This window comes from Synechococcus sp. 8F6 (assembly GCF_002252665.1).
Taxonomy (GTDB): domain Bacteria; phylum Cyanobacteriota; class Cyanobacteriia; order PCC-6307; family Cyanobiaceae; genus Cyanobium_A.
Window position 1 is genome coordinate 1 of the sequence record NZ_NQKZ01000017.1, and the last position, 41,314, is coordinate 41,314.

At 64.8% G+C, this 41,314-nt stretch carries 45 protein-coding genes; 26 read left to right on the forward strand and 19 right to left on the reverse strand.

Annotation, left to right across the window (positions count from 1 at the left end):
* Positions 1–1,961, forward strand: a 1,961-nt coding sequence (locus CJZ78_RS11020; RefSeq protein WP_094561414.1) for an ATP-dependent RecD-like DNA helicase, incomplete at its 5' end; no start/stop codon positions are given.
* On the opposite strand, the gene CJZ78_RS11025 is transcribed toward CJZ78_RS11020, so the two are convergent.
* From CJZ78_RS11025 to CJZ78_RS11040, 3 genes are all read right to left on the reverse strand, one after another.
* A complete protein-coding gene (locus CJZ78_RS11025) occupies positions 1,948–2,277 on the reverse strand; it encodes a hypothetical protein (protein WP_094561415.1) in 330 nt (109 codons plus the stop codon). The two genes, CJZ78_RS11020 and CJZ78_RS11025, sit on opposite strands and share 14 nt — an antisense overlap.
* Before the next feature lie 396 nt (positions 2,278–2,673).
* Positions 2,674–3,366, reverse strand: a complete 693-nt coding sequence (locus tag CJZ78_RS11035; protein WP_094561378.1) for a hypothetical protein — start codon at positions 3,364–3,366, stop codon at positions 2,674–2,676.
* A 149-nt stretch (positions 3,367–3,515) separates the two neighbouring features.
* A complete protein-coding gene (locus CJZ78_RS11040; RefSeq protein WP_094561379.1) occupies positions 3,516–4,187 on the reverse strand; it encodes a DoxX family protein in 672 nt (223 codons plus the stop codon).
* A gap of 170 nt (positions 4,188–4,357) precedes the next feature.
* Between CJZ78_RS11040 and CJZ78_RS11045 the strand changes: the two genes are divergently transcribed.
* The 8 genes from CJZ78_RS11045 (at position 4,358) to CJZ78_RS11075 (ending at position 9,882) form a co-directional block, all read left to right on the forward strand.
* Entirely contained in the window at positions 4,358–4,561 is a 204-nt protein-coding gene (locus CJZ78_RS11045; RefSeq protein ID WP_369802056.1) for a hypothetical protein, read from the forward strand.
* 240 nt (positions 4,562–4,801) lie between these two features.
* Complete coding sequence (locus CJZ78_RS11050) at positions 4,802–5,497, forward strand: lysophospholipid acyltransferase family protein (protein WP_233128715.1); 696 nt, start codon at positions 4,802–4,804, stop codon at positions 5,495–5,497.
* 22 nt (positions 5,498–5,519) lie between these two features.
* Positions 5,520–6,362, forward strand: coding sequence for an alpha/beta fold hydrolase (locus tag CJZ78_RS11055; RefSeq protein WP_094561381.1), 843 nt, complete (start codon positions 5,520–5,522; stop codon positions 6,360–6,362).
* Between the two features lie 109 nt (positions 6,363–6,471).
* Complete coding sequence (locus tag CJZ78_RS11060; protein ID WP_094561382.1) at positions 6,472–6,657, forward strand: hypothetical protein; 186 nt, start codon at positions 6,472–6,474, stop codon at positions 6,655–6,657.
* Complete coding sequence (locus tag CJZ78_RS11065) at positions 6,654–7,247, forward strand: MarC family protein (RefSeq protein ID WP_094561383.1); 594 nt, start codon at positions 6,654–6,656, stop codon at positions 7,245–7,247. The genes CJZ78_RS11060 and CJZ78_RS11065 overlap by 4 nt, the downstream gene beginning before the upstream one ends.
* Positions 7,248–7,305: 58 nt before the next feature.
* Positions 7,306–7,524 (forward strand): hypothetical protein, encoded by a 219-nt coding sequence (locus CJZ78_RS11070; RefSeq protein ID WP_094561384.1) that lies wholly within the window; start codon positions 7,306–7,308, stop codon positions 7,522–7,524.
* A 327-nt stretch (positions 7,525–7,851) separates the two neighbouring features.
* Complete coding sequence (locus tag CJZ78_RS14070) at positions 7,852–8,010, forward strand: hypothetical protein (protein ID WP_158217072.1); 159 nt, start codon at positions 7,852–7,854, stop codon at positions 8,008–8,010.
* A 516-nt stretch (positions 8,011–8,526) separates the two neighbouring features.
* The gene (locus tag CJZ78_RS11075; RefSeq protein WP_094561385.1) at positions 8,527–9,882 is read left to right on the forward strand and encodes a cation:proton antiporter; all 1,356 of its coding nucleotides are present in this window, start codon (positions 8,527–8,529) and stop codon (positions 9,880–9,882) included.
* Positions 9,883–10,137: 255 nt separating this feature from the next.
* Here CJZ78_RS11075 and CJZ78_RS14225 read toward each other — a convergent pair whose 3' ends face one another.
* The 3 genes from CJZ78_RS14225 to CJZ78_RS11085 form a co-directional block, all read right to left on the reverse strand.
* Positions 10,138–10,296 carry a hypothetical protein gene (locus CJZ78_RS14225; protein ID WP_198953890.1) on the reverse strand — a complete coding sequence of 53 codons (159 nt, stop codon included), beginning with the start codon at positions 10,294–10,296 and terminating at the stop codon, positions 10,138–10,140.
* Positions 10,297–10,371: 75 nt separating this feature from the next.
* Positions 10,372–10,755, reverse strand: coding sequence for a hypothetical protein (locus CJZ78_RS11080; protein ID WP_094561386.1), 384 nt, complete (start codon positions 10,753–10,755; stop codon positions 10,372–10,374).
* Positions 10,756–10,772: 17 nt separating this feature from the next.
* Positions 10,773–11,222, reverse strand: a complete 450-nt coding sequence (locus tag CJZ78_RS11085) for a DCC1-like thiol-disulfide oxidoreductase family protein (RefSeq protein ID WP_094561387.1) — start codon at positions 11,220–11,222, stop codon at positions 10,773–10,775.
* 59 nt (positions 11,223–11,281) lie between these two features.
* On the opposite strand from CJZ78_RS11085, the gene CJZ78_RS11090 reads away from it, so the two are divergent.
* The 5 genes from CJZ78_RS11090 to CJZ78_RS11110 all read left to right on the forward strand — a co-directional run bounded on the left by CJZ78_RS11090 (position 11,282) and on the right by CJZ78_RS11110 (position 15,555).
* Complete coding sequence (locus CJZ78_RS11090; RefSeq protein WP_094561388.1) at positions 11,282–12,472, forward strand: NAD(P)-binding protein; 1,191 nt, start codon at positions 11,282–11,284, stop codon at positions 12,470–12,472.
* Between the two features lie 234 nt (positions 12,473–12,706).
* Positions 12,707–13,090, forward strand: a complete 384-nt coding sequence (locus CJZ78_RS11095) for a hypothetical protein (protein ID WP_158217073.1) — start codon at positions 12,707–12,709, stop codon at positions 13,088–13,090.
* A 4-nt stretch (positions 13,091–13,094) separates the two neighbouring features.
* Entirely contained in the window at positions 13,095–14,300 is a 1,206-nt protein-coding gene (locus tag CJZ78_RS11100; protein WP_369802057.1) for a glycosyltransferase family 2 protein, read from the forward strand.
* A 43-nt stretch (positions 14,301–14,343) separates the two neighbouring features.
* Positions 14,344–14,637, forward strand: a complete 294-nt coding sequence (locus CJZ78_RS11105) for a cell division protein SepF (protein WP_094561390.1) — start codon at positions 14,344–14,346, stop codon at positions 14,635–14,637.
* Positions 14,638–14,703: 66 nt separating this feature from the next.
* Positions 14,704–15,555 carry an acyl-CoA desaturase gene (locus tag CJZ78_RS11110; RefSeq protein ID WP_094561391.1) on the forward strand — a complete coding sequence of 284 codons (852 nt, stop codon included), beginning with the start codon at positions 14,704–14,706 and terminating at the stop codon, positions 15,553–15,555.
* A gap of 1 nt (position 15,556) precedes the next feature.
* On the opposite strand, the gene CJZ78_RS11115 is transcribed toward CJZ78_RS11110, so the two are convergent.
* From CJZ78_RS11115 to CJZ78_RS11130, 4 genes are all read right to left on the reverse strand, one after another.
* Entirely contained in the window at positions 15,557–15,778 is a 222-nt protein-coding gene (locus tag CJZ78_RS11115; RefSeq protein ID WP_094561392.1) for a hypothetical protein, read from the reverse strand.
* Between the two features lie 87 nt (positions 15,779–15,865).
* Positions 15,866–16,987 (reverse strand): glycosyltransferase family 2 protein, encoded by a 1,122-nt coding sequence (locus CJZ78_RS11120; RefSeq protein ID WP_094561393.1) that lies wholly within the window; start codon positions 16,985–16,987, stop codon positions 15,866–15,868.
* A 19-nt stretch (positions 16,988–17,006) separates the two neighbouring features.
* Positions 17,007–17,603, reverse strand: a complete 597-nt coding sequence (locus CJZ78_RS11125) for a triacylglycerol lipase (protein WP_094561394.1) — start codon at positions 17,601–17,603, stop codon at positions 17,007–17,009.
* 133 nt (positions 17,604–17,736) lie between these two features.
* Positions 17,737–18,105, reverse strand: a complete 369-nt coding sequence (locus CJZ78_RS11130) for an RNA-binding protein (RefSeq protein WP_094561395.1) — start codon at positions 18,103–18,105, stop codon at positions 17,737–17,739.
* A gap of 162 nt (positions 18,106–18,267) precedes the next feature.
* Between CJZ78_RS11130 and CJZ78_RS11135 the strand changes: the two genes are divergently transcribed.
* A complete protein-coding gene (locus tag CJZ78_RS11135) occupies positions 18,268–18,432 on the forward strand; it encodes a Nif11-like leader peptide family natural product precursor (protein ID WP_094561396.1) in 165 nt (54 codons plus the stop codon).
* Positions 18,433–18,447: 15 nt separating this feature from the next.
* Here the strand turns inward: CJZ78_RS11135 and CJZ78_RS11140 are convergent, their stop codons facing one another.
* A complete protein-coding gene (locus tag CJZ78_RS11140; RefSeq protein ID WP_094561397.1) occupies positions 18,448–19,581 on the reverse strand; it encodes a TrkA family potassium uptake protein in 1,134 nt (377 codons plus the stop codon).
* A 151-nt stretch (positions 19,582–19,732) separates the two neighbouring features.
* Between CJZ78_RS11140 and CJZ78_RS11145 the strand changes: the two genes are divergently transcribed.
* The 4 genes from CJZ78_RS11145 (at position 19,733) to CJZ78_RS11160 (ending at position 24,586) form a co-directional block, all read left to right on the forward strand.
* Positions 19,733–20,998, forward strand: coding sequence for a ferredoxin:protochlorophyllide reductase (ATP-dependent) subunit N (locus tag CJZ78_RS11145; RefSeq protein ID WP_094561398.1), 1,266 nt, complete (start codon positions 19,733–19,735; stop codon positions 20,996–20,998).
* A gap of 51 nt (positions 20,999–21,049) precedes the next feature.
* On the forward strand, positions 21,050–22,684 hold the full coding sequence (locus tag CJZ78_RS11150; RefSeq protein WP_094561399.1) for a ferredoxin:protochlorophyllide reductase (ATP-dependent) subunit B: 1,635 nt from the start codon (positions 21,050–21,052) through the stop codon (positions 22,682–22,684).
* 227 nt (positions 22,685–22,911) lie between these two features.
* Positions 22,912–23,811, forward strand: coding sequence for a ferredoxin:protochlorophyllide reductase (ATP-dependent) iron-sulfur ATP-binding protein (gene bchL, locus CJZ78_RS11155; RefSeq protein WP_094561400.1), 900 nt, complete (start codon positions 22,912–22,914; stop codon positions 23,809–23,811).
* Positions 23,812–23,821: 10 nt separating this feature from the next.
* Complete coding sequence (locus CJZ78_RS11160; RefSeq protein WP_158217074.1) at positions 23,822–24,586, forward strand: ion channel; 765 nt, start codon at positions 23,822–23,824, stop codon at positions 24,584–24,586.
* Here CJZ78_RS11160 and CJZ78_RS11165 read toward each other — a convergent pair.
* The 7 genes from CJZ78_RS11165 to CJZ78_RS11195 all read right to left on the reverse strand — a co-directional run bounded on the left by CJZ78_RS11165 (position 24,552) and on the right by CJZ78_RS11195 (position 33,368).
* A complete protein-coding gene (locus tag CJZ78_RS11165; RefSeq protein ID WP_094561402.1) occupies positions 24,552–27,668 on the reverse strand; it encodes an efflux RND transporter permease subunit in 3,117 nt (1,038 codons plus the stop codon). The two genes, CJZ78_RS11160 and CJZ78_RS11165, sit on opposite strands and share 35 nt — an antisense overlap.
* A gap of 40 nt (positions 27,669–27,708) precedes the next feature.
* A complete protein-coding gene (locus CJZ78_RS11170; RefSeq protein ID WP_094561403.1) occupies positions 27,709–27,924 on the reverse strand; it encodes a DUF3136 domain-containing protein in 216 nt (71 codons plus the stop codon).
* 42 nt (positions 27,925–27,966) lie between these two features.
* Complete coding sequence (locus CJZ78_RS11175; protein WP_094561404.1) at positions 27,967–29,484, reverse strand: bifunctional orotidine-5'-phosphate decarboxylase/orotate phosphoribosyltransferase; 1,518 nt, start codon at positions 29,482–29,484, stop codon at positions 27,967–27,969.
* An 89-nt stretch (positions 29,485–29,573) separates the two neighbouring features.
* Positions 29,574–30,626 carry an acetate/propionate family kinase gene (locus CJZ78_RS11180; protein ID WP_094561405.1) on the reverse strand — a complete coding sequence of 351 codons (1,053 nt, stop codon included), beginning with the start codon at positions 30,624–30,626 and terminating at the stop codon, positions 29,574–29,576.
* A gap of 35 nt (positions 30,627–30,661) precedes the next feature.
* A complete protein-coding gene (gene pyrC / locus CJZ78_RS11185) occupies positions 30,662–31,729 on the reverse strand; it encodes a dihydroorotase (RefSeq protein ID WP_233128720.1) in 1,068 nt (355 codons plus the stop codon).
* A 275-nt stretch (positions 31,730–32,004) separates the two neighbouring features.
* Positions 32,005–33,033, reverse strand: coding sequence for a helix-turn-helix domain-containing protein (locus CJZ78_RS11190; RefSeq protein WP_094561406.1), 1,029 nt, complete (start codon positions 33,031–33,033; stop codon positions 32,005–32,007).
* 116 nt (positions 33,034–33,149) lie between these two features.
* Positions 33,150–33,368, reverse strand: coding sequence for a hypothetical protein (locus tag CJZ78_RS11195; protein ID WP_094561407.1), 219 nt, complete (start codon positions 33,366–33,368; stop codon positions 33,150–33,152).
* Between the two features lie 203 nt (positions 33,369–33,571).
* Here CJZ78_RS11195 and CJZ78_RS14075 point away from each other — a divergent pair, with 203 nt between their 5' ends.
* The 7 genes from CJZ78_RS14075 (at position 33,572) to pstS (ending at position 40,032) form a co-directional block, all read left to right on the forward strand.
* Positions 33,572–33,718: a hypothetical protein gene (locus tag CJZ78_RS14075; protein ID WP_158217075.1), complete on the forward strand. Its 147-nt coding sequence runs from the start codon at positions 33,572–33,574 to the stop codon at positions 33,716–33,718.
* Complete coding sequence (gene corA / locus CJZ78_RS11200) at positions 33,691–34,791, forward strand: magnesium/cobalt transporter CorA (RefSeq protein WP_233128722.1); 1,101 nt, start codon at positions 33,691–33,693, stop codon at positions 34,789–34,791. Before CJZ78_RS14075 ends, corA begins: the two co-directional genes overlap by 28 nt.
* Positions 34,792–34,874: 83 nt before the next feature.
* Complete coding sequence (locus tag CJZ78_RS11205; protein WP_094561408.1) at positions 34,875–35,894, forward strand: PstS family phosphate ABC transporter substrate-binding protein; 1,020 nt, start codon at positions 34,875–34,877, stop codon at positions 35,892–35,894.
* Positions 35,895–35,901: 7 nt separating this feature from the next.
* Positions 35,902–36,870 carry a CHAD domain-containing protein gene (locus CJZ78_RS11210; protein WP_094561409.1) on the forward strand — a complete coding sequence of 323 codons (969 nt, stop codon included), beginning with the start codon at positions 35,902–35,904 and terminating at the stop codon, positions 36,868–36,870.
* 33 nt (positions 36,871–36,903) lie between these two features.
* Positions 36,904–37,086, forward strand: a complete 183-nt coding sequence (locus tag CJZ78_RS11215; protein WP_094561410.1) for a hypothetical protein — start codon at positions 36,904–36,906, stop codon at positions 37,084–37,086.
* 149 nt (positions 37,087–37,235) lie between these two features.
* Positions 37,236–38,795, forward strand: coding sequence for an iron uptake porin (locus CJZ78_RS11220; RefSeq protein WP_094561411.1), 1,560 nt, complete (start codon positions 37,236–37,238; stop codon positions 38,793–38,795).
* A 229-nt stretch (positions 38,796–39,024) separates the two neighbouring features.
* Positions 39,025–40,032: a phosphate ABC transporter substrate-binding protein PstS gene (gene pstS, locus CJZ78_RS11225; protein ID WP_094561412.1), complete on the forward strand. Its 1,008-nt coding sequence runs from the start codon at positions 39,025–39,027 to the stop codon at positions 40,030–40,032.
* 74 nt (positions 40,033–40,106) lie between these two features.
* Here pstS and CJZ78_RS11230 read toward each other — a convergent pair.
* Positions 40,107–41,314 (reverse strand): cation:proton antiporter (locus tag CJZ78_RS11230; RefSeq protein ID WP_094561413.1); only part of this gene is annotated, 1,208 nt, incomplete at its 5' end.

Below are 41,314 nucleotides of genomic sequence, written 5' to 3' on the forward strand. Positions count from 1 at the left end.
TGGGCTCGGGGATGATCCGCGGCATCGGCCCGATCTACGCCAGCAAGCTGGTTGAGGCCTTTGGTGCGGAGGTGTTCGAGGTGATCGAGCAGGCGCCTGAGCGCCTGCGGGAGGTGCCCGGCATCGGCAAGGTGCGAGCGGGCCGTATCGCCCTGGCCTGGGCCGATCAGAAGGTGGTGCGCGAAATCATGGTGTTCCTGCACAGCCATGGCGTTGGCACGGCCCGGGCGGTGCGGATCTTCAAGACATATGGGAATGACGCCGTGCAGGTGATGGCGGAGAACCCCTACCGCCTGGCCCGCGACATCCGCGGCATCGGCTTCCGCACCGCCGATGCCATTGCGGCCAGGCTGGGGATTGAGCACACCGCAACCATTCGGCTGCGGGCGGGCATCAACTACGCCCTGCTGGAGGCCAGCGGCGAGGGGCACTGCGGCCTGCCTACCGCCGAGCTGCTCAAGTTGGCGGGTGAGCTGCTGGCGGTGGAGGGACCGGACGGCACTCGCGGACCGCTGGAGCCCGCCGTGATCCAGGCGGCCCTGGACCTGGAGCTGGCCGAGGGCGCCGTTGTCGCCGACAGCCTGGCGGGCGAGCCGGCCATCTTTCTGAGCCACCTGCACCGCGATGAACGCCGCATCGCGGAGGCCCTGCTGGAGCAGGTGCAGGGGGCACGGCCCTGGGGCGTCATTGATGCGGGTAAGGCGATCAGCTGGGTGGATCAACGCCTGGGCCTGCAGCTGGCGGCCAGTCAGAAAGCTGCGGTGGAGCAGGCCCTGGCCAGCAAACTGTTGGTGATCACGGGTGGGCCCGGCGTGGGCAAGACCACCTTGATCAACGCGATCCTGCAGATCCTGGCGGCCAAGAAGCTGCGCATCCAGCTCTGCGCCCCCACCGGCCGCGCCGCCAAGCGGATGGCAGAGGCCACCGGTCTGGAAGCCAAGACCATCCACCGGCTGCTGGAGTTCGACCCGGCCAGCTACGGCTTCCGGCGTGGCGCCGAGCTGCCTTTGGAGTGCGACCTGCTGGTGGTGGATGAGACCTCGATGGTGGACGTGCCGCTAATGGCCTCGCTGCTGGCCGCCATCCCGCCGGAGGCGGCGCTGCTGCTGGTGGGGGATGTGGACCAGCTGCCCTCGGTGGGTCCGGGTCAGGTGCTGGCCGATGTGATCGCCAGCGGGGCCGTGCCGGTGACGCGGCTCACCGAGGTGTTCCGCCAAGCGGCCAGTAGCCGCATCATCACCACCGCCCACGCCATCAACAGCGGCACCATCCCCGACCTGCGTGCTCCAGCTGACGGGGCGAGCAGCGATTTCTATTTCCTGCCGGCCGAAACGCCCGAGCAGGCGGTGGCCCTGATCCTCAAGGTGGTGGGCGAGCGCATCCCGGCCCGTTTTGGCTTCGATCCGGTGGGCGAGGTGCAGGTGCTCTGCCCGATGGCTCGCGGCGGTTGTGGCTCAAGGTCGCTGAACATCGAGCTGCAGCAGCTGCTCAATCCTGATCCCGCCGAGCAGGTGGAGCGCTTTGGGTGGCGGTTTGCGCCGGGCGACAAGGTGATGCAGATCGCTAACGACTACGAGAAGGAGGTGTTCAACGGCGATGTCGGCACCATCGATGCAATCGACAGCGACAACAGCGAACTGAGCGTGCTGTTCCCCGCCAGCGAGGCTGGTGTCGCCGGCAGCCGGGCGGTGATCTACGGCTGGGGAGAGCTCGACCATCTGGTGCCGGCCTACGCCTGCACGATCCACAAGAGCCAGGGCAGCGAATACCCGGCGGTGGTGATCCCGCTGCTCACGCAGCACTACGCGATGCTGCAGCGCAACCTGGTGTACACGGGCCTCACCCGCGGCAAGCAGCTGGTGGTGCTGGTGGGCCAGAAGAAGGCCCTGGCCATGGCGGTGAAGAACCACCTGGGCCGCAGGCGCTGCACCAAGTTGGCGGAGTGGCTCAGCGGCTCTTGATGCAGTAGTTGCCGGATGAATACCAGCCCAACGGGCAGGACTTGCCGGTTTTCTGAATCGCCTCGCGGTCATTGCTGGGGCTACTGACGCAGTAGTTGCCCGAGGAGTAGAAGCCCAACGGACAGCCCCCGCCCACCTTCTCAATGGCGCCGCGGGTGTTGCCACCGGAGCTGGGCACGCAGTAGCCACCGGAGATGTAGTAGCCGAGGGGGCACCCTCCCACTTTCGGCAGGGGCTGCACCGGCTGCTGAGCTAGGGCGCTGCCGGTGAAAAGCGTCCCGATGGCGAGGGCAAACAGCAGCGAAAGGGGAGCCATGGTGAGCTGGTTCAGAGCACCAGATTGGCGCCATTCCGCAGCCGGCGCAGTAGCCATGCAGGGGCTGCATTGAAAGGCTGCCCGTGCAAACTCCAGCGATGGCAAGCAAGGCTCTGCTGGTTGTAGCGGCATTGACGGCCCTGGCCTGGCCGCCTGGTGGAGCTGCCCAGGGAGTTATGGCCACGGTGCTGTCGATCGGTGACGGCGACACCATCCGCGTACGCCAAGCCGGCAAGGCCGTCACCGTGCGGCTGGCCTGCATCGATGCCCCTAAAACCGCCCAGAGTTTTTACGGCCAGCAGCCCGCACTGATCTGCAGCAATACCTCCCCCTCGGCCAGACCGGTCTTTACCGCCATTGAGTGGAGCGGCGCCATCATTGGGCGGCTCGGAAACATCAGGCCGCCCAGGGCGGAGCTGGGAAGACCGTCAGACAGTCCTCCACCACAAGGGTGTGGTCAGCCTGGCTGTCAACGCGAAAGCGTCCCCAGGTTGCCATCGGTTCAGTGCTGATCACTCGAAGCGGCCAGTCGAGGCGTTGACCGCCGTAGGTGAGCCCCACACAGGTGAGGCTGGCATCGTCGCCCAGTAGGCTCCAGAGCACGGAGAGTCTGCTGCGCTCGTAAGGCGCCGAAGCCAACTCCTCGGGGCAATCAGCGATCGAACCCGGCTGCAGGCTGAGGCGAAGGTCGCGCTCCCAGCTCAGAAAAGTGCCGTCGTGCGTGGGATAAAACCAGCAGGTGGCATTGCTCAGCTCGCTCAACGCCACGCGATCGAGGCACTGCAGGCTTGTGGGTTCCTCTGGTTCACCTTGGTAGACACCGAGCCAGTGGTGCTGTGGCTCGATCCGCAGGATCAGGGCATCACACAACATCTCGGTGCCATCGCTGCTGCGGCGCAGCTCACCAGTGAGGCGGCCATCGACAGGGAGCCCGCCCAGGTCGGGGTGATCGGCGCCCCGATTGAAGATCCGCAAGGAGAAACCGGAGGAGGGTCCTAAAGCCTGCGCCACCTGAAGATCCTCCAGTGAGGTGTTGGCTTCTGGCAGCAGCGTGGCCGGGGCTACCACGAAGATCAGCGGTGGGGTCATGGCGACAGAAGGTATTCAAGGCATTGGCCTTGGAGGGAGGCTCGATTACGGCGAGGATCCCTCCCTCACTCTGATTGGCGCCACTGGGTTCTGGGGGGCCAAGTCGGTGGCCCCTTAGCGAGGGAGCATCGGCGCCAGCGCTGGTTGGCTCAACCCCGGGACCCTGAGTTCACGCTGATGGGGATGGCGCGCAGCTCGCCGGCTTCCACTGAAGAGACACCAGCATCAGAGGCAGCGGATTCACTGAGGTCAACTAGCAACACAGGGATGATGCCAGCATCAAAGGAGAAACGACCGGGGCCGTTGAACAGCAGGGCGAGGCTGCCGCCGAGATAGAGGAGCACCAGCTCCAGCACATAAATGTTGAGGCCGGCGGTGGAGATGTGCTGATAGGCCGCCACCGTCATCGTGCCGCTCAGGGCCAGGGCACCCACGGGCGTGAGCAGGCCAAGGATCACAAGCCAGCTGCCGATCAGCTCCGAGAAGCCGGCGGCGTAGGCGAAGAACAGCGGGAAGGGCAGGTGCAGCGAGGCCACATAGGTGTTGGCGAACTGCTGGGGATCGGCGAGCTTCTCCTGGCCATGGTGAATCATCAGCCCGCCGATGCTCAGGCGCAATAGCAGCAGACCGATGGAAGCCAGCAAACCTGGGCGCTGCAGGTAGGCGCGGACGGCAGGCGCCACTGCTGCGAGCCCAGCCAGAGGTGCAGACCTAGAGGCGGGAATGTCAATCGCGACGAACCTGTTCATCGAGAAGAACCAAAGGGCGACACAGGCGGCCATGAAGCCGCCGAACAGTTCGAGCAGGGTGTACGTGGACATGGGGTGGGGTCGTTTTCAAAAATCATGGCAAGCTTCGTTAAGGAACGTGAAGCGCCACGGGCACCAATGCCATCCCGGTCACGGCGTGCCTTAAGGGCGGCGGCTCGGAGCCCCAGACCTCACGGACGCTCCGCCAGGCCGCCAGGATGTAACGAGTTTGTTACAAACCGATGACTACAGGCGAGCTGTTTCTTGAGAGCCTGAGCTCCGGGGTGATCACCCAGGTCGAGATCGACTGGCTGTTGAGCCAGCAAGATCACCTCCCCAGGTCTGAGCAGGCGGCGATTCAGCGGCTGGGCCGCTTGCTCGATCAAGGGCAGATCCAGCTGGGCTGCCGAGTCGCACCGCACCTGCAACGCACCGCCAGGAGCTGAACGAGTGGATCGAACCGCTGGTGAGGCGGCGCAGATCCTCCCTGGCCTGAACCGCCTGAAGCAAAACGGCACGACAGTGCGGAGATCCGCCAGGCTTGACGCTCGCACGTCCCATCTCTTGATTCAAAACTATCTGATATAGGAGATCCTGCAGCCCCGGCGAAAAGAGGAACTCGGCAAACACACTCCGATCCCACCACCGAGAGTGGCAAGACAGCAAGCATGAAACGCACTATCCCCTTGCAACTGTCTCGCAGCCTGCTTGAAGCCGCTCGAGTTTCAGCGTCGTTGCATCATCTTGAAAGAATACCCACCAGAAATAGACTGCTTATTGTCAGCAACCATCGCAGCCTGCTAGATGCTCCCCTGCTGATGTCGGCAATCAGTCGCCCCGTGCGATTCGTCTGTCACTATTACATGAGCCAGGTGCCGCTATTGCAGCAGGCAGTTGCGCTGATGGGTGCCTTTCCACTCGAGGCTGATCAGCGAACGCAGTCGTCGTTCTTTCAGCAGTCGGCCAGGTTTCTGCAAGCCAATGAGGTGGTGGGTGTGTTTCCTGAGGGTGCGGATCCGATGGTGAAGGTCAAACCCCCCCAGCAGCTCAGCCCGTTCCATAGGGGCTTTGCCCATCTTGCCCTGAGGGTGCCTGTGGATGGCCTGGCGATCCTGCCGGTTGCGATTGCTTCAAGGGAAGAAAAGCAGGGAAGGCTTGCTCCGCTTGCCTTGTTTCGGCGCTTCGATCCATCGGAAGCATTGTTTCAACGCGATGGCTGGCACTCTGCAATCCTTTATCGGCATGTTGATGTTTTCTTTGGCCATCCTCTGCTGATCGATGAGGGTTGGAAATCTCGGTACTGCGGCAGCAGTGGAGCTGCTCTAGCCCGAGAACTCACCCATGCCTGTTGGAGCCAGATCGCGGAAATGTTGGCCCAGTGAGACTGATCAGTCCTCCCAAACCATGAACACCACCCCCAAGTCCCTGCGGCTCATCGCTTGCACATCTGCAACACCGTCTCGGCCGCTGTTTGTCTTTTTGCCGGGCATGGATGGCAGTGGTGCGTTGCTTCAACCACAGGTTCCTGGACTCAGCAGTGGCTTTGACATTCGCTGCTTGTCCATTCCCCCAGACAACCTCAACGGTTGGGACGAGTTGACCGAGCAGGTCGCCGCTCTAATCCAGATTGAGCAGCAACGGCATCCTGGACGAATGACTACCGTTTGTGGTGAATCGTTTGGTGGTTGTTTGGCGTTGAAATTGTCCACGCGCTTTCCGAAGCTGTGTGATCAACTGATTCTGGTCAATCCCGCCTCATCAGCGCAGTGTCAACCCTGGATCGGTGCCTGTAGCTCTTTGACTCAGCTGCTGCCGGCACCGATTTACCAGCTCTCCACCTTAAGCCTGTGCAATCTGCTGATTCAATCCCATCGGGTCAGCAGGTCAACACGGCAGCAGCTGCTGACTGCCATGCAGGCTGTGAAGCCTCAAAGCGCTGCCTGGAGATTGGCATTGCTCCGACAGTTCCGCCTGGAGGATCTTTCCCTTGATCGCGTGCGTCAGCCTGTTTTAATCCTGGCCTCAGAAGCGGATCGACTCCTGCCTTCCCGAAGTGAAGCGAAGCGATTGTCACGCTTTCTTCCAAACACCACAATTGTTCACCTTCCGGATAGTGGGCATGCCTGCCTTCTGGAGGATCAACTCAATTTGTCTGCCATTCTCAAGTCGCAGGGTGTTTGTCCTGACCTATCGCTGTCCACGTTGCCGGTGAACGCGCCAGCCCAAGCGGCTGCAGCTCTCTGGTAGCACACTTGGTGTGGGTGAAGCCTGCGACACCAGTGGAGGGAACCGTGCGGGAAACCGGCCGCGCCTCGCATGCCCACCGCTTAACGTTTTGTAATACTGCCTAAGAATCATGCTGGATTCAGATCTCAGCCGCCTGTTCGTTGTTGAGACCCAGGCCAGAGCCATCGATGCCTGCAACGACGTGGCCGAGCTCAGACGCATCGCCAAAACACTGCTGACGGCCTGGCATCTGCAGACCGACATGACGCGGCGCTTTGGCGCCCAAGCGCTGGGCATCACTCCGCCATCGCCATGAGCCTGTCCACTCTGGCGGTAGGTCTGCTGGCCCTAAGTGACCCGGTGGGGTTGCTCAGCGTCGTGGGCCAAGCCGGTGCCGGGAGCGGTTCCCGTCTGCAGCGGATCAGTCGACTGGCGGTGCTCACTTACCTGGCTGTGTTGCTGGTGGCCTGCTGGTGGGGATCGGGCCTGCTTGGGCTATTTGGGATCAGCCTGCAGGCTTTCAGGGTTGCTGGTGGCCTGATCCTGCTGCCTTTGGGGCTGAGGTTGCTGGAGGGGCGGCCGGCGCTGCTGGGAAGTGCCTTGGCGGATGATCCGGCAGCGGCGATTGTGCCGATCGGGGTGCCGTTGATGGCAGGTCCCGGCACGATCTCACTGGTGGTTGCGGAAGCTCCCGACGCCTGGACCGGGCGACTGCTGGTGAGCCTGGTGATCTGCGCCATGGCTATGGGGCTTTACCTGTTCCTGCAGCTCACGCCGCGGCTGCGGGGCTGGCTTGGTCAGACCCGCGAACGGGTGCTGCAGCGCTTGATGGGTCTCTTGATCACTGCGGTGGCGGTGCAGATTCTGGTGAACGGGCTGAAGGGCTGTTTCCCTATCCTTGCTTGAGAGGGGCTCGGAAGGACTGAGAATGAGCCTGGCCAGTTCCTGATCTCTCCTCAACACCATGCCTGCTGAAGTGGTGATCGAGGGAACAACGCTGCGATTGGCAAGACCCAGCGATGTCGCCGTTGTGCGGCGTGTTGCGGCCCATTTCCAGCGCCGCATCGCTGAGGACGACTGGCGCCCCTACCGGAGCAGAGCGGATGCGGTGCGGGCCTGGACCCGGCTGGGGGGCATCCGCCTCCAAGTGATGCAGGCGCTGAGTCTGCTGAGCGAGTCGTGAACGTTCGCTGCATCGCAGACACCAGCCGCACCCGATCTCGCAGGTGGTGCTGCACGGCCCCAGTGATGGAGCAACCCAGAGAAGGCGCTAGCTCCACGGGCACGCACGCAGGACAGCAGCCTGGCGGGCAGGACACTGCTGATGGCAGTGAGTAGCAGCGGCACCGGCAACCGGATCATGACCAGCCCCGACTGCCTCAGAGCCGCTGTTGCTCACCGCCGCAAACTGCCTGTGATGGGGCGACCAGCAGAGCGAGCACCAGCCCAGATCGGACCGGGAGCTGCGCACCGCCCAGCCGGCTACCGGGTGATGGTGAGCCCCAGAACCATGACTGACACCACGACACCCCTCCCAGCAATGGGCTCGCGCTGCTGGCGCGATCTGATCAGCCCCGAGACCGGAGCCAAAGTGCTCAGCCTTGCGGCCGAGACGCCCAAGGAGGATCCGATGGTGGAATTAACCTACGACGAAGGCGGCAGCGGCTAGTGGCCGCCCTCGAGCTGCTGGCGCAGCGCGGCGATGGCCTTCTTCTGATCCCGCATCACCGACATGGCGCTGATCTCCAGCCGCTCCGCCGCGGCCGAGAGGTCTCCCTCGAAGTCAAAACCACCGATCGCTAAGGCCGTTCTGTGACCGAAGTGATCAGTGACACCAACATCAACCTAGTGCTGGTGGAAGACGGCCAGGCCTTTGCTTATGGAAGCAGGCCCCAGTAGGAAGCTCCGCACAAGCCGGCGGACTCTGGGGTCCGCCGGCTCGTGCGCTCCAGGGCAAGGTTCAGCGGAGTTCTCGGCGACTAACCGGCCAACGTGGTTGTCGCCTGGTGCCGATCAGAGGAACTTAGTGCTGGCAATGGCTCGGACTGATGGGTAGCTCAGTTTTCGTGTCGCCTCCAGCGTCATCGCCCCCCGGTTGTCGCCGGCGACAACCGGGGGGCGATCAGTTCCCCTAACCGGCCAACTTGATTGACGCCAATCGGCCAAGGGGCTTGACGCGGGACAGATGTTGTCGATCTCTCCGGTGTTGCTGGAGTTCAGTTCCCACCAGCTTGAAGTGGCGGAAACCCTGATTCAGGTGGGTCACTTTGTGGTGATCTTCATCGCCGCTCGGGCCATCGCCGAAGTGATGGTGCGGCTGCAGCTGCCCACCATCCTTGGGGAGTTGGTGGCTGGGGTGTTGATCGGGATCTCGGGCCTGCATCTGATCGTGCCGCCAGAAACCCAGGCCCAGCTCAGTGCCGGAGTTGCCGGCCTGCTGGCCTCCCTGGCTCAGATCAGTCCTGAGGCGGCGCGCGAGGTCTACAGCGAAACCTTCCCCAACCTGCAGGCGGTGTCACAGCTGGGGCTGTTTGCTCTGTTGTTTCTCACGGGCTTGGAGAGCGAGCTCGATGAGCTGGTGGCTGTGGGCGTTCAGGCCACCACGGTGGCTGTGGCTGGTGTGGTGCTGCCCTTTGCCCTGGGTACGGCTGGCCTCTATTTCCTCTTTCATGTGCCGCTGATTCCAGCGGTGTTTGCTGGTGCCGCCATGACGGCCACCTCGATCGGCATCACCGCCAGCGTGTTTGGCGAGTTGAAGTGGCTCAAGAGGCGCGAGGGCCAGATCGTGATCGGTGCCGCTGTGCTCGACGACATCATCGGCATCGTGATCCTGGCGGTGGTGGTGGCGATCGTGGGCGGTGGCGCCTTCAGCCTGGGCCCGGTGTTGAAGTTGTGTCTGGCGGCGGTGGCATTTGTGGCGGTGGCCCTGGTGCTGAGCCGCAAGGCCGCACCCGCCTTCGACTGGGTGGTGGATCAGCTCAAGGCGCCCGGCGATGTGGCCGTGGCCAGCTTTTTGGTGCTCACCGTGTGCTGCTTTGCCGCCCAGGCCATTGGCTTGGAGGCGGCCCTGGGGGCCTTCGCCGCTGGCTTGATCCTGAGCGCCTCGAAGCACACCCACGACATCGATGCGGCGGTGAAGCCCCTGGTGGCCCTGTTTGCCACCGTGTTTTTTGTGCTGATTGGCACCGGCCTGGATCTTTCGGTGCTCAACCCCTTCGATCCGGCCAATCGGGAGGGCCTGATCGTGGCCGCGTTCCTGCTGGTGGTGGCCATGGCCGGCAAGGTGGCCGCCGGCTGGAGCTACCTCAGCACGGAACCCACCAACCGCCTGGTGGTGGGGCTGGGCATGATGCCCCGCGGCGAAGTGGGCTTGATTTTTCTGGGCCTTGGCAGCCAGGCCGGCATCCTCACCCCCGCCCTGGAGGCCGCCATCCTGCTGATGGTGATTGGCACCACTTTCTTGGCGCCGATCCTGCTGCGGATTGTGATTCCCAGCGAGCCTGGCGAGGGCGGAAGTCTCCAGTCAGAGCAGCCAGCCTGACCCTGTGCCCCTGACACCCCCCCGCATGCGCTCGATTCGGAGCGCAGGTGTGGCGTTGGCGCGGAGTCATGGCACCCTTAGGCCTCGCCTTCCCTGTCGCTCGTGCGGCACGGCCACAGAGCTAACCGCTGCAGACATCTGGGGCTGCGTCGCCTGGGGCGATCAGACGAAGCGCATCAGATGGCGCGGCCCCGCCGCGATGGACTCTCGGCCGCTGATCCGGGTCATGGCCCGTGGTGCAATCCCTGAGAGCAATCAGCCGACGCTGCCGTGCCCGGGAGCCCACTGGTGGATCAGTTGTTCGAGGCGCACGAGCTGGTAGCGGGTCTGCTCGTTGGGCTGCTCGGAGTAGGCGCTGCGCAGGCTGTTGAGTTCAGCGTCGAGAGAGAGCAACACGGGATGGTTGTCGTTCACGGACTGGTCCCTAAACCAATTGCCTAAATCTTAAGCCTTCCTTTAGCGGCGGGCTTGTGAAACCGCTGTATGTGCTCAGCCGCTGACGCCGGAGGCGTGGGGAAGGGGTCCGTTTTGGTCGGAGCGGAAGCTGAGGGGCATGGCCTGAGCGTGCTGCTGAAGCAGCTCCAGCAGCCGCTCAAACACCTTGCGGGTGTGGGGAGCGGTGGCGCCCATCGCTTCGCGGCTGAGCAGCACCAGCTCCAGCTCCTTGCCGTCGGCTTTCGATTGCACATCGGCAAACAGCTGCATTCGCTGGCTTTCGCCGCCTCCGCGGATCATGGCGCTGAGGTGGGCCGGGGTGCGGTGCTCGATCTCGGCATTCAGGGCCTCAAGCACCGGATGGAGGGCCCCAAGCATCGCCTCTGGCGCCATGGCAGGGCTGGGTTTGAGCACCACCAGAAAACGGGCCACAACCACTCCCTTTGTAGTGAACGCTACTTGTTGCGACCGGCGCCAACGGCTTGGTCGGGGTCGAGCGGTAGGCCCTTGATAGCGAGGGCCAACCGCCGCGCCAGCAGCAGCAGTGGATAGGTGCGGCGGGCCCGCTGCGGCGTTGCCAGCAGGGGACCCAGCAGCTGGAGCAGGGAGGTGCTGGGGTGCAGCCGGCTGCAGATCCACTGAATCGCTTCAGCGCCGTGCAGCACCCGCCCTTCAGCGAGCACCACCGCTCCCTGGCTCAGGTCCCAGCCCTGCTGACGCAGTTGCCGGCGCAGAGCGTGGTCGCTGCGCCCATCCCGGATCGTCAGCCCCGCGATGCCACTGCGCAGTTCGCTCAGTTCGGCGAAGTGGCGGCAGAAGGGGCAGCCGCCGTCAAACACCAGCACCGGTTGCTCTGATGCCAGTTGCACAGATGCCGTTTGCAGAGACGCCGGGTGGTCAGCCATCGGCTGCAGTCTTGGGGATCGCTGTCATCCTGAAGGCAACGCAGGCTTCGTTGGTGTCGATGCCCCGATCGGGCCCTGAATCCATTGCTGTCATCGGTGCCGGGGTTGCGGGCTGTGCGTTGGCAGCCCAGCTGCGGCGGCTGGGCCATCGCGGCTCAGTGAGCCTCTGGGAGACCGGTCGCGGGCCCGGCGGGCGGGCCAGCACCCGTCGTTCCCGCCACGATGCCGCGCTGCGCATCGACCACGGTGCGCCGCTGCTCAACATCACTGGAGAGACCGATCCGCTGTTGCTCCAGCCCCTGCTGGCCGGCGGTTGGCTTGAGCCCTGGTCGGGGGTGATCGCCCAGTTGCAGGGGGAATCAACCCTCAAGTTGGGTCAGGCCGATGCCCTGGGGCTGGGACAGCTCTACCGGGGGGCCGGTGGCATGGATCATCTGGGCCAGGGTTTGCTCCACCTCGCCGGCGAGAACGTCGATGCCCACTACGGCACCCTCGTGCGCCACCTCAGCATCGAGGACGGTGTCTGGCAGTTGTGGGGCCGCGAGCGGGAGCTGCTGGGCCAGGCCCACTGGCTGGTGCTGAGCAGCACCTTGCTGGCCCACCCCCGCAGCCGCATGATCTTCGGCTGGGATGACGTGCCCCTGAAGCAGGCGGTGGCCCCGCTGGCGGATCTGCAGCTCGACCACGCCCTCACCTTGATCGCCGGCATCCGCACCGAGGCCCGCAGCAACCTGCTGGTGATGTTGGATGCCGTGGCAGCAGGCCCCTGGCGGGCTTTGCCTTTCGGCCTGCTCCATTTGGACGCGGCGGCCCAGCAGCACTGGGGGCTGCAGCGGATCACCGTTCAGCCCCTGGCTGACGGACGCTGTGCCGTGGTGGCCCATTCCACCCATGCCTTTGCCGCCGACCACCTTGATGTGTACGGCACCCATTCCGCCGTGGCCCGCATGCTGAAGTTGCCCCCGGATGAAGGCCGCGAAGACATCGTGGTGGCGGCCCTCACCACCGCCTTGGAGCAGGTGATGGGCCTCTGGTTGCCTCGGCTTGATTTGGGCCAAACCGACCGCCAGCTGATGCGCTGGGGTGCCGCCTTCCCCCTGGCGCCGGGGCTGCCCTCAGAGCTGATGTTCTGCCCCCGCAGCCGGGTGGGCTTCTGCGGCGACTTCATCGCCGGTGTCGGTTTTGGGCGCATCGAAGGGGCCCTGCGCAGCGGTGAGCTGCTGGCCCATGAGCTGTTGGCCTTCACTTGAGCGGGGCTGTTTGATGGCGACGGCTGTTTCATTTCAGACGGCTGTTTCATTTCAATTGATGCAGCGTTGCGACAGTTCCCCCGGACGGTGACCGATGTGATTGCCGCGTCTGGTCCGGGGGGGTTATTAGTTGGAGCAGAGACGTCCTTTGCGTCTTGGAGTGCCATGCGGCCGGTTCCCCCACCCACTGCCGCCTGTTCCGACCGGCATGCTCTGCCCCGGCGGTGGCGGCAATTGCCTGTGGCTCCCGCGCAGCAGCTGGATGTGGTCAACCAGGCAGCCCGCTATTTCGCCCATCACTTTTCTGAAAACATCGAACTCGAGGTGATGGCCAGCTCGATCGGGGTGAGTGCCGAGTGGCTTGATCTCTGTTTTGACCACTGCCGAGGCAAGACACCGTTTCAGGCGTTGCAGCACTTTCGCCTCAGCCGCCTGTTTGAGGGCATTGCCGAACATCCCCAATCCACCCTCCAACAGCAGGTGCATCGCTGCGGTCTGGCTTCGGTGATGGCGGCCAACCGGCTGTTTGAGGAGTTGTTTGGTATTGGTCTGGCCCCCTTCCGCCGGGTCTGCCGTCGTGCGGCCGCCGATCGGCTGCTGCTCCATCGCTGCCCCTGACCTCGTGAGTGGCCTCTTGAGTGCTCTGGCCCTGGTGTCGTGCCTGGGGCTGGGGGTGATGCTGGCGTTGTTGGAGCGCACCTTCCGCACGGCGCCGGTGCTGCAAGCGGCTCCTGCCGGCGCTGGCGGCTTGGAAGCCCCCCTGTCTGGCCAAAAGCCCACCTCCTGCACCGTGGTGGTGCCGGCCTACAACGAGGCCGACAACATCGGCGACTGCGTCACGGCGATCCTCGCCAGTGAGGACCCATGCCCGCGCTGGTCGTTGCTGGTGGTGGATGACGACTCCAGCGATGCCACCGCTGAGCTGGCCCGGGCCGCGGCGGCGGGAAATCCCGGCTTTGTCCTGCTGCAGGCCGGCGCCCGGCCGGCCGGTGAGCGCTGGGTGGGCAAAAACTGGGCCTGTCACCGGGCCAGTGAGCAGCTCGACAGCGATTGGGTGGTGTTCATCGATGCCGACGTGCGGGTGGAGCCCGGGGCCCTGCGGGCTGCCCTGGCGGATGCGCAGGCCCATGGGGCCGACCTGCTCACCCTGGCGCCGCGCCTGCGCTGCGGTTGCTTGGCGGAGTGGCTGGTGCAGCCGATCATCGCCAGCCTGCTGGGCCTGGGCTTCCCGATCGCGCGGGCCAACGATCCTGCCGATCCCCTGGCTTTTGCGGCGGGGCCGTTTCTGCTCTTCTGCACCCAGGCTTACCGCGCCGTGGGTGGCCATGCCGCCGTGGCTGGCGAGGTGGTGGAAGACCTTGCCCTGGCGCGGGCGATCAAGGGTCAGGGGTTCCGGCTGCGCTACCTGCTGGGCCTCGATTGGCTGACCCTGCGGATGTACGGGGATTTCGCCAGTCTGTGGGAGGGCTGGACCAAAAACTGGCTGCTGGGCCTCGACCGCGACGTGCTCAAGGCGCTGGGGGCCGGCGCCGTTGTGGTGCAGCTTTACGCCATTCCCTGGCTGCTGCTGCCCCCAGCCCTGTGGCTGGTCTGGCAGGGCCCTGCTCCACTGGCGCTCCTGCCGCTGGTGCTGGCGTTGCTGGGCATTGCCCTGCAGCTGGCGATCCGGCTGTGGACCCGCCGTCGCTTCGCGACCCCGCTCGACTGGTGGTGGCTGGCCGGCTTGGGCGGGCTGGTGATCGGCGCCATCGCTCCGGTGTCAGTGATCAAGACCCTCAGCGGCCGGGGCTGGACCTGGCGGGGGCGCTCCTTGCAGAGCCCGGGTTAGGGCCATACGTTGAGGGCACAGCGCCATCGGGGTTGCCCCAGGGATGCAGAGCCCATTTGGCGATTGGTTGCCCGAGGTGGTGGTGTTCCACCCCACCCGCTTTGAGGAGGCGCAGTGGATCGTGCACCACGTGCGCGAGCGCAAGACCGTGGTGGTGCATGCCGGGGCGATGGAGCGCAGCGAGGCCCAGCGCTTGATCGACTTTGTGGCCGGGGGGGTGAGCGCCATCGATGGTCAGGCCGAATGCCTCGATCCGCTCACCTTCATCTTTGTGCCAGAGATCGTGGCCCTGCGTCGCGATCCTGGCGGCCCCGATCCTGAGCGCAACCTGCGCTGAGCAAGTTCCGGTGCCGCAGGCTGCAGCGTTCTGCCTCCTAGGCTTAGCGATTGCTCAGGAGAGGGCTTGGTTCCCCGTCTACGTCGCGTTCTATACGCCTTCGGCCCTGTTCTGATCATTGCCAGTCACTTCGGCTGCCTGCTGCTCCTCTGGACCGGGCTCAGCGTCGGGGCAGCCCTCTGGGGCTTGGGTCTTTACCTGGTGCGCATGCTCGCCACCACGGCGATTTACCACCGCCTGATCACCCATGCCAGCTATCGCGCCGCCCGACCGGTGGTCTGGATCGGGGCCGCGGTGGCGGCCTCGGCTGGTCAGATGGGGCCGAGCTGGTGGAAGGCCCATCACCAGGAGCACCACCGCCACGTCGATACGGCCGCCGATCCCCACACCCCCCTGGCGCCCTCGGCGGGATGGCGAGGCCTGTGGCGCTCCCAGGTGGGGTGGTTGCTGAGCTCCAGCTTCTTTCCGGCCAGCCTGCCGGCCGACGTGGAGGCGGATCCAGTGCTGCGACTGATCGATCGGCTCCATTTCGTGCCGGCACTGTTGTTGGCTGGCCTGTCCTGGCAACTGGGGGGTCTGCCTTGGCTGGCAGCCTTCTGCCTCAGCACCACGGTGCTGTTCCACGGTGTGGCCAGTGTCAATTCCCTGGCCCACCTGCTCGGGGATCAGCCCTTTGCCACCGGTGATGCCAGCCGCAACAACGGCTTTGTGGCGCTGATCACGCTCGGTGAGGGTTGGCACAATCTCCACCATGCCTTCCAGGCGTCAGTGCGCCAGGGCATCACCCTGCACGCTGGTCGCCCACGGCTGCTGATCGATCCCACCTACCGCTTCATTCGCCTGCTGGAGCGTTGTGGTTGGGCCTGGGATCTGCGCGTGCCGAGTCAACGTGCCCTACTGGCCCGCGCCGCTGACTGAGTCAGATGGCTCCGGCCACCAGGCTCAGCTGCAGCCAGCAGCCGCCTGGGGCCAGCTTCTCGACCACCATGCTCTGGAGGTGGTCGTTGGCCGCCAGGTGGGCAAAGGTGTCGGCGTCATCGCGGGTGTTGAAACGGGCCGCCTGCACCTGCAGCGGCACACTCTGCTCGCGCTCGACGACAGCGCGAACGCGATAACGACCCGAAGCGATGGGATCATCCATGAGGCAATTCTGAGTCCCTTTAGCTGGAATCGCGACGGCCTTTAGGGTTTTCGCGACATTGCGAGCGAGGTGCCACAGAACGATCGCTTAGCGGGTGGGGACTTGGCGCCCCTTCCAGTTGATTGAGCCTCGCTCCAGGTTGAGAATCGCCAGCAGGAACACCCCGAGGAAAAACAGCACCGGCACGGGGAACACCAGGTTGATCCAGCCAAAGGTGCCAAGGCGTCGGGTGATCACCAGCAGCTGCAGGGCATAACCGACGTAGACCAGCAGGTTGGGGGCCAGGGCGGGATCGCCCACCATGGGCCAGTGCAGGACGGCAGCAGGCAGGCACCAGGCGGCCCAGAACAGCCCTGAGAGCCACAGGAGCACCCCGACCATCCAGGGCCAGCGCACCTCGCCGGCTGCGGTGGCGAAGTTCTTGTCGAAGCCCACCACCATGTCGCTCAGGCCGCCCGGATACATGCGGTAAGCCAGGCTGCCGTGGCCGAGAAACGCGCTCACCGGCAAGCCGGCGGCCTCGTAACGATGGGCGAGGAACCAGTCCTCCACCACTTTCCCGGCCACCGAGGCATGGCCGCCGATGCGCCCATAATCGCTGCGGCTGGTCACCATTGCTGGCCCAAAGGCCACCCCCACCCGCGGCCCCAGGGGCACCGCCATCAGCCCCACCAGGTTGAACAGCACCGACAGTTGCTCGTAGGGCTGTTCAGTGCGGTGAAACGGCTGCACCGACACCAACCCGCCGTACTGCTGGTGGTTGGCCACCAGCTGGGCCAGAAACGTGGGGCGGGGCTCGGTGTCGGCATCGAGGAACACCAACAGATCTCCCTGGCTGCGGTTGGCCCCCTGTTGCAAGGCCCAGGTTTTGCTGCACCAGCCTTGCGGCAGCGGTGCCGAAGCCAGCACCGTGACGCCGGCGGCGTGGGCGATGGCGGCGTGGGCGATGGCGGCGTGGGCGATGGCGGCGGTGTCGTCGCTGGAGTGGTCGTCAATGACGATCACCTCGAGGGGGTGCAGGCTTTGGGCGGCTAGGGCTGCCAGCAGCTGGGGCAGGGTGAGTGCCTCATTGCGAGCGGGGATCAGAACCGACACCCGGGGCTGCCCTATGGGCGTGAATTCGGGTAGGGCCGGCATGCGCAGGCACAGAAACCAGCCCAGCAGCCAGCGCACCAGCAGGGAAATGGCCAGGAGATCGGGGGAGGGCATGGCATTCAGGGAGGCTCGCTCATGGGCGCAGCAGCTCGGCCACCAGGGGCTCCAGGGCCGCCGGATGGCGCATCAGCTGCTGGTGGGTGCGCACAGGTAACGCCTCGCGCGGCCCAACCGGCAGAACGGCTCGCCAGCCCGGCAGCACCATCAGGTCACGGCTGCAGTAGTAGCTGTGGCACTCCACGTCACGGAGGCCGTCGAGGTTTTGGTTGAGTTGGCTCAGCAATGGGCTGCCCCACTTCATGTCGGCGATGCTGGCCAGCAGCCAGCGGGGCCAGGGCTGGGCCGTGAGCGTGCCCCGCTGCGGACTGCCCACGCTGATGAAGCGACGGGTGCGGCGATGGCCGCCCAGCAGCTGGATCCAGGTGCGACCGATGACCCCACCCATCGAGAAGCCCAGCAGGTCGATGGGGGTGTCGGGGCCGAAGGCGGCTTCGATGTGGCTGCCGAGCTGGCTGGCCAGTTGGGGGATCGGTGTACTGCCGAGCCCATGGGGCAGGTGGGGGATGAGCAGGGGCGTCCGCCGATCGCCCAGGGTCTGCTGGAGGCGATGGAACAGCCTGGGGCTATCCCACAGCCCGTGCACCAGCACCAGAGGGGGGTGGGTAGCCATGCTCCAAGGCTAGGAAGCTTCCAGGCTCAGCATCAAAAAACCGCCCCCTGGGGAGCGGTTGGGATATCAGCGTTGGGATCCGGACGAAACCCGAATCCTGCAAAAAAGGTGAGCTGAATAGGTGAGCTGAAGCTCAGTAACGGCCGCCGCCGCCACCGCCGTAGCCGCCGCCACCACCACCACCACCACCGCCATAGCCGCCGCCGCCGCCGCCGCCGCCGCCGAAATCGCGGCGACCGCCACCACCACCACCGCCACTGCCGCGGGGCTCGGCCTTGTTGACGCGGATGGCGCGACCCATCCACTCGACGTCCTGAAGATCGTCGATGGCCTTGGTTTCCTCAGCCTCGTTGGCCATCTCGACGAAGGCGAAACCGCGCTTGCGGCCGGTGTCGCGGTCGAGGGGAAGGCTGCACTTGCTCACCTGTCCGTATTGGCTGAACAGGTGCTGGACATCTTCCGCTTCTGCATCGAAGGAAAGATTGCCGACGTAAATGGTCATGAACTCAGAAACTATGAATCGATCCTTCGACGGCCCAACAGAAAGTGGTCAGCTCGCTAGAGAGAAATCTTTGAATCATCAACAATCCTACAGCGTTCGAGGCCAGGCCACCGAATCCTCGAATCTTGGCTAGGCATGTAGGGCTCCACGCCCTGCCCTGCCATGTCGAAAGCTCAGCTCACCGCCTTCATGGTCAAGGTGGACGCCGATGCGGCCCTCAAGGCCCGGGTCGACGCGGCCGGCAGTGTTGATGCCGTTGTGGCGATTGCCCTGGAGCAGGGGCATGTCTTTTCCCCGGCGTCCTGGAGCCGCGCCCAACGGGCCTGACAAGCCAACCGGCCGTTAGTTGGTCATCACGTCCACGCTTTTGAGGGCGGGGCCCAGTAGCCGGCCGAAGGCCTCGAGTTGAGGCTGACTGCCCAACACCACCAGCGTCTGGCCCGGTGCCAGGCGGGTGTCACTGCTGGGGTTGGCGATCAGCTCGGGTTCTTCGGGGCTGTAAGTCGCCCCGCGGTATTGGCGGGTGGCCCCATCCTCGCTGCGTCGGGGGGGCACGATCGCCAGCACAAGGGCGCCGGTGCGGGCACCGAGTTGGAGGTCGGCCAGGGAGGCCCCATTGAGGGGCCCCAGGTCAGCAGCATCACTGCTGAGCAGAAACTCCTCCACCTCGCAGCCTGAGCCCGCCAGCAGATCCATGAAGCTCACGGCCAGGGGGCGCAGGGCCTTGGCTGCCATGGTGCGGCCACCACTCACAAAAGGGCTGACCACCTGGTCGGCGCCGGCGAGGCGCAGCTTGCGCTCAGCTTCTTCACTGTCGGAGCGGGCGATCAGGCGGCAGTTGGGCGCGATGCCGCGGGCGCTGAGCACCACGTAGAGGTTGGAGGCGTTGTTGGGCAGGGCTGCCACCAGCGCCCGGCAGCGGTGGATGCCTGCCTCCAGCAGCGTTTCGTCCAAGGTGGCGTCGGCCATCAGCACTGGAAGCCCACGCTCTTCGGCGGCTTCCCGCCGCTCGGCGTCCATCTCCACCACCAGCATGGGAACGTTCTCCCTGGTGAGCTGTTCGGCGATCTCGTGGCCGATGCGGCCGTAGCCGCAGAGGATCACATGGTTGTGCATGGATTGCAGCCAGCGGCGGAAACGGCGCTCGCGCAGGCGCCGGAAGTACCCGGATTCAGACAGCCCCAACACGCCCTGGATGCTGATCTGCACCACCACCAGGCCGCCCAGGATGAGCAGGGTGGTAACCAGGCGCCCGTTGGCGCTGAGGATCTGGGTGTGGCCATCACTGAAGCCCAGGGTGCTGAGGGTGATCAGCACCATCCAGTAGCTGTCCCCCCAGTCCCAGCCTTCGCTGAGGCGGTAGCCGAGGGCGCCAGCGTTGACCAGCAGAGCCAGGGCAAGGGGCGCCCGCCAGGGTTTGCGGTTGCGCGTGGAGGGTGGTCTTTGGGTGGCGTAAAGCCAGGGACGCTTGGGCATGGGATCTGGACCCGGTGCTCCAGATCACTCGGCTCAGGGTACGGGCAGTGTCCTGTTGCCGTCTGGTTGATCCCGAACATTTGGTGACGTTGTCCACCGAACGGCGGACGTCTCCGTTAACCCTGAAAGGTTCTTTCCGCAGCACGCCTGGATGGGCGCATCTTCGGTTGTTGATGATCGGCATCCCTCCCTGCTCAAGGAGAGCGGGCAACGGGAGGTGTTCTGCGGCCTCACCTCGATCGTGTGGCTGCATCGGCGCATGCCGGATGCTTTTTTTCTGGTGGTGGGCTCACGCACCTGCGCTCACCTGATCCAGAGCGCCGCCGGCGTGATGATCTTCGCCGAACCCCGCTTCGGCACTGCGATTCTGGGGGAGCGGGATCTGGCCGGCCTGGCCGATGCCAATGAGGAGCTTGACCGGCTCGTGACGGATCTGCTGGTGCGGCGCCCGGAGATTCGCACCCTGTTTCTGGTGGGCAGTTGCCCCAGCGAGGTGATCAAGCTCGATCTGGCCAAGGCTGCCGAGCGGCTCAACACCCAGCTGGCCGGTCGGGTGAAGGTGCTCAATTACAGCGGCAGCGGCATCGAAACCACCTTCACTCAAGGGGAAGACAAGGCCCTGTTGGCGATGGTGCCGCTGATGCCCAGCAGCGATGTTGATCAGCTGCTGATCGTGGGCACCCTGGCCGATGCGGTGGAGGACCGGCTGGTGCAGCTGTTTGGCCGCCTGGGGATTCCCGTGGTCACGAGCCTGCCGCCGCGGCGCTCCACCGAGTTGCCCCCGATCGGCCCGGGCACCCGGGTGCTGTTGGCCCAGCCGTTTCTCTCGGATACGGCGCGCGCCCTGGTGAACCGGGGGGCGCGGCTGTTGGCGGCCCCCTATCCCTTCGGGGTGGAGGGCAGCCGGGCCTGGATGGCAGCGGGCGCGGAGGCCTTCGGTGTGGCGCCGGCCCAGGTGGCCGCTGTGTTGGATCCGCTGGTGGAGCGGGGTCGCCGCGCCATCGCTCCCCACCGGGAGCTGTTGGCGGGTAAACGGCTCTTCCTGCTGCCCGATTCCCAGCTGGAGCTCTCGTTGGCGCGCTTCCTGCAGCGCGAATGCGGCATGGAGCTGGTGGAGGTGGGCACGCCCTACCTGGATCGCCAGCTGCTGGATGCCGAGCTGGCCTTGCTGCCGGAGGGCACCCGCATCAGTGAAGGCCAGGACGTGGAGCGCCAGCTGGAGCGGGTGCGTGCGGCGCGGCCCGACCTGGTGGTGTGCGGCCTTGGCCTGGCCAACCCCCTGGAGGCCGAAGGGATTGCCACCAAGTGGTCGATCGAGCTGGTGTTCAGCCCCATTCACGGCTGCGACCAGGCCGGGGATCTGGCCGAGCTGTTTGCCCGTTCCCTGCGCCGTCGCGCCGCCCTGTCGTTTGCCTGAGCGCCGGCTGCATCCCGCCGCCGCCGCCGCCCCCTCCTGTTCTTCCCTCCCATGGAACTCACCCTCTGGACCTACGAAGGCCCGCCCCATGTGGGCGCCATGCGCATCGCCACATCGATGGAGGGAGTGCACTACGTGTTGCATGCCCCCCAGGGCGACACCTACGCCGACCTGCTGTTCACGATGATCGAGCGGCGCGACAAGCGCCCGCCTGTCACCTACACCACCTTCCAGGCCCGCGACCTGGGCGGCGACACCGCCGAGTTGGTGAAGCGCTCGATCAGCGAAGCGGTGGCGCGCTTCCAGCCGGAGGCCCTGCTGGTGGGCGAGAGCTGCACCGCCGAGCTGATCCAAGACCAACCAGGCGCTCTGGCAGGCGGCATGGACCTGGGCGGCATTCCGGTGGTGAATCTCGAGCTGCCCGCCTATTCCAAAAAAGAGAACTGGGGGGCCGCTGAAACCCTCTATCAACTGGTGCGGGGCCTGCTGAAGGCCCAGCTGCCCTCGCCTGGCTTTGCCAAGCCCTCGCCCCAGCGCTGGCGTGACGAGGGCCGGCGGCCGCGGGTGAATCTGCTGGGGCCGTCGCTGCTCGGTTTTCGCTGTCGTGACGACGTGCGCGAAATCACGGCCCTGCTGGCGGAGTACGGCGTCGAGGTGGCCGTGGTGGCGCCCCTGGGCGCCCGCCCCGCCGATTTGCAGCGCATCCCCACGGCCGACGCCAACGTGTGCCTTTATCCCGAGGTGGCGGGTTCGGTGTGCAGCTGGCTGGAGCGCAGCTTCGGCATGGCCACGGTGCGCACCGTGCCGATCGGCATCGGCGCCACCGCCAGTTTCCTGCGGGAGTTGCACCAGCTGCTGGGCCTGGAGCTTCCCGCTGCGCTGCAGCCTGGAGCCGATGGCACCTGCGCCGCCGAACGGCGCTCGCGGCTGCCCTGGTATTCGCGCTCGGTGGATTCCACCTATCTCACCGGCAAGCGGGTGTTCATCTTTGGCGATGCCACCCACGCCATCGCGGCGGCCCGGATCGCCAGCCGGGAGCTGGGCTTCCAGGTGGTGGGTTTGGGCAGCTACAGCCGCGAGCAGGCCCGAGAGCTGCGGGCCGCAGCCGCCGAGCTGGGCCTCGAGGCCCTGATCAGCGACGACTACCTCGCTGTAGAGGCGGCCATGGCGGCGGCAGCGCCGGAGCTGGTGCTCGGCACCCAGATGGAGCGCCACAGCGCCAAGCGCCTCGGCATCCCCTGCGCGGTGATCAGCGCGCCGCTGCACGTGCAGGACGTGCCGGCCCGCTATTCCCCCCAGATGGGCTGGGAGGGGGCCAACGTGATATTCGATGCCTGGGTGCACCCGCTGATGATGGGGTTGGAGGAGCACCTGATCGGCATGTTCCGGCACGATTTTGAATTCGTGGATGGTCACCTCAGCCACCTGGAGGGGGCCAGCGCCCCCACCCGGCCGGCTGAGGCCGAACCCGCCCGTGACCAGGCCGCGGCGACGCCGGTTGCAACCGCGCTTCCCGGCCATGGTGAGCTGGTGTGGAGCCCAGACGGTGAGGCGGAGCTGGCCAAGATCCCCTTCTTCGTGCGGGGCAAGGTGCGCAAGAACACCGAGGCCTATGCCCGCGAGCGTGGGTTGGAGGTGATCGACAGCGAAGCCCTTTATGAGGCGAAGGCCCACTTCAGCTCCTGAATCATTTCGAATCGAGGCAATCTCCGGCTCAATCTCTGCCGTGAACTCAGCCTGGGGGCGGCTTGCCCGGATTTAGGTACTTTCACCCATGCGCATGTGTGTGGATCCGCATGAATCTGGCTGGGATGTTTCGCTTTGCGCGCCTGGCCCTCGGTGGGCATCCCGCCAGCGTTTGGATGGCTGAAGCCTGTTCCTTGCGTTGGGGTTGACCTGGCGCTTTCCCCTATATGACAATCACCCTGACGCCTCCCCAGCTCTCACGCCCCGATGGTGAGGGCAGTGTTCAGGTGCATCAAGACGCCGCGATGGCGATCGAAGAGGGAGCCCTGGTCCTTGCCGTGTATGGCAAGGGCGGCATCGGCAAATCCACCACGTCGTCCAACCTGTCGGCGGCCTTCTCGAAGCTGGGCAAGCGGGTGCTGCAGATCGGTTGCGATCCCAAGCACGACAGCACCTTCACGCTCACCAAGAAGATGGTGCCCACCGTGATCGATATTCTTGAAACCGTTGATTTTCATACTGAAGAATTGCGGCCCGAAGACTTCGTGTTTGAGGGCTACAACGGTGTGATGTGTGTGGAGTCTGGCGGCCCACCAGCAGGCACGGGCTGTGGCGGTTACGTCACCGGCCAGACGGTGAAACTGCTCAAAGAGCATCACCTGCTCGAAGACACCGACGTGGTGATCTTTGATGTGTTGGGAGATGTGGTGTGCGGCGGCTTTGCTGCGCCGCTGCAGCATGCCCACTACTGCCTGATCGTGACGGCCAACGATTTCGACTCCATCTTCGCGATGAACCGGATCATGCAGGCCATCAATGCCAAGGCCAAGAATTACAAGGTGCGCCTTGGCGGTGTGATCGCTAACCGCTCCGAGGAGACCGACGAAATCGACAAGTTCAATGCCCGCACAGGCCTGCGCACCATGGCCCACTTCAAGACTGTGGATGCGATTCGCAAATCCCGTCTGAAGAAGTGCACCATCTTCGAGATGGAAAGCACACCGGAAGTGGAAGCGGTCCAGCAGGAGTATCTCAACCTCGCTCAGCGGATGCTCGACGATGTCGAACCCCTGGAGGCCGAATCGCTGAAGGATCGCGAGATCTTCGACCTGCTCGGTTTCGATTGAACCCAGGTCCGTGCCCATCTCGGAGCCCAATTCTCCCGAGCGCTGGCTGGCCCACTGGCGGGAGCCCTATCTGCTGCTGATTGAGGCCAGCTGGCCTCAGTTTCTGCTGCTGGTCACCGCGGCCTATGTGCTGATCCATCTGCTGTTTGCGGCCCTTTACCTGCTTGACCCGACGGGGATCGGGGGCCTGTCCGGCGGCATGGCTCTGCCGCTTCAGGCTTTTTTCTTCTCCGTGGAGACCATGGCCACGATCGGCTACGGGGTGATCTACCCCCTCAGCCACTGGGTGCATGTGGTGATGACCCTGGAAGCGCTGGCCGGGCTGATCCTGGTGGCCCTGATCACCGGCCTCTCCTTTGCCCGTTTCTCGCGGATGCCCCACTGCATCCGCTTCGCTGAGACGGTGCAGGTTGTCTCGGTGGAGGGCACTCCGGCCCTGCTGATCGGCCTGAACAGCAAGCGCCGCAACACGATCCTGGATGTCAGGGTTCAGGCTGTCTGGAAGCACGCCGGTGCCGGGGGGCTCACCGAGTACGAGCCGTTGCCGCTGCAGCTCCCCGATGGCCTGCCCCTGCAGGAGCAGCTCACCCTCGTCCACCGGTTGGATCCGCAGCGGCCGTTGCAGGGGCTAGAGGGCGCCTTGCTGATCAGCTTCAGCGGCGTGGACGCCACCCTGGAGCGCCCGTTCCATGCGGCCCATCTGTATGACGCCAGCCAGATTCTCTGGCGTGAGCTGCCCCCTACTCCCCTTGCCAGCCCTGCTCCCAGCCCTTGATCATCCCGTAGATCACTGGCACCACGAACAGGCTCAGCACGGTGGCCACCAGCAGTCCGAAGAACACCACTGTGCCGATGCTCACCCGGCTGCCGGAGCCGAAGCCGCTGGCCAGCAGCAGGGGCAGGAAGCCCGCCAGCGAGGAGACGGCTGTGAGCAGGATCGGCCGCAGGCGGGCGGTGGCCGCACCCCGGATCGCCGTGTCCAAATCGAGGCCTTCCGCCATGCGCTGGTTGGCGAATTCCACAATCAGGATGCCGTTCTTGGCGGCCAGGCTCACCAGGACCAGCAGGCCCATCTGGCCATACACGTCGAGCGGCAGGCCGCGCAGCATCAGGCCGCCGATGGCCCCCAGCATCGCCAGGGGCACCGTCACCAAGATGATGAAGGGATCGGCAACGTTGCCGTAGAGGGCCGCCAGCACCAGCACCATCACCACGATCGCCAGGGCGAACACGCGCATGTTGCCGCCGCCCGCCTTCGCTTCTTCCCGGGCCAGGCCCGCCCACTCCAGATCGGTGCCGCTGCCGCGTTGCCGCTGCACCTGCTCCAGGGTGGCCATGGCCTGGCCGCTGCTCACCCCCGGCCGGGGCAGGGCCCGGATGCTGATCGAGCGCACCAGCCGGGTGTGGTTGATCGAGGTGGGGCCGCTGCCCGGCTCGATGCGCACCAGCTGGGCCAGGGGAATCAGCAGCCCCTCGCGGTTTTTCACCTGCAGAGCCAACACATCCTCGGCGCTGCGCCGCGCCTGGCCATCCAGTTGTACGATCACCTTGCGCACCTGATCGCTCTCGAAGCTGTCGTTGACGTAGTCGCTGCCGAAGCTGGCGCCGAGGGTGTCGACCACGGTGCTCAGATCCACGCCGAGGGAGGCCATCTGCAGGCGGTCGGGCACCAGTTGCACCAGGGGGGCTCCGGCGCTGAAGCGGGTGGACACCCGCTCAAAGCGGTTGGTGGCTCGGACGTCGCGGATGAAGGTCTGGGCCTGCTGCTCAAAATCCGAGAGGCTGAGTTGGCCGTTGCTGCTGTCGAGCAGTTCGAGCTCCAGCCCCCCTTCGGCGCTGAAGCCCCGCACAGATGGGGCCTCGCTGAGTTGCACCACGGCACTGCTGATGCGGCGACGCAACTCGCCATCGAGCCGGCGTGCTACAGCCCGTGTAGAGGCCTCAGGACCCCGGCGTTGCTCGATTGGCGCCAGGCGCACGAAGAAGCTGCCTTTGTTGGGGCTGCTGTCGCCGAAGGAGCGCCCTGCATAGAAATTGGCGCGGGTGATCAGGGGCTCAGCGGCCACCACCTGGCGCACCTGGTCGAGCACCCGCTGGGTCTGCTGCAGCCCCAGGCCGTCGGCCAGGATCACGACCCCCCGCAGCTGACCGTTGTCTTCCTGGGGGATGAAGGCCTTGGGCACGGTCTGCAGGGCGCCGCCGGTGAGCAACAGACCCGCCAGCAGCAGGGCTACCACCAGGCGCCGGCGTGCCATTGCCCAGTTCAGCCAGCGGCCATAGGGGGTTTCCAGGCTTTCGAGCCAGCGGCGGGGTGGATCGATCCAGCGCAGCAACCAGGCCGGTTCCCGTTGCTGCGGGCCCAGCAGCCGACTGCCGGCCACCGGGGTGAAGCTGAGGGCGTTGAGGGTGGAGAAGGCGATGGCGCCGCTGATCGTGATCGCGATCGGGGCATAGAGCCGGCCGAGGCTGCCGCCAAGCCCCAGCACCGGGATGAACACCACCACCAGCACCAGTGAGGTGGCCACCACGGCGCCGCCCAGTTCGGCCATGGCTTCTCGGGCGGCCTGCAACGGCGGCTTGCCGGCCTCCAGCCGTCGGCCGATGTCCTCACTCACCACGATGGCGTCGTCGACTACCAGGCCTGTGGCCAGCACGAGACCAAACAAGGTGAGGGTGTTGAGCGATTGGCCCGCCAGTTTCAGCACGCTCAGCGAGCCGATCAGGGCCACGGGCACCGCTGCGGCGGTGATCAGGGCGAGCCGGCTGTTGCCCAATCCGAGCAGCAGCACCACAAACACCAGCACCACTGCATCGCGCAGGCTGTTGAGGGTGCCCTGGATGCTGCCGCGCACGAAGTCGGCCTCATCCACGATCAGCTGCTGATCAACCCCCGGCGGAAACTGGGGCGCCAGCTCCTCGAGGCCGGCATTCACCGCCTCGCTGACGGCAATCGCATTGCTGCCATCGCGCTGGTAGATCACCACGGCCACCGTGGGCCTGCCCTGGAGGTTGGTGGCGATGGTGTCGTAGGTCTCGCTGCCCAGGCTCACCCGGCCCACATCGCGCAGCAGGGTGACCCCCCCGTTGGCGCTGCGGGCCACCACCAGCTGTTCAAACTCCGCCGTGCTGCGCAGGCGTCCCTCCATCCGTAGGGGCAGGGTGATCTCCTGGCCGGTCGGGGCTGGTGCCTCTCCGGTCTGGCCCAGGGCCGCCAGCACGTTCTGCTGCTGGAGGGCCGTGCGCACCTCGGCAATCGTCAGGCCCCGCTCCTCCAGTCGCGCCGGGTCGAGCCAGAGGCGGAAGGCCAGGCTGTTGCCGCCGGAGAGGGTGACGTTCCCCACCCCAGGCACCCGCTGCAGCCGCTCCTTAACCACCTGGTCAAGCCAGCCGCTCAGGAAGGTGTCGCTGTAGAGGGTCGGATCGGCACTGAAGCTCAGCACCATCAGCAGGTCGTCGGAGCTGCGCCGCACCTGCACCCCGAAGCGGGCCACCTGCGCCGGCAGTTGGCGGGTCACCACTGCCGCTTCGTTCTGGGTGTTGATCTGGTTGAGTTCGGGGTCGCCGCCCTCAAAGCCCAGGGTGATGGAGCTGCCGTTGGCGGAGCTGGTGGAGCGGATGCTGTCGAGCCGCTCCAGTCCGTTGAATTGCTTCTCGAGCAGGGCGGTCACGCCCTGTTCCACCACCTCCGGCCCGGCGCCTGGATAGTTGGCCCGCACCGTCACCCGCCCGGGCGCAATCGGCGGCAGGTTTTCCACCTGCAGGGCGGGCAGGCTCACCAAGCCACCCAGCAGCACCAGCAGGCTCACCACCAGGGTGAGCACGGGCCGGCGCAGAAAGGGATCGGAGATCGATTTCATCGGCGCCGCAGCGAGCGTGCTGGCGAATCAGGCGAATGAATTAGCCCAGATCGCGTTTCAGCACCACACAGAGGTAATCGGGTGCTTTGTAGCGGCTCGGTAGGCAGATGTGCAGTTGCTCGAGGCGGCTCCAGCACACCGTGCGTTGAATGGCGGCCACGGTTTTGCCCTCCTTGAGCAGCAGCCGCAGCGCCTTGCAGTAGAGCGAATAATTGGCTTCGAGTTCCCCGATGGTGAGTCCCTGGCTACTGCTCATCTCACGGGTTGCGTCCAGGAGTGGCAAAGACGCTTTCTCACCTTACGGCGCGCTGGAACGGCCGTTGTCGCCGTGGCCCGAGCCCAGGACGGCCGCCTGGGCATCGCTCAGCCGGCCGGCACGATGCAGCACCCCGGTGATCTGCTCGATGGCCAGCACGGCATGGCAGCGATAACCGGCCGCCGCCAGGCGCTCCCGGGCTTGGCGATCGTGGTCGCCGCCGTGGTCGCCGCCGTGGTCGCCGCCGTGGTCGATGAACACCACCACGTCTTCCACCACCAGGCCCGAGCTCTCGAGCTTGGCGATGCCCTCCAGCACGCTGCCGCCGGTGATCAGGATGTCGTCGACCACCACCACCCGGTCGCCCTCTTCGAAATCCCCTTCGATCAGGCGGCGGGCCCCATGGGCTTTCACCTCCTTGCGGGGGTAGATCAGGGGCTTGTGCAGTTGCAGCGACAGGCCGGTGGCGGTGGGCAGGGAGCCATAGGGGATGCCGGCGATGCGGTCGAAGTCGAGTTCTTGCAACAGCCCGGCGTAGGCGTGCAACACCCGGTGAAACAGGTTGGGGTCGGAGATGATCTGGCGCAGGTCGACGTAGTAATTGAAAACGGCTCCTGAGGCCTGCACGTAGTCGCCAAACAACAGGCAGCCGATGTCGAACAGGTCGACGATCAGGCTTTCGAGCGGATCGCTGCTGTTGGGCAACCACAGTGCGCAGGTGCTGGACTCGCTTTGCGCGCGGCTCTCCAGCCAACGCTCCCGCCGGGCCGTGATCTGGTGTTTGAGGGCCTCGGCACGGGGGGCAATGTCGTCTTCGACCAGCAGGTTTTGGGGCAGGGGCAGCAGCAGCCCGTCACTGGCCGCGGTGAAGCCCGCTTCGAGCATGGCCTCGAGCTTTTCCTCCTCCCCCCAGAGGCTGCGCAGGATCAGGAAGCGCTCCGGGGCTTCGGCGCGCACCCGCGCCAGAATCTCCGGATCGCTGGTGCCCACTTCCAGCAGCAGCTGGTCGGGGGTGGCCCAGAGCTGGGTTTCGCGCACGATCCGCACATAAAGCGGCTCGGTTTCATTGGGGTGGTGCTGGATCACCCGAGCTGCCTGGTTGGAGCTGTGGCAGGTCATCACCACGGCCTTGCCCGGGTAGAGCAGGAAGGGGGCGGCGATGTCCTGTCCGGCCAGGGGCGACAGGGTGACCGCATCGGCCCCGAGCTCCTTGAACAAATAATGGGCCAGGGCGGAGGAGGAGTTGAGATCGCCGTGCTTGGCATCGACGATCAGGGGGAGATCGCGGGGCACCAGGTCGCGCACCTCAAGCAGCAGCTCCAGGCCTACCGGCCCGAGGGCCTGGTAGAAGCCGAGGCTGGGTTTGTAGGCGCACACGTGGGGTGCGGTGGCCTCGATCACCGCCTTGATCCAGTGGCGAGCCTGGCTGAGGAAGGAGCGTCCGGCCAGTCCGCGGCGGGCGGCCCAGCTCTGCAGCATCTCCGGGTTGGGGTCCAGTCCTGTCACCAGTAGCGACTGGCGATCGGCGATGGCGTCGGTGAGTTGAACGAAGAAGCCCATCGCCCGCAGGCTGCCTGGGCCTGTTGCTAAGCCAGCCGACAGCCCTGGCGCGGGCTGGTGACACAGCTCGTTGTAAACCCGGAGCCGGGTTAGGTGGCGGCAGCCACGCACAGGCGCGCCATCAGCCCTTCCTCATCGGCGGGCACCCGCAGCCAGCGCACGGCCGGCAACCAGCCCAGGGCCTCCTCCAGTTCGGTGGCTAGAGCTTGATCGTGCTCGCCGATGCCGCCGGTGAGGGCGATCGCATCCACGCCCCCGAGGCTGGCTGCCATGGCTCCGATCCCCTGCAGCAGGCGGTGGCGAAACACCGCGATCGCCAGCTGGGCTCCAGCGTGTTGCTCCGCGGCCCGCAGCCGCAGCTCCCTCATGTCGCCGCTCAGCTCGGAGAGCCCCAGCAGGCCGCTGTGGTGGTTCAAAGTGTCATCGAGCTCGCTTGCGCTCACCCCCTGGCGCAACAGGTGCAGCAGCAGGCCGGGATCGACGCTGCCGCTGCGGCTGGCCATCACCAAGCCCTCCAGCGGCGTGAAGCCCATGGTGGTGTCGACACTGCGCGGCGGGCCATCGGGGGGGATGCGGATGGCACAGAGCGAGCAGCCGGCGCCGAGGTGGCAGCTGATCAGGCGGTGCACGGCAGGTTCGCAGGCCGCCACCGTTTCGGCCACGTGCTGGTGGTTGAGGCCGTGAAAGCCGTAACGGCGCAGGCCCTGCTGGCGCCAGTGCGCCGGAATGGCATAGGTGGACGCGGCCTCGCCCAGGCTGGCGTGAAAGGCGGTGTCGAAGCAGGCCCATTGCTGGATGTCCTGGGGCGCCAGCCGGCCCTGCAGCCACTGGATGGCCTCCAGGGCCGGGCCGTTGTGGAGCGGGGCCAGGGGCACCAGGGTGGCCAGCTCCGTCAGCACCTCCGCTGTGAGCGGTGTGGGGGCGATGAAGCGGGAGCCACCGTGCACGAGCCGGTGCACCACCAGCTCCGGGGGCGGGCTGGCTTCGGCCAGCCATGGGGCTAGCCACGTCTCCAGCAGGGCGGGGAGATCCTGGCTCCAGCTGCGTTGCTGCTGCCAGAGCCGCCGCCCGCTGGCAACACAAAGCGCCAGCTTGACGCTGGAGCTGCCCGTGTTCACCACCAGGATGGAATGGGGTGTCATGGCGGAAGGGACGAGGTCTTCACAGCAAGCGCCGGTTAGGTGCCGGTGCGCAGCCGCCAGGCCAGGGTTTCGCCCGCGTGGAAGGGCACCAGATTCACCGCGCTGCCGGCGGCGTCGTTGCAGTGCAGCCGGCTGGGCACCTCATGCGGCTGCCGCTCCAGGGTGATCATGCCTGCGTTGAGCGGCAGCCCATAAAACCGAGGCCCGAATTCGGAGGTGAAGGCTTCGAGTTTGTCCAGGGCCTTCTCCTGCTCAAACACAGCCGCATAGCTCTCCAGTGCAAACGGGGCGTTGAAGATGCCGGCGCAGCCGCAGGCCGATTCCTTGGCCTCGCGGCTGTGGGGGGCTGAATCGGTGCCGAGGAAAAATTTGGGATTGCCGGAGGTGGCTGCCCCCCGCAGGGCGATGCGATGCAGTTCGCGCTTGGCCACCGGCAGGCAATAGAAGTCGGGTCGCAGGCCACCGGCAAACATCGCGTTCCGATTGATGTGCAGGTGGTGGGGCGTGATCGTGGCCGCCAGGTTGGCTGGGCCGCTGCGCACAAAGTCGACCGAATCCATGGTGGTGATGTGCTCGAGCACCACCTTCAGGCCCAGGTGGCGCTGCAGCAGCGGTTCCAGCACCCGCTCGATGAACACCGCCTCGCGATCAAAGATGTCGATCTCAGCGTCGGTGACTTCGCCGTGGATCAGCAGCGGCATGCCGATGCGCTCCATCACTGCCAGCACCGGCTCAATGCGGGCGAACGCTGTGACGCCGGAATCGGAGTTTGTGGTGGCGCCGGCCGGATAGAGCTTGGCGGCCGCCCACACGCCCTCGGCAAAACCGCGCTCGATCTCCTGTGGATCAATGGTGTCGGTGAGGTAGGCCGTCATCAACGGCGTGAAGCCGCTGTGATCGGGCAGGGCGGCCCGGATGCGCTCCCGGTAGGCACTGGCCGCCGCCACCGTGGTGACCGGCGGCCGAAGGTTGGGCATCACGATCGCCCGGGAGAATTGGGCGGCCGTGGCCGGCGCCACCGCCTGCAGCATCGCCCCGTCGCGCAGGTGCACATGCCAGTCGTCGGGCTGGCGGATGGTGAGCTGCTGCAGGGGCTGCGGCACGGCGAGCGCACAGGGATTACCACCACCCTGGCAGGCCTGAAAGATTCACTGCAATCGGCTGGCGGTAGGCCTCCCGGCCATCTCGATCTGAACCACGTGCCGTCGACGCCCGCTACGGCCATGTGCTCACGGCTGTAGCGGGCCGACCAGAAAGAAGCGGTGTTCCAGGTCAGCGAGGGTGAGGCCAGCCGCGAGGAGGTGATCCCCTACGACCTGCTGCACGTGACCCCGCCGATGGGGCCGCCCCTGTGGTGGTGGCCAACCTGCTGGCCCACCTAGCCGTGCAGGCGCCGCCCCTCACGCAGCACTTCAGAGGGGCGGATGCCGAAAACGCCGTGGAAGTCGCGACTGAACGCCGAGAGGTTGCGGAAACCGAGTTTGGACGAGATGCCGGCGACGGTGTCGCTGGCCGCGGGGTTGAGCAGGTGTTGGCGAGCCAGCTCCAGACGCTGGCGGCGGACCCACTGGATCGGCCCGCAGCCGAAGCGCTGGCTAAAGGCCAGCTGCAGGTTGCGCCGTGAGTAGCCGCTGCGCTGCTCCAGCTCGGTGAGGCTGATGGGGCTGTGCAGATTGGCCTGAATCCACTCCAGCAGCTCCTTGAAGATCAGCTGGCGCGACAGCCCTTCGCGCTGGTGGCGGGTTTGTTGGTCGGCGTCGGCGAGCTTGGAGCAGAGGGCCAGGGCCAGGATGCGATAGATGAGGTCGTCAATCTGAAGCGTCGCCAGGTCTCCTCGGTTCTCCAGTTCGGGTGCGTCCACCAGGGCAAAGGCCCGCCGCAGGGTGAGGAGCAGCTCGGCTTGCCGCTTCTCGGTCATGGCGAGCACTTGGGGCCGCTGCAGATCCGGGGCGAAGCGGCGGCCGGAGAGGCCGACACCTCCAATGGTGGCGGCTGTGTTCTGCAGCCTTTGTAGGTCTACATGCAGCACCAATCCGTTGTAGTGGTCGGTGGCGTAGCGGTATTCGAGGCCTGGATTGAAGTAGAGGGGCGCTTCGCCATGGATGCTGTAGCTGCGGCCGTCCACCTCGTAGTTCGCGGCCCCCGGGTAGCAGATGTTGATGGCGCTGATCCCGGGGTTTTCACCGATCGCTCCGATGATCGGAGAGGTGTACCCCGAGGTGAGGCTCAGCTCGCCAACGTTGGCAGTGCTGGCCCGATGCAGGAATGGACTGGACTCGGAGAGGCGGGGGGCAAACTCGAGCACCCTGAAGTGCTGGTTGAGTTTGTTGGCCAAACCCTGGGGATCCCGATCCACAACTGCTTGGTGGTTGTGGAAGCCCAGGGGTAGGTGGGCAACAGGATCCAAGCCAGCCTTTCAGCGGTGGTCAGATTTTAAGAGTGATCGACAGGACGGCCATTCGCCGAGGTCACTCGTCATACGCCGAGGTCCGGCATTGATACGCAATGCCGGGAGCTCTGGCCCTACTCCCCTTTCTGGGACTTCAGCAACGCGTCCTTGCTGTCCTTGAGTTCCTTCCAGATGTTGCGGATCTGGGCGTAGGCCTGCTCCTGGCTCACCTTGCCATTGCTCTGCAGCCCCACCACCAGTCCCACCCGCTCGGCGAAAGACTCAAGGTTTTGGTGAAACATCAAACGCTGGGGTGTCCAGTCCGGTCCGCGGTACGGCGAATGGGGCTCCATGGGTGAGCGCACACCGGTGGGCTCGGCATCCGACTCGGGAGGTGTGGGACGCGATCCCGCAGTGGCCACAGGGGTCCAGCGAACTTTTTCAGCTTAGAAGCCAGGGTTTAAGAGGTGGTGAAGGCTTGGCCTTGTGTTGCCGGGAGCACTGGCGCGTTTCTGGTGGTGGCTGCACCATTTCACTCCCGAGGCGACGCCATGCCATGGATCATTCTTCCCAGGGTTGGTGGCCCCAGGTGTTGCTCTGCCTGCTGATCCAGGCCAGCATCGTGGGTGGCGGCCAGGTGCTGAACCGCTGGCTGGCCCCTGTTCCCACTCCGCCGTGCTGCGCCCCACCCCTGGTGCACTGAACTCCCATCTGCTGGAGGAGCGCCCCGCCAATCTGCCGGCCCATCTCTACGTTTCTGGGGGGCGCCACCGAAGCTGCTTCAGTGCCGTGCTGTTTGAGCCCGAAGGGCCGCGGTTGCTGCAGCTCCAGTCGCCCCAAGAGCTCGAGCCGGTGCAGCGGCTCGGCTATCCCCTCTGGCTGCGGGTGATGGGCTTGGGCGATCCCCGGCTGGTTGAGGCGATGCTCGACACCCTGCAGGTGCCTCCCATGCTGCTGCCGCCGTTGCTCGAGGTTCCGCAGCGCTCGCGGGTGGATGGGCTCGGCGAAGCGGTGATCGTGGTGCTGCACCGACTCAGTTTTGCCCGCGATCCCCTGCATCTGCTGAGTGCCCAGGTGGGGTTGCTGCTGATGCCCAACCTGCTGGTCACCTTTGAGGAGGCACCGGCGGGTGAGTCGTTTCCGGAGCTCACCGCCTGGTTGGAATCGCAGGCGGGGGCTGTGGAACACCGCGACCTCGACGACATCCTCCATTTCCTGGTGGATGAATTGCTCGATGCTCTGTTTCCGATGCTGGAGCAGATCGCCAACCGCCTTGATGATCTGGAGGAGGCAGCTCTGCGGGACCCCAAACCGAAGCTGCTGGCCAGAGCTTTCGTGCATCGCAGCAACCTGCGCACGATTCGCAACCAGGTGTGGCCCCTGCGCCATCAAATCCGGGTGCTGCTGCGCCAGGGGCAACAGCTGCTGGGCCCTGATGCGCTGGGGGGCTTTCAGGAAATGGCTGATCTGGTGGAGCTGTTGTTTGAAAACTGTGAGTTGTTGCGCCATCAGTGCGATGCCATTACCCAGGCCTATGCCGCCAGCGTGGGCAATCGCATGAACCAGGTGATGAAAACCCTCACCATTCTCACCAGTATTTTTGCGCCGCTCACCTTCATCGGTGGGATCTATGGCATGAATTTCGCCAACATGCCTGAGCTCAATTGGCGCTATGGCTATCTCTACGCTCTGCTGTTGATGGCGATTGTGGCTTTGATTCAGTCCTATTGGTTGTGGCGCCGTGGCTGGTTTCAGGATTGGACGGCGCCGCGCTGACGCATCGGGTCCGGAAGCACAACCTGGCCTTAACCGCCTAGGAGCTCGAGATCGCCCAGAGTTCTGTCGCGGATGTGACCGTCATGCACCCCCTCCTGCGCCTCGCCTGGCTTGCCCCGATGCTGCCCCTCCTGCCAGAGGCGGCTCTGGCGGCGCCTGATCCGGTTCGCATTGGCGGCTCGAGCACAGTGTTTCCGGTGCTGCAGGCGGCGATTGCGGCTTACCAGAAGGGGGGAGCCAACCGCCAGGTTCGCTTCGAGCTCAAGGAAACGGGCACCTCGGCGGGATTCCGGCAGTTCTGCAGCGGCCAGTTGCCCTTGGCCAATGCCTCCCGTCCGATCAATGCCAAGGAGCTCAAGGCCTGTGCGGCCAAGGGCGTGACCTTTCTGGAGCTGCCGATCGGCTTTGATGCGATCACGGTGGTGGTGAACCCTGCGAACACCTGGGCGTCCAGCATCACCATTCGGGAGCTGGCGCGGCTCTGGAATCAACGGGCAACGGGATCGGTGAAAACCTGGAGCCAGGTCAATCTGGATTGGCCCAACCAGCCGATTCGACTCTGCGGCCCTGGCAAGGATTCCGGCACCTATGATTATTTCAATAAGGCCATCAATGGAGGCGAGCGCAATTCCAGGTCAGACTATTTTGCCAGTGAAAATGACAATGATCTGGTTGCTTGTGTGGCCAAGAACTCAGATGCACTGGGTTATTTTGGTTTTGCCTACTACCAGTCCAATGCCAAGCGTCTGAAGCCCCTGAGCGTCGTGGGCAAAAAGGGTGCTGCGATGCCATCGTTGGCGTCGGTTCAGAAAGAACTCTATCTGCCCCTGTCGAGGCCTTTGTTTCTCTACGTCAACGACAAAGCCCTGCGGCAGCGCCTTGAACTCCAGAAATTTGTGACGTATACCGTGAAGAATGGGCTCAAGCTGGTGAAGCAGGCTGGCTACATCCCGATGCCCACCCGAACCTACTTGCTGGTTGAAAGCAAGCTGTATCGGCATGTGACCGGCACGGCTTTTGGCGGCAATCTGCCTGTGGGCCTGACCACGGGTCAGGCGTTGCAGCGGAGTTTGGAGAGCATCAAGAAACCGGAATTCCGCTGAGCTCTGCATGGCATTCCCAACCCGCTCCCAGCCCCTGAGCAATGGCAGCTTCGCCAGGGAGCTGTTGCACAAACACGTGGCCAAACTGGTGGAGCTGCAGGCACCGGTGTCTGAGGGCAAGGGCACCGAACCGTTGCATCAGATGCGGGTGACCATGCGTCGCCTACGCACCACGTTGCTCCAGTTTGAGCCGGCCCTGCAGTTGCCCCCGGCCATCAACGACCAGCGCCTGGCCAAATGGGTGCGGCACCTGGGCATGGCACGGGATCTCGATGTATTGCGTGAGCGCCTGGAAGATGGTTTCTTGCCCCAACTGCCGCAGGCCGAGGTGAAGGCCCTGCGGCCGGTGATCAAGCAACTACGGCGCGAGCGCCAGCTGGCCTACGGCCATGTGGTGGAAGTGCTGCAGAGCCGCTCCTATCTGGAGGGCCTGGCCCAGTTGCAGGGCTGGTTAAAGCAGCCAGAATTTTCGCGGTTGGGGGAGCAGCCGATTCGGGAGTGGCTGCTCGAATGGCAGGGCCCCAGCCTGGCCAGCTTGTTTCTGCATCCGGGCTGGCAGGTTTCCAGCGCGGCCGGCGAGGTGGAGGTGCTGCACGAGCTGCGGCGGCAGATCAAGCAAGCGCGCTACCGCCTCGAGAATCTCTCCGAGCTTGCGGGTGGCCACACCGTGCCCTGGATCGGCCGCTTCAAGCAGGGCCAGGAGCTGCTGGGTGAATTCAACGATCTGCAGGTGCTGCAGCGCGCCATCAGCGATCAAGTGCCGGGGCGGTTGGAGCAGGCGCTGCCCCAGCTGGAGTGGCTCCTGGTGCAGCATCAACGCCATTGCTGGGAGCAGTGGCGCGAGCTGGTGATCGAGGTGCTGCCCACTCGGCAACGGCGCCGCCTTTGGCAGGCGTTGTCGTCCAGGTCACTGACATGCAGCCCTTGGAATTGGGTGAAGGTGGGATTAAGGCGGGCAGCTGCCCGGTTCGGCTAAGGGTGGGTTGTTCACAGTTGCTTTGCCCACGCCATGCTCAGTCCCAACTGTTTTTGGATGATGGGTGATGAGCGCCTGGCCGACCTGGGAGCCTTGCTGGTGTTTCGGCATTGGTTGCGTCAGCAACTCGAAGAACTCGCTGCTGAGAGCGACGCCACGATTCCTGAGCAGGAGCCAGGCGCTTCTTCGGAATCCTATGGCCGGTTGTTTTTTTAAGCTGCGGCACAACTGCATCTCATCTGCTGGTTTGCATGTGTTCTGCAACACAACCCTGATGTAGTGCACGTGCTCGTTTCATGCATTGGCCCTCGATAGATTGCGGCCGACTTCCTTTGTGAAGTCATCCCTATCGGTGTGAGGACCCGATGAATCTTTCCAAAAAGCTGCTGCTGGCTCTGGCTGGCACCAGCCTTGCGGCCCCGATGGCTGCTTCCGCCCAAGAGCTGGCTTCGTTGAGCGGCGCTGCCGCCATCAACGAGTACATGCAACAGCAAGATGTGGATCGCTTCCGCGCCTGGGAATCCAAAAACCAGGTCACCAGCGTCAACCAGTTTTCTGATGTTCAGCCCACCGACTGGGCCTATCAGGCCCTGAGCAACCTGGTGGAGAAGTACGGCTGCGTCGCCGGCTACCCCAACGGCACCTACAAGGGCGGCAACGCCATGACCCGCTTCGAAGCGGCTGCCCTGCTGAATGCCTGCCTGGATCGCGTCACTGAGGTGACCGACGAGCTGCAGCGCCTGATGGATGAGTTCAAGACTGAGCTCGCAGCGCTTACCGGCCGCGTGGATGGCCTCGAGAAGAAAGTGGGCAAGCTGGAAGCTCAGCAGTTCTCCACCACCACCAAGCTGCGTGGTGAAGCCAGCTTCGTTATTGGTGGTCTGCCTAACAACAATGCAACAGCGTCAGGAGCAAGACGTAATAAAACGACATTCAACTACGATTACCGCCTGAGCTTCGACACCAGCTATACCGGTAAGGATTTGCTTCGGGGTCGCCTGCGCAGCGGCAATTTCACCGCGCCCTTTGGCTCCAGCAGCAACATTTTCAACCTTGACAAGGCCACTAGTACTAATAAAGATGTAGTGATTGACCGTCTTTACTACACCTTCCCGGTGGGTAATGAGGTCAAGCTGACAGCAGGTGCTCTGGTTCGCAACACCGAACTACTGTCCTTCCGCCCATCGGTTTACAATTCTGGTCTGCTCGACTTCTTTGGCTTGTCGGGTGCTACTGGTACCTACAACAAGGCTACTGGCGCTGGCTTTGGCTTCCAGTGGAAGCAGAAAGTGAAGAAGGGAGATCCCTACGCCACCTTTGACGCCAGCTACATCGCTGGCGGTAAGACGTTTCACGACTCATCAGTCGGCGCTTTCAATGAGGATTCCGGAATCAGCGTGCTGACACAGCTGGGTTTCCGCGGACAGAACTGGGGCACCGCCATCGCCTACCGCTATGGCGGTGCATTTTCTCAAGTGGGGCGCGACGGCAACTTGGCTTCGGACTTGGGCACGCTATCAACCGGTCAAACCTCTAACAGCGTCTCGATTGGTGCATTCTGGCAGCCCACTGATGCCAGCTGGATGCCCTCCATCTCCGCTGGCTATGGCTTCTCTAATGTGAGTGGGGCAGTCAGCACCTCCATTCCCAATCAAGGCAACATCCAGTCCTGGATGGTTGGCTTCCAGTGGAAGGATGTCTTCCAGAAGGGTAACAATGCAGGTTTTGCCTTTGGCCAAGCCCCCTTTGCTAGCAACGCAACTGCGGCGAATTCTTCTGAAAGCTTCCTGTGGGAGTTCTTCTACAAGTATCAAGTTACTGACAAGATCTCGATTACCCCTGGCATCTTCTACGCTTCCAGCTATCAAGCTGCTGGTGGCGACAGCACCTGGGGTGGCGTGATTCAGACCACCTTCCGCTTCTGATCTCCAGAACGGCATATTCACTCCTCACGTAGTCCTCACCTGCTTTATCACACACGCCTCTAGCCCCCCAGCAATGGGGGGCTTTTTATTAGAGGCATAGGCGGATGTCGGGTTCGGTCGGGGAAATATAAGCCCCTTAATTGCCAACCTTGACCGCCCCTTAACCATGGCATAACGACACTAGGATCAGCCCCTTGCTAATAAGGGTCTGACCCTAAAAGTCTTTTCCATGACCTTCGCCAAGAAGGCCTTTATCTTTGGCACCACGGCCGCGATTGCTGCCGGTGCCACAAGCTTCGCCATCCCCGCGTTAGCCCAGGCCACCATCAGTGGAGCTGGTGCCAGCTTTCCGAATGCCATCTACCAGCGCTGGGCTGTGGAGTATGCCCGTGAGAAAAATGCCAAAGTGAACTATCAGTCGGTGGGTTCGGGCGCCGGTGTGCGTCAGTACCTGGCTGGCACCGTTGACTTTGGTGGTACTGACGAAGAACTGAAAGCTGCTGATTTCACCAAGGGATCAGCTGGTTCCCGCGGCGTTGTGCAGATCCCCATGGTGGGTGGCACGGTGACCCCGGCCTACAACAACCCCAGCTGCCAGAATCTCAAGCTCACCCAGCAGCAGGTGGCCGATATCTTCCTCGGCAAGATCACCACCTGGGAGCAGCTGAAGTGCGGCAAGGGCAAGATCACCACGGCTCACCGCTCCGACGGTTCGGGCACCACCTACGTATTCACCAACTCCCTGTCTTGCTTCTCCAATGAATGGAAGAGCAAGGTGGGTAAGGGCAAGGCGGTGAAGTGGCCCGTGGGAGTGGGCGGCAAGGGCAACGAGGGCGTGGCCGGCGTGATCGGCAACACCCCAGGCTCGATCGGTTACCTCAACCAGGCCTATGTGAAGGGCAGGATCAAGGCGGCTGCCGTTCAGAACAAGGCCGGCAGGTTTGTGATGGCCAACGATGCCACCGGAGCCGTGGCTCTGAACGGCATCAGGCTTAATGCCAACCTCGGCGGTGAAGAGTGCAACCCCGCTGGTGCTAACGCCTTCCCGATTGCCTCCTTCACCTGGATCCTGGCTTACCAGAAGGGCAACGGCGCCAAGGCTAGTGCTATCCGCAACTACCTGCTCTGGGCCCTCTCGCCCAAAGCCCAGAAGATGGCAGCCGAGCTCGATTACGTTCCCCTCAAGGGTGATGTGCTCAAGCGCGCCAAGGCCGCTGTGGCCAAGATCGGCCAGTGAGTTGCGTGATTGAACGCAGCATCTTCAGGGGCCTTCGGGCCCCTTTTTTGTTGCGCGTCTGCGCCGACTGAACTTCAGCGGGCTTCCAGCTGTGGATCGTCCGGCCGCAACACCCGATCGGCCACCAGGCTGCTGAGCCACGCCCCCAAGGGTGCTGTGGTGAGGATGCTGAGCACGGCTACCGCCAAGATGATCTCCCCGGGGCCGCTGGGCAGACCTGCGGCCTGCATCGCCAGCAGCGGCATCGCTCCGATCGCCGCCTGCACCGTGGCCTTCGGGATGTAGGCCACCGTCACAAAGAGCCGTTCGCCTGCGCTGAACCCACTGCCCGCCAGACAGGCCAGCACGGCCGCGCAGCGTGTCACCAGTCCGATGGCCAGCACCGCCAGACCCGCCAGGCCGCTGTGCCAGGCCACATTCAGATCCACCTGGACCCCCACCAGGGTGAACAGCACCAGCTCGGCAAACACCCAGATCGAAGCCAACTTGGTGGCGATCGGCTGCGCCAACTGGGGCCGCAGCTCCAGCAGCAGCACCCCTAGAGCGAGCGCGGCCACCAGGCCGGTGAAGGGCACCAGCCCCTGGATGCTGTCCTGCAGCCGCAGCAGCAGTAGCGCGAGGGCCAGGATCAACAGCACCTGACGGTTCACCTGGGGCCCAAAGCGCTCGATCCAACGCAGCAGCATCAGGCCCAGCCCCGCGCCTGCGGCGGCTCCGAGCAGCAGCCCCAGGGGTAGCCCGGCCAACTGGCTCCACGGCAGCTGCAGCCCAGGGCTGCTGGCCTGTTGCACCAGCAGGCCCAGCAGCATTCCATTCACCACGATTACGGCGATGTCATCGAGGGAGGCTGCCGCCATCACCAGTTGGGGGATGGCCTTGGCGGTGCCCCGTTTCTCCTCGATCAACCGCAGCATCAGCGGCACCACCACGGCGGGCGAAACCGCCGCAATCACCGAGCCCAGCAGGGCCGCCTCCAACGAGCCCAGCCCCAGGAGGGGCTGGGCCACCAGGGTGATCGTGAACCCCTCCACCGCTGCCGGAATCCAGGCCAGCAGCAGCACCCGCCGGCCCACCTGCTGAAGTGTGCGCAGGTTGAGGCCCAAGCCCACCCGCAGCAGGATCACCACCAGCGCCATCTGGCGCAGCTCGCCGCTGAGGGCCAGCAGCTTGGGATCGAGCAGCCCCTGTCTGCCGACAATGAAGTTGGCCGGTCGGCGACAAGCTCGTTGGCCGGTGGGGTGAGTGCTGGAGAGCCTGGTGCCGATGCGCAGGGACCAGGGGA

Excerpts from the sequence above, each read along its gene's own strand:
- CJZ78_RS11025 (WP_094561415.1), bottom strand. The coding sequence starts at position 2,277 with ATGGCTCCCCTTTCGCTGCTGTTTGCCCTCGCCATCGGGACGCTTTTC.
- CJZ78_RS11035 (WP_094561378.1), bottom strand. The coding sequence starts at position 3,366 with ATGACCCCACCGCTGATCTTCGTGGTAGCCCCGGCCACGCTGCTGCCA.
- CJZ78_RS11040 (WP_094561379.1), bottom strand. The coding sequence starts at position 4,187 with ATGTCCACGTACACCCTGCTCGAACTGTTCGGCGGCTTCATGGCCGCC.
- CJZ78_RS11045 (WP_369802056.1), top strand. The coding sequence starts at position 4,358 with ATGACTACAGGCGAGCTGTTTCTTGAGAGCCTGAGCTCCGGGGTGATC.
- CJZ78_RS11055 (WP_094561381.1), top strand. The coding sequence starts at position 5,520 with ATGAACACCACCCCCAAGTCCCTGCGGCTCATCGCTTGCACATCTGCA.
- CJZ78_RS11060 (WP_094561382.1), top strand. The coding sequence starts at position 6,472 with ATGCTGGATTCAGATCTCAGCCGCCTGTTCGTTGTTGAGACCCAGGCC.
- CJZ78_RS11065 (WP_094561383.1), top strand. The coding sequence starts at position 6,654 with ATGAGCCTGTCCACTCTGGCGGTAGGTCTGCTGGCCCTAAGTGACCCG.
- CJZ78_RS11070 (WP_094561384.1), top strand. The coding sequence starts at position 7,306 with ATGCCTGCTGAAGTGGTGATCGAGGGAACAACGCTGCGATTGGCAAGA.
- CJZ78_RS14070 (WP_158217072.1), top strand. The coding sequence starts at position 7,852 with ATGACTGACACCACGACACCCCTCCCAGCAATGGGCTCGCGCTGCTGG.
- CJZ78_RS11075 (WP_094561385.1), top strand. The coding sequence starts at position 8,527 with ATGTTGTCGATCTCTCCGGTGTTGCTGGAGTTCAGTTCCCACCAGCTT.
- CJZ78_RS11085 (WP_094561387.1), bottom strand. The coding sequence starts at position 11,222 with ATGGCTGACCACCCGGCGTCTCTGCAAACGGCATCTGTGCAACTGGCA.
- CJZ78_RS11090 (WP_094561388.1), top strand. The coding sequence starts at position 11,282 with ATGCCCCGATCGGGCCCTGAATCCATTGCTGTCATCGGTGCCGGGGTT.
- CJZ78_RS11105 (WP_094561390.1), top strand. The coding sequence starts at position 14,344 with ATGCAGAGCCCATTTGGCGATTGGTTGCCCGAGGTGGTGGTGTTCCAC.
- CJZ78_RS11115 (WP_094561392.1), bottom strand. The coding sequence starts at position 15,778 with ATGGATGATCCCATCGCTTCGGGTCGTTATCGCGTTCGCGCTGTCGTC.
- CJZ78_RS11120 (WP_094561393.1), bottom strand. The coding sequence starts at position 16,987 with ATGCCCTCCCCCGATCTCCTGGCCATTTCCCTGCTGGTGCGCTGGCTG.
- CJZ78_RS11125 (WP_094561394.1), bottom strand. The coding sequence starts at position 17,603 with ATGGCTACCCACCCCCCTCTGGTGCTGGTGCACGGGCTGTGGGATAGC.
- CJZ78_RS11130 (WP_094561395.1), bottom strand. The coding sequence starts at position 18,105 with ATGACCATTTACGTCGGCAATCTTTCCTTCGATGCAGAAGCGGAAGAT.
- CJZ78_RS11135 (WP_094561396.1), top strand. The coding sequence starts at position 18,268 with ATGTCGAAAGCTCAGCTCACCGCCTTCATGGTCAAGGTGGACGCCGAT.
- CJZ78_RS11140 (WP_094561397.1), bottom strand. The coding sequence starts at position 19,581 with ATGCCCAAGCGTCCCTGGCTTTACGCCACCCAAAGACCACCCTCCACG.
- CJZ78_RS11145 (WP_094561398.1), top strand. The coding sequence starts at position 19,733 with ATGGGCGCATCTTCGGTTGTTGATGATCGGCATCCCTCCCTGCTCAAG.
- CJZ78_RS11150 (WP_094561399.1), top strand. The coding sequence starts at position 21,050 with ATGGAACTCACCCTCTGGACCTACGAAGGCCCGCCCCATGTGGGCGCC.
- bchL (WP_094561400.1), top strand. The coding sequence starts at position 22,912 with ATGACAATCACCCTGACGCCTCCCCAGCTCTCACGCCCCGATGGTGAG.
- CJZ78_RS11165 (WP_094561402.1), bottom strand. The coding sequence starts at position 27,668 with ATGAAATCGATCTCCGATCCCTTTCTGCGCCGGCCCGTGCTCACCCTG.
- CJZ78_RS11170 (WP_094561403.1), bottom strand. The coding sequence starts at position 27,924 with ATGAGCAGTAGCCAGGGACTCACCATCGGGGAACTCGAAGCCAATTAT.
- CJZ78_RS11175 (WP_094561404.1), bottom strand. The coding sequence starts at position 29,484 with ATGGGCTTCTTCGTTCAACTCACCGACGCCATCGCCGATCGCCAGTCG.
- CJZ78_RS11180 (WP_094561405.1), bottom strand. The coding sequence starts at position 30,626 with ATGACACCCCATTCCATCCTGGTGGTGAACACGGGCAGCTCCAGCGTC.
- CJZ78_RS11195 (WP_094561407.1), bottom strand. The coding sequence starts at position 33,368 with ATGGAGCCCCATTCGCCGTACCGCGGACCGGACTGGACACCCCAGCGT.
- CJZ78_RS14075 (WP_158217075.1), top strand. The coding sequence starts at position 33,572 with ATGGATCATTCTTCCCAGGGTTGGTGGCCCCAGGTGTTGCTCTGCCTG.
- CJZ78_RS11205 (WP_094561408.1), top strand. The coding sequence starts at position 34,875 with ATGCACCCCCTCCTGCGCCTCGCCTGGCTTGCCCCGATGCTGCCCCTC.
- CJZ78_RS11210 (WP_094561409.1), top strand. The coding sequence starts at position 35,902 with ATGGCATTCCCAACCCGCTCCCAGCCCCTGAGCAATGGCAGCTTCGCC.
- CJZ78_RS11215 (WP_094561410.1), top strand. The coding sequence starts at position 36,904 with ATGCTCAGTCCCAACTGTTTTTGGATGATGGGTGATGAGCGCCTGGCC.
- CJZ78_RS11220 (WP_094561411.1), top strand. The coding sequence starts at position 37,236 with ATGAATCTTTCCAAAAAGCTGCTGCTGGCTCTGGCTGGCACCAGCCTT.
- pstS (WP_094561412.1), top strand. The coding sequence starts at position 39,025 with ATGACCTTCGCCAAGAAGGCCTTTATCTTTGGCACCACGGCCGCGATT.